This is a genomic window from Candidatus Margulisiibacteriota bacterium (genome assembly GCA_041650635.1).
GTDB lineage: Bacteria > Margulisbacteria > WOR-1 > JAKLHX01 > JBAZKV01 > JBAZKV01.
The window spans coordinates 1-47,696 of sequence record JBAZKV010000014.1; the positions used below are offsets into that span (position 1 = coordinate 1).

29 protein-coding genes and 1 pseudogene are annotated in these 47,696 nt (G+C 48.3%); 16 read left to right on the forward strand and 14 right to left on the reverse strand.

Annotated elements, in window-relative coordinates; genetic code table 11:
- The 11 genes and pseudogenes from WC490_04975 to WC490_05025 all read right to left on the reverse strand — a co-directional run.
- On the reverse strand, positions 1 to 1,954 hold a 1,954-nt coding region (locus WC490_04975), incomplete at its 3' end, for a pilus assembly protein N-terminal domain-containing protein (GenBank protein MFA5097963.1).
- A gap of 37 nt (positions 1,955 to 1,991) precedes the next feature.
- On the reverse strand, positions 1,992 to 3,074 hold the full coding sequence (locus tag WC490_04980) for a hypothetical protein (protein ID MFA5097964.1): 1,083 nt from the start codon (positions 3,072 to 3,074) through the stop codon (positions 1,992 to 1,994).
- Positions 3,075 to 3,087: 13 nt separating this feature from the next.
- The gene (locus WC490_04985) at positions 3,088 to 3,615 is read right to left on the reverse strand and encodes a hypothetical protein (GenBank protein MFA5097965.1); all 528 of its coding nucleotides are present in this window, start codon (positions 3,613 to 3,615) and stop codon (positions 3,088 to 3,090) included.
- 26 nt (positions 3,616 to 3,641) lie between these two features.
- The gene (locus tag WC490_04990; protein MFA5097966.1) at positions 3,642 to 4,157 is read right to left on the reverse strand and encodes a hypothetical protein; all 516 of its coding nucleotides are present in this window, start codon (positions 4,155 to 4,157) and stop codon (positions 3,642 to 3,644) included.
- A gap of 27 nt (positions 4,158 to 4,184) precedes the next feature.
- Positions 4,185 to 4,781, reverse strand: a complete 597-nt coding sequence (locus WC490_04995) for a hypothetical protein (GenBank protein MFA5097967.1) — start codon at positions 4,779 to 4,781, stop codon at positions 4,185 to 4,187.
- Between the two features lie 24 nt (positions 4,782 to 4,805).
- Positions 4,806 to 5,474 carry a glycan-binding surface protein gene (locus WC490_05000; GenBank protein ID MFA5097968.1) on the reverse strand — a complete coding sequence of 223 codons (669 nt, stop codon included), beginning with the start codon at positions 5,472 to 5,474 and terminating at the stop codon, positions 4,806 to 4,808.
- A gap of 107 nt (positions 5,475 to 5,581) precedes the next feature.
- A complete protein-coding gene (locus WC490_05005; protein MFA5097969.1) occupies positions 5,582 to 6,460 on the reverse strand; it encodes a glycosyl hydrolase in 879 nt (292 codons plus the stop codon).
- A gap of 125 nt (positions 6,461 to 6,585) precedes the next feature.
- A complete protein-coding gene (locus WC490_05010; GenBank protein MFA5097970.1) occupies positions 6,586 to 8,226 on the reverse strand; it encodes a sugar-binding protein in 1,641 nt (546 codons plus the stop codon).
- Between the two features lie 48 nt (positions 8,227 to 8,274).
- The gene (locus WC490_05015) at positions 8,275 to 9,015 is read right to left on the reverse strand and encodes a carbohydrate ABC transporter permease (GenBank protein ID MFA5097971.1); all 741 of its coding nucleotides are present in this window, start codon (positions 9,013 to 9,015) and stop codon (positions 8,275 to 8,277) included.
- 417 nt (positions 9,016 to 9,432) lie between these two features.
- A pseudogene (locus WC490_05020) lies at positions 9,433 to 10,083 on the reverse strand (hypothetical protein).
- A complete protein-coding gene (locus tag WC490_05025; protein ID MFA5097972.1) occupies positions 10,084 to 11,019 on the reverse strand; it encodes a sugar ABC transporter permease in 936 nt (311 codons plus the stop codon).
- Positions 11,020 to 11,245: 226 nt separating this feature from the next.
- Between WC490_05025 and WC490_05030 the strand changes: the two genes are divergently transcribed.
- The 15 genes from WC490_05030 (at position 11,246) to WC490_05100 (ending at position 41,357) form a co-directional block, all read left to right on the forward strand.
- Entirely contained in the window at positions 11,246 to 12,559 is a 1,314-nt protein-coding gene (locus WC490_05030; protein MFA5097973.1) for a radical SAM protein, read from the forward strand.
- Positions 12,560 to 12,723: 164 nt separating this feature from the next.
- Entirely contained in the window at positions 12,724 to 13,437 is a 714-nt protein-coding gene (locus WC490_05035; protein MFA5097974.1) for a nucleotidyl transferase AbiEii/AbiGii toxin family protein, read from the forward strand.
- Positions 13,434 to 13,952, forward strand: a complete 519-nt coding sequence (locus WC490_05040; protein MFA5097975.1) for a helix-turn-helix transcriptional regulator — start codon at positions 13,434 to 13,436, stop codon at positions 13,950 to 13,952. The genes WC490_05035 and WC490_05040 overlap by 4 nt, the downstream gene beginning before the upstream one ends.
- A gap of 206 nt (positions 13,953 to 14,158) precedes the next feature.
- Positions 14,159 to 15,352, forward strand: coding sequence for an ATP-binding protein (locus WC490_05045; GenBank protein ID MFA5097976.1), 1,194 nt, complete (start codon positions 14,159 to 14,161; stop codon positions 15,350 to 15,352).
- Between the two features lie 163 nt (positions 15,353 to 15,515).
- On the forward strand, positions 15,516 to 16,586 hold the full coding sequence (locus WC490_05050) for a hypothetical protein (protein MFA5097977.1): 1,071 nt from the start codon (positions 15,516 to 15,518) through the stop codon (positions 16,584 to 16,586).
- 107 nt (positions 16,587 to 16,693) lie between these two features.
- A complete protein-coding gene (locus WC490_05055) occupies positions 16,694 to 17,779 on the forward strand; it encodes a hypothetical protein (protein ID MFA5097978.1) in 1,086 nt (361 codons plus the stop codon).
- Between the two features lie 405 nt (positions 17,780 to 18,184).
- Entirely contained in the window at positions 18,185 to 20,926 is a 2,742-nt protein-coding gene (locus tag WC490_05060) for a hypothetical protein (GenBank protein ID MFA5097979.1), read from the forward strand.
- 19 nt (positions 20,927 to 20,945) lie between these two features.
- Complete coding sequence (locus tag WC490_05065; GenBank protein MFA5097980.1) at positions 20,946 to 23,570, forward strand: hypothetical protein; 2,625 nt, start codon at positions 20,946 to 20,948, stop codon at positions 23,568 to 23,570.
- Positions 23,571 to 23,581: 11 nt separating this feature from the next.
- Entirely contained in the window at positions 23,582 to 25,399 is a 1,818-nt protein-coding gene (locus WC490_05070) for a hypothetical protein (protein ID MFA5097981.1), read from the forward strand.
- 36 nt (positions 25,400 to 25,435) lie between these two features.
- Positions 25,436 to 27,355: a hypothetical protein gene (locus tag WC490_05075; protein ID MFA5097982.1), complete on the forward strand. Its 1,920-nt coding sequence runs from the start codon at positions 25,436 to 25,438 to the stop codon at positions 27,353 to 27,355.
- Between the two features lie 62 nt (positions 27,356 to 27,417).
- Entirely contained in the window at positions 27,418 to 31,119 is a 3,702-nt protein-coding gene (locus WC490_05080) for a hypothetical protein (GenBank protein ID MFA5097983.1), read from the forward strand.
- Positions 31,120 to 31,246: 127 nt separating this feature from the next.
- Positions 31,247 to 33,937 (forward strand): DUF4116 domain-containing protein, encoded by a 2,691-nt coding sequence (locus tag WC490_05085; GenBank protein MFA5097984.1) that lies wholly within the window; start codon positions 31,247 to 31,249, stop codon positions 33,935 to 33,937.
- A 350-nt stretch (positions 33,938 to 34,287) separates the two neighbouring features.
- Positions 34,288 to 34,986, forward strand: coding sequence for a hypothetical protein (locus tag WC490_05090; GenBank protein ID MFA5097985.1), 699 nt, complete (start codon positions 34,288 to 34,290; stop codon positions 34,984 to 34,986).
- 513 nt (positions 34,987 to 35,499) lie between these two features.
- Positions 35,500 to 39,906, forward strand: coding sequence for a hypothetical protein (locus WC490_05095; protein ID MFA5097986.1), 4,407 nt, complete (start codon positions 35,500 to 35,502; stop codon positions 39,904 to 39,906).
- Positions 39,907 to 40,139: 233 nt separating this feature from the next.
- Positions 40,140 to 41,357 (forward strand): hypothetical protein, encoded by a 1,218-nt coding sequence (locus tag WC490_05100; protein MFA5097987.1) that lies wholly within the window; start codon positions 40,140 to 40,142, stop codon positions 41,355 to 41,357.
- Between the two features lie 4 nt (positions 41,358 to 41,361).
- Here WC490_05100 and WC490_05105 read toward each other — a convergent pair whose 3' ends face one another.
- Both WC490_05105 and WC490_05110 read right to left on the reverse strand, forming a co-directional pair.
- Complete coding sequence (locus tag WC490_05105) at positions 41,362 to 43,779, reverse strand: glycosyl transferase (protein MFA5097988.1); 2,418 nt, start codon at positions 43,777 to 43,779, stop codon at positions 41,362 to 41,364.
- An 18-nt stretch (positions 43,780 to 43,797) separates the two neighbouring features.
- The gene (locus WC490_05110; GenBank protein ID MFA5097989.1) at positions 43,798 to 45,876 is read right to left on the reverse strand and encodes a beta-galactosidase; all 2,079 of its coding nucleotides are present in this window, start codon (positions 45,874 to 45,876) and stop codon (positions 43,798 to 43,800) included.
- 133 nt (positions 45,877 to 46,009) lie between these two features.
- Here WC490_05110 and WC490_05115 point away from each other — a divergent pair, with 133 nt between their 5' ends.
- On the forward strand, positions 46,010 to 47,413 hold the full coding sequence (locus WC490_05115; GenBank protein ID MFA5097990.1) for an NDP-sugar synthase: 1,404 nt from the start codon (positions 46,010 to 46,012) through the stop codon (positions 47,411 to 47,413).
- A 6-nt stretch (positions 47,414 to 47,419) separates the two neighbouring features.
- Here WC490_05115 and WC490_05120 read toward each other — a convergent pair.
- Positions 47,420 to 47,696, reverse strand: a 277-nt coding sequence (locus tag WC490_05120; protein ID MFA5097991.1) for a glycosyl hydrolase family 65 protein, incomplete at its 5' end; no start/stop codon positions are given.

Below are 47,696 nucleotides of genomic sequence, written 5' to 3' on the forward strand. Positions count from 1 at the left end.
TAGATGAAAGGTCAAGTTTTACCTTTGTGGCCCCTGCCGTTACCGCTCCGACAAAGTATCTTCCGCTTCTGTCGGTCACAACGGTCCTGCTGCCGACCAGGATCCTGGCGCCGGGGATGCCTTTTTCTCCTTCGCTGAAAATGCCGTCGCCGTTCTGGTCGACAAAAACATGGCCGCTGACATAAGACAGGCCTTTCCATTTGGACCCGGTGTCAAACAATACCTTTAGCCCAAAACTGACATGGTTCTCGCACCTGTCCGCTGTGCTGCCTCCGGTTCCGATATAGTTGGCCACCTTGCCCCTGACATAGGCTTTTGCTCTTTGATCAAGCTCATAGCCCAGTTCCGCATCAGCCCACATCTCGGTAAGTCCTGTTCCCGAGGCAGAAGTGCTGTTGTAATACTGTGAATTGACGGAAGTATATAAAGGGGTCCTTCCAAGCTTTGAATTGTAGTTGAGCAGCATCCTTATGAAATTGGTATTCTCCTGGCTTAGGTTGTACAACAGGGTCCTGGTTTCCCATCCTCTTTCTATATTCAGAGAAAGCGCCTGGGAAACTCCGAGCCTCAATCCCATCAGCATTCTGTCATTGACATAATCGGATTCAACCGTATTGGACTGGGTAAATTTGGTCGGCTCATACCTTGCATATACAGTATTTGGGACTATAAAGTTAAAGTCATGGGACAACTGTGTGATAGAGCCCTCGCCTATGCCGCCGCTGGCAAAGCCTCTTCTGTCCTCTTTCCACGGAGAATATGTGAACACGGTCCCGGAACCGGCCCTTACCCTGAGGCTCCCCTTGACATCCGAATTGTAGAAAGTGCTGGACGGCCCCTGAAGATAAGTATTGATGTACCTGTCAGAGGAAAAGCCGATATCTACATTGGAAAGCGGACGGTAGGAACCCGACAGGTAGAACCCGTCGGTACCCCTCCAGTTAACGGAGTCAGAAGGCGTAATGTAGTCCGCTCCTATGCTCCTGTAGGTCCCCTTCAGGTAAAGGTTGTCCCCCGTATAGGCAGCCTCGGCCTTGTAAGCTCCGCCGCCGGAAGCCGCATTCGCAGCTTCACCTTGAAGGGTAAGCCGGTCAAAAGGCCGGTACATTGCTCCCAGCGCAAGTATGTTGGACCCCTGCCCGGTGACCTCCTGCGAAGATGTTACGGCCGAAAGACTGAAGTTCAGGTTTCTTCTCGGGCGCACCAAAAGTTTTACCGCACCAAAGGTCTGTTTGGGCCGTGAATCGTTCCAGACCGATTTTCCCCAGAGCCCGTTGGCGCTGGCCCCTGTTGCCGCGGTCAGTTCAAAGTACTCGTTGGGAGTAAGATTGTAGTAAAGTCCCTGATAGTTGAGGAACGGCAGCGTCAGCTCGGACAGGTCGGCAAAAGAATCGCCCAGGTTAAAATAATACTTTTCTGTTTTGAACCCAAGCGCCATCTTCGTAATGCCGTAACGACCGTTGTAGCCTTCGTACTGTATGTATGAATTAGTCATGCCAAGCGGAGTTTGACCCGAAGCGTTCAACTGATGGAACAGTCCGCTGTAGCTCCACCGGTTAAAATCGTATTGCGACACCGAAGAGCCGTTGTAGGTAAAAAAGTTGTACCCGAACTTCAGGCTTTCTTCATCAGTCTTTGATAAGGAACCTTCATCTTGAACAGCGGGAGCCGGATAGGACACATTGACCTTGATAGCTGCTTTTTCCCCCGAATAGTTCCAAAATATCAGGAAGGTGGAGCCTCTGGACACACCGGTCACCGAATATGCCCTGTCAGAAAGCTTTTTTACCTGGGCGACATCCGGATTCAAACTTATGACTTTGTCAAGCTCAAAAAAGGAGTATTCCTTTGTTTCGGCTATGTTTATCGCAATATCAAGATGCGCAGCAGCGCCCGCCCCGTAAAACGCGGCAGATATTAACAAAACCGTTAAGAACAAAAAAAACTTCTTCATTTTTCCAGTTATCCTCAGCGTCCCAAAAAAACATCCTTTACCTGATCAATATATTCCCGGTACCTAAAAGGCTGCCGGAAGCGTCTTCCAGCATTACTTTAACCGCATAAGTTCCTTTTGCAAGTTTGCCGGTCCAGTTATAGCCGAACGCCCTGCTTAAGGAGGGCTGTATCTTAACGGGCCCGATCTTGAAGGTCTTTACCGCAGAGCCCTTGGGCCCGTAGACCTCTACCCTTCCCGAAACGGAAGTTGTGACATTCCCTTTGTTGACATAAACGAACGAGACCTTATTTGTCCTGCCGGGAGTAAGCTTAATGCTGGAAAGCTGCCCTCCCGCCCTGACAACAATTTCTTTTTCCGCCACTGTCGGAAGCCCTGCCCCGTAATCAATTGAGGTAAGCACTTTATAGGTCCCCTGGCCAAGCATGCCGAACCATACCGCTTTTGCAGGCGCGATGTCTCCGGGAAGCAGGTAAAACTTGGGAATGCCCACCCTGCCGTAGATCTTGCCGTCTTTGTCCATTATCACCGAGGTCCCTTCGGCAGAGAGGATGGCGCTGCCCTCGTTTTTAACCATAAGTTTAATATTAAGCGGCCTGTCCTCATCCGGCTTTGACACGATGTACTCCGTGGCCGAGACCTCCCTGTGCGAAGCCCCTTTTACGTTAAGATAGACAATCGTTCCTATCCTGCCCGCAAGGATCACCTTGGAACCTAAAGAGCTTGAGGTCCCCTGCACGCTGGATTCAAAAAAGATCACAGAATTGTAGCCGCCCGAAGCCCCATCCGGAACGGTGATGCTGTACTGGACCTGCCGGGAACTTCCGCCGGCAAGAGTGAACTCTTTGGGGTATATCGAGATCCATCCGGAACAGGAAAATTTTGTAGTGCCGGCCCTTTTGAATTCTTTGCTCCTGTCGGCTGCAAAGGTCCAATCCTCGGCATACGCTTTTACTGTTATCGGCTCATCTCCCCTGTTCTCGACAAAAATAGTGCCTCCCGCCGCCGAGTTTGCAGGGGACTGCACCCAGACGCTTGGAGGATCTATGTTTATAGAAAAGCCAAAGGAAGCCGCCTGCATAAGCATCGCTAAAGCAAGTATCGCTGTGGTCTTTTTCAAGCTCCATCCCTCCTTATTGTGTTACGGTATAGCGAACAGTGGTCGTATAGGTCCCCGCTGTCTGGCTTGACGGCATCGACATCCCCCATTTGAACTGTATCTCGGTGCCCGCGGGAAGGTTATTGTTGTCATCATAAGAAGGCTCTTTGCCGGAGGTGTAGACAAGTTCGTCTATGGTAGAAAAGTTAACATATCCCAGTATCGCAGGATGGTTGAGACCCGCTCCAAGATTGGTATAAGGAGCGTTCTTGTTGCCCGCGTAGGTGGACATCCACCTGAAGTTATCGTTGGGAATGGTGACCGACGGAAAAGCGCTGTTTGTAAGGGCCTGGAGCACGCTTATCTTTACTTCCCAGGGAGAGGCTGTGTCAGAGATTACGACAAGCGTATCGTGGTCCCTGGTAAGGGGGGCTTCCAGCCACGAGCCGGGAGCAACCGTCCCAAAACTTATGGAAGAGGTATCGATCGATACGCTGAGCGCCTGCCCCATCCCGGAGGATAAGATAAGTAGCAACAGGCTTATGAGTATTTTTTTTATCACTTCTGCGCCTTCCGCATAACCCTATATCATTCCGTCATCGTGAACTTGACGGTGGTCATATAATAGCCCGGGGCCTGGTTTTCGGGCACTGCCAGTTTGAACTTGAAATGGTTGGAGGTGCCGTTCGGCAGGTTGTTCTCTTCCCCGGCCGCGCTGGCATACACTATCTTTGGGGCAGTCGACATCTGGTCGTTGGCGGTGCCGTACCACTTGCCCGCGCCGCCGGTCCAGCCGGTCCAATAAAAATTGCTGTTTGGAATGATGTAATTGGCCGAGTTGAACGGGGAATCGTTGCTGAGCTTAAGGTACCAGGGTTTTCCGCTGTTGGTCTTGGCCACAACATTTACCGCGGATGCGGGGATGTTCCACTTGGTCTCCCCGGGCCTCATCCTGCCAAAGTCTATCACGCCCTGGTCTATGCTCAACTCAAAGACCGAGGTTACAGTGACCGTAAAGGTCGTCTGCTGTGTTGCGCTCAGCGCCCACGACGCCCCTGTCAAAAAGATAACTACCGCCGATCCAGCTAACAGTTTTTTTATCATTCTTTTTCTCCTTTTTCCCGTTGTTTATTATTCCGTCATCGTGTAGCGTATCACCGTCGTGTAAGCCCCCCCCAACGGGGCGGGGTCGCTGGGCACCTGGAGAGAATACTTGAACTGGATCTCGGTCCCTTCGGGAAGATTGCTGTTATCGTTAAGCAAAGGGTTGGTCCCCGAGGTATAAACCAGTTCGTCCGAGGTCGCGAGCTCAATATAGCCCTCGGCCGGTTTATGCCTGAGTCCGCTGCTCATGTCCTGATAAGGAGAGGCCGCATTGCCCGCGTAGGTGGACATCCATCTCAGGTTAGAGAGCGGGATACTGTCATCGGAAGAAGAAAGCGGCCCGTCGGCCCTGATCATTACCTGCCAGGGGTTGCCGGTGTTGGATTTGCACACGGCACGGTTGGCGTATCCTGCCCCCGACGGGACCTCTTTCCATTCTCCGTATCTTACCGATCCAAAATCTACCGAATATGGATCAAGATTGAGGCTGAACACCGAAGGCACCGTTACGGAAACCGAAAGGTCCCCGGTGCTGGAAGCCGCGCTCATGTCTTTGATCAAAGACGCTGACATCATTATAATGATCGCTCCTGCAAGGAGCAGTTTTTTGCGCGCGACAGCCATTCAAGCCCCTTTCCTTATGATCCTTTATTCCTCGTCGTCTATCATCGAGATCAGCTTGACATTGTCTATGTTCATGTTGGTCTCGCCGTCAGCCGAATTTGCCAGGACCACCATCTGTATCTGAAGCAGGCCTCCCGAGCCGTTCAACTGGTTAAAGTTCCTTTTCCCGTCGCCCCTCTTGGGGTTTGTCAGCACAAAATTGGAGAACGGGATGTAGACCTTTTTCCAGCCTCTCCAGTCAACATTCTGCTCGGTAGACCAGATATCATCCTTGAGCGGCACCCAGTTCTTGTCGTACTTGGTCTCCCACGAGCCTTTGTCGTCGTCATAGAGCTCGATCTTGAGCTTTCCGCTCCCCGCTCCGTTGCCCCAGATGCACATCTCCAGCCCCGTAAAAGAAGAGGCGTCCAGCCCCACATAGGTCCCGATGCCTCCGCAGTACCAGTCCTTGGCGCTGCCTTTGATGTTCAGCGAATACTTTCCGCAGGACTTAGCCAGAGAGTCTCCGGGCCTTGCCGGCGGGTTCTTAACAACCGTTCGGGTGACCCTGTCAAACACCCACCATTCCGGGTTTTTGAGGTCCAGGTTGTTCTCGAAATTATCCACCAGTTTAGAAAGGCCCGCGGCGTATGCCGGAGCAAGGGCCAAAAACACGAACAATACGATAACTCCCACAATTGTTTTCTTGATCACTTTATCCCTCACCTCCTCGCTGCTTAAGACTATATCACCGCCATTTTTGAGCGTCAAGGCAAGCAACGCTTACTGTATTATCGCAGATGTTTTGCGCGAATTTCACTTTAATGGGAGTCCGAGGGCAAAACAACATTGTCAAGAAAATAAGAAGTGTCGGCTACAGCCGCTTTGTAGGCGGCCTCAAAGGAAGAGCTGTCCGTCACTGTCCAATCGCGCTCCTTGGTGATGTTGAACCAGTTAAACAGCTTGATGCCGGAATAATCAGACTTTATTTTTGAGAACGCATCGGTTATCCAGGCCGCTTTGTCCCCTCCGTCCGGAGCGCTGGCAAATTCACCTATCATGACAGGTTTGGAAGGATAAGCCGCTCTTATCTGAGAATAGACGGAAGAAAAGACCTGGTCAAAGGTCGTCCAGGTAGAGCCTCCCCAGTTATAGCCGTCAACTCCTATCCAGTCCACATAGGCATCGCCCGGATAATAACTCCCGATAGAATTCCATGTCTCGTCCGGAACACTTTCCGAATTAACGCTCCAAACCCAGGTAACATTAAGCACCCCGGACGCACTGAACAAGCCGTGGACATGCTTCCAGGCAGCTATGTATTTTGCGGGGGCTTCGGACAAGCCGTTGTGAGATCCGTCCCAGGGGTACCAGTTGCCGTTCATTTCGTGGGCAAACCTTAGAAAGAAGGGGTGGCCGAAAGCTTTTGCGTCCAGCGCCCATTTTGAGATATACGCGTCAAATTCTCCGTCTATGATCTTCTGCAGCGTATAGTCGCTGTCGGGAACGGTTCCCTTCCAGGGCTCCCAGGTTATGCAGGGCACGCTTCCCCTTGCCCACACATGGCTGCATTCAAGGCTGGGGAAATCCTGGGTAAAATTATTGAACCACATCACCACGGCCAGTTTCCTGCCGGTGGCGTCCTCAAATCCGGAGATATAATCGCTGCCGTCCGTAAAGGCCCCCGTATAGCAGCCCAAAAAGTCCCCGCTTATCTTTTGCTCAACAGGCTCGCCCCCGCCTCCTCCGCCGCCTCCGGTCTGTTCTATACTTGTGCAACCCAGACAACAGGCAAGAAGCAGGCAAAGGAGCGCAGTCTTGTAATTTATTTTACGAACTCCAGTTCTCCCCAGACTCCCGGGTCCTTATAGAAGAGAAAGTCCCCGTTCCAGACCATCTGGACCTGTCTGCCTGCGCTTGAATCCGCGTCGTCCAGCGCGCAGTCAAAACCTATTTTTGCTCCGTTCCTCGGTTTAAAGCCTCCCAGGTTGCTCCAGGGGATGCTGGCCTCTATAATATAGCCTTTGGCCCTTGGCTTAACAAAGATCTTTGCGCCTTCGGCAGGAGAGTTGTTCTTCCATATCCAGATCGAAGCAGGAACATTCTTGTTGTTGCCGGCAGAAACGCCTATTTGGAAGTCCTGTGTTTCCATATTGGCCCTGTTCTTATCCAGTCCTTCTCTGGCGCCCAGCACTATCTCGACCGCGTCCCCGTTCCAGATGTCCCCGTTCTTTTTGGAATTGTTGAAAGGTTTGTCATCGTTTATGTCCGCGGCAAAATAAAGGTTGTTTTCGTCCCACTTGAGATAGACCCTGCCCGACAGGTCCTGGGGGCCTTTCCAGAGAGCGCTGCCCTCATGGACCTGGCTTGCCTTGTTGATCACAACATGCTCGCAATCCAGCCACTTTGACAGGTCTCCGTTGAGCGCGGGGGCTTCGTCGGCATAAATTGCACGCGCTTTCTGCTTTTTCACTATAGAGCCTTCTCCCCCCGTTTCCATATAACCGGAGGAAGAGGCCGAAAAATAAGGATCGCTTATAAGGGCCTTAAAGGCCGACAGAGTTGAGGGGCCCGATTCTATCCGCCAGTCGGTTTCCTTAAGTTCGTCAAACCAGTTAAGAGCCCTGATATACGGCATCTTTTTAAGTTCGTCATTTATTTCCCGTATCCATTTGGCCTTGTCTCCGCCCTTGGCCGCGCTGCCAAACTCGGCTATCATTATGGGTTTGGAAGGATGCTTTCTCCAGAGGCTGCGGGCCGCGTCCCGGAAAAGTTCCTTAAAGCTGAGCCATCTGCTCCACTCGCGGGAGGTCCCCCAGTTATATCCGTCAAGCCCTATCCAGTCCACATAGTCGTCGCCGGGATAGGCTTTGTCCATTTCGTTCCAGGGCTCCTGCGGCCAGGATTCGTTCATCGGGCACCAGACAAACTTAGCGTTCCTTGCTCCCTCTCTCCTGAAGATATTTACCACTCTTCTGTAGGCTTCCACATACTTTTTGGGATTGCGCCCGTTGTTGACCGTGCACCAGGGATATCCTTCTATGTTGAATTCATGCCCCCATCTCAGGAAGACCGGCTTGCCCCAGGCTTTTATGTCTTTTGCCCACTCTTTTATGTGCGAGTCCCATTCTCCCGCAATTATGTTGTCGAGTTTGATCCTTTCCTTATCGCTCCAAAGCCACGGCTCCCACACTATGTGAGGGATAGCGCCGTTCTTTATAGCTCTGTCCGCAAGGTCCGGATTAAAAAGGCTGCTCCAGTCCTGGTACCACATCACGGAAGCAAATTTCTTCCCCGTCTTTTTTTCAAGCGCTTTTACAACGCCCATGTTAGCCGGCGCGCCCTCTCGGAAGACCCCAAAATAGACCTGATCGCCTGAGCCTGAAGCGGCGCTTCCCATCCCAAAACACACCCCGGAAACCGCGACCCCAAGCATCACCACGGCCAAAAGGACCTTTTTCATCATTGCTCCCTTTCTTTTATGACGCCCCGGAATTCTTATCGGGGCATGCTGTCATCCCTTTACCGCTCCCGCGGTAAGGCCTTTTACTATGTGTTTTTGCAGCAAAAAGAACAGAATCATGACCGGTATGGTGGCAACGGTCGCAGCCGCCATCATCAGGTCAAAACGGTTCTGGTAATTTCCCACGAACAGCCTGATCCCTACCGGGATCGTCATCGTATCTGCGCCTGTTAACACCCAGGCAAACATCAATTCGTCCCAGGCATTAAGAAAAACATAGATGCCTGTCGCAATTATGCCCGGAAGAGCCAGGGGCAGAGCAATATACCAGAACACCTGGAACGGTGAGCACCCGTCTATCCTTGCGGCTTCTTCCAGTTCCACGGGAATCGCGGCAAAAAACCCTCTCAGTATCCAGATAGAGAACGGTGTAAAGAAAGCGGTATAGATAAGTATAAGCCCCACATAGGAACCTTTTAGCGCGATGCCCGTTAAAAGAGCGAATTGCACGAACATTATATATATTGGTATTAAATACATTATAGAAGGGATCATCTGGGTCGCTAGGACCCCGATGCTGAAGAATTTGCTTCCCGGAAAGTCGAACCTGGCCAGCGCGTAGGCGGCCAGCGTGGCAAAGATCATGGCAAGGACCATTGTTATGCCGCAGATAAAAAAGGAATTTTTAAGGTAAAGCGCAAAGTTTATGTTCTTCCAAAGGTCAACATAGTTCCTCCAGCGCACCAGGATATGCCCCTGCGGAACAAGAAATGAGGTCTTTACCTGCCCCAGCGATTCGTCAATAAGCGAGACCCTGCCCGCGGTAGTTCCCAGATAAAGGCCTTTCCCCGTCTTGAGCATAGAGAACACATCCGAATTGATGAATCCCTTTTCGCTTGAGCCCCGGGCAGGGGAAAACAGAGCCTCGTAGTTCCTTACTTTTCCGGAATCCCTGTCTATTACAGAAAGCCCGAGGTTGCTCTGGGCATAGATGGAGCCGCCCTGGTAAAAAGCCTTGTTTATCCTGTTAGAAAGCAGCCCGCTTACAGTGTCATATCTTTTTACCGCCTTAAGGCCGGAAGTGGAAAATTCATAAATTCCGCTCAGGGTGGATATGAGAAGAGTTCCGCTGCCCGAAGAAAGATGCCTGATCTCGTTAGCATCTATCCCCGCTTCGGCAAAAGCAACGGCTGCCGATGCCCTGCCTGTAGAAAGGTCTATCCTTATGAGCCCTTTATTGGTCCCTGCCCAGAGCGTTGGGCCGTCCTTTACAAGGGAAGACACCTGGAAAGGCGATAGAGCCTTTGACAGCTCCAGTTCCCTGGTAAATTTGCCGGTTTCCTTGTCAAACTCAAGGACCTTTTCTATGCCCCTCTGTTCATAGGCGAGCCAGAGCCTGTGGCTGTCCCTGGCAAGCGAAGTTGAAACAACTTTATTGACATCAATGCCTTCCAGTTTTGTATCGAACGATCTTTTCCGGGAGAGGTCCTGCATCGAGACCCTGATCAGCCCTTTGTCGGCTGTCAGGACCCATAGGTCCTGACCGTCGGCAAGATAATTGGTCGCCATCGACTTTACCGATACATGCTGAAGTATCCTGCCCGAGCCCTGATCATATTTTGAGATCCCCCCGTCAGAAGTGAGAAGGTAAAGATTGTCTTTTGCAAGGGCCATAGAAATAACATCATTGCTTGCCCTGCCAAAAGGTATCCTGCCCAGCAGTATCTCGGTGTTGTTCTTAAAGGAGGAAAAAACCATCCAGGCGATCGGAAAAAGGGTGACAATGAGAAAGGCCACCATTATCACATCTATGGTCCTTTTTACTATCCTCTGCTTTATGTAATAGGGAATTCGTATCATTTACATCATCTCTTCGGACTTTTTATAGAACTTGAACCAGACATTGACTATGGCTATCATGACTATCATAAGCAGGACCGAGGCCGCCGCTCCCGTGCCAAAGGACCACAGCTGGAACGTGTTCCTGAAGATGTTGGTCATCATCAGGTCGCCCCACTCCCCGGGATACCCCGCGCCAAAACCGAACATCATTATGACTATGTTAAAGGAATAGGTGTTAGAGATAAGGCTGAATAGTATCAATATTGCCCAGACCGGTGTAAGCATGGGGAAGGTTATCTTCCAGAACTTTTTCCAACCCGAGGCTCCGTCTATCTCCGCCGCCTCGTAAAGTTCATCCGGTATCGACTGCATCCCGGCAAGGAGCATCAGCATGGAAAGCGGCCAAAACCTCCAGATGGTAGGGATCATTATCGCCCATAATGTATTGGAGCCCAAAAGCCAGAACGGCTTGTCCGGCAGTATATGCAGCCAGTCCACCAGGAACATGTTGATGATACCGATCTCCTTTTGCCACATGAACGCCCACAAAAGACCCACAACATAGGTAGGCACCACCCACGGGAAAAGGTAAAGCGCTCTCACGATATTCTTGCCACGGAACTTGCGGTTCACCATCAGGGCCACCAGCATCCCGACCCCGATAGTGCCCACTGTTACCACGACCGTATAGATGACGGTGTTCCTGATAGATTCAAAAAGGCCGATGTGGATGGGGCTGTTCATGTTAAAGAGAATATCAACGTAATTTTTGAACCCTACGAACGGAGCAAGAAGGTACTGTGAGATGGTGAACTGGTTAAGGTCAAGAAAGGACATGTAAAAGGCCTGGACAACGGGAAAGATATGGAGCGAAACCATGGCAAGAAAGGTCGGAAGGACGAACCAGTAGGCGAACTTGTATTTTTTTATCTGCGCCAGCAAGTCTTTGAACACAAAATCACTCCCGGAAAGATCTTTGCTTGGATCTTAAGTTCCTGCAGGAATTTCAAAAGCATTCGGCCGCAAAGCGGCCTTCTCACTCTATTGTAATTGAATATACATTATCCGCAGAGCGTTTGCAACAGCAGTAAGCAGCATCTTTTCTGCAAATACAAAATAGACTGAAACCAGCAACAAGAACGACCGATATACTTTTACCAAACCATCGAAAGGAAAAAATTTGAATCTGAAGATAAGAGACGCCGGGTTGGTTCCAAAGCTGTCTGCTGCAGTAAGTGCTGATCCGCTTCTTAGGCCATACCAGATTAGGCTGGCAGACAGGGTCAGGGCCTTTGCATTAAACACCTCGAATCTGTCGATGCATTACAAGATCCTTTGGCACAGGGACAGGGTTGGTGCGGCATTAAGGGGGCTGCCACAGGAGATCATGCCCGTAACGATGGAATTTGTGCCGTCGCTGGAATGTGTTTACCAATGCCCTCACTGCACCTATAGCGGCTGGAAAGAAAGGACGATCGCGGACCTTTCCAAAAGGGTGATGCCTTACGAGCTCATGATGACTTTGCTGGACAAGCTTGAAGAAGCGGATGTCAAAGGGGTCATCTTTACCGGGGGCGGCGAGCCTTTTGCCAACCGTGACACTCTGAAAGGTCTTGAGTATGCCGGCGGCAAAACGGGGACTTTTCAAACCGGGCTTTTTACCAACGGCTTTTTGCTAAGTGAAAGGTCCATTCAAGTTTTGGCCGGTCTTCCCCTTGCCTTCATCAGGCTTAGTCTTAACACCGCAGACCCCGGAGATTACATGAGGTTCCACGGGCTCAATAGCCCGCGGTATTTTGAACAGGTCAAAAGAAATATAGCGCTGCTTGCAAGGGCCGGAAGCGAAAACCCCACAGAATTCAATTTGAGCGCAATTATCAATCAAACGAATGTCGACCGGATGACCTCCATAGGGACTTTCTTAAAAGAGCTCATGGATAATGATTCGCAGGCCCGCATAAACACGGTCCAAATTAAGCCTGTTATCAATTACGGGCAGATAGACCCCGACACGGGAAAGCAAATATCCGCTGACATCGCAGAAAGGGCCCGGGAAGGGTTTGAGGCCATCAGAGCAATGCTGGATCCGTATCCCATCGATCTTGTCTTTGCGGCCTCCCTGTTCGAGGAGGCTGTCGAACGCTCGGCAGAGGATCCCGACACGACAAATAATTGCCTGTCCGTTAACCTGGCAGGAAGCATCGCCTATGACGGCGGGGTCTATTTGTGCTCCGAAAGGGACGGAGACCCGCGCTTTATGGCAGGGGATCTTAGCAAAGATGATCTTCGAACAATTTGGTCCGGACAGCAGAGAACGGACCTGTTATCCGAAAGGACCCCGTGCCCACCATCATGCAAACTAAGGGCAATGAACGGTCTTCTCGGCGAATTGACCGGCCTTTCCCCTCTCAGCCCCGCGCAAATAATCGAAATGCAGTCCTTTTTGGACATCATCAGAAATGGCATCGATCCTGGTGCGGTTAATTTTATTTAAGTCCGCATACGGAGTGACCTTCCTCCTATAAGCAATTGTCAACGCATGCTCAGCCTGACCTGACCTCAAACCCGCCATCCTAAGACTTTTGGGCACCTTGCTTCTACACCTTATTAGTTGTATTATAATTGACGATACAATAGATATGATGTATTATTGTTCCAATGAAATCCATAGAACAACAGCAGGACTCTATCCTTGATCTATTATCAGGCAAAATAGAAGGCTATTATCTTGCCGGGGGAACGGCTCTTTCGCGGCATTATCTTCATCACAGGGAGTCTATTGACCTGGATTTTTTTACAAAGAAATTTGATATCAACCAAATAACCGCAGTAATAAATAGTCTGTCCGATAAACTTGGAAAACCCGTCGACACAAGCATGATCCAGTCAAAAAGCGGTCTTACCAAGGTTGCGGTCTATTTTGTGCGTTTTTCTCCAGATTCCTCATTAAAGCTGGATTTTGCCGAAGACTTCTTTGCCCTGATCAAACCGTTAAAACCCGTGAACGGCATAGATATCCTGTCAATAGAAGACATCTATTTAAGAAAGCTCTACGCCGCCGCCGGAACGATCTCAAGAACCGATGCGACAGGAAGGTCTCTTTTGATCGGAGGCAGAGCGGAAGCAAAAGATTATTTCGATCTTTATGTGCTGTCAACCGTGTTCATGCCTCTGTCTGATTTTATCTCCAAATACGCGGACAATTCTCTCAAAGAAGGACTTATAAGATGGTTTGCCACCTATGACCGCCTTGATATGAAAACCGGGCTTCTTGAAATAAAGGCCAATTCGCCCTTTGATTTTTCCGCAACGGAGAAACACTTTAAAAAAGAGGTCGACATCATCATCGAAAAGGAGATAGATCTGCCATGAACAACGATTGGCTCTGGGATAAGAACTTTTCCAAGGAAAAAGCCGCGCTCATACTTAAAGACGAAGAACACCCGTCCTTCGTCAAGCTGGCAGCAACTCTTCTTTTAAGGAATAATTCTGCCAAAGAAGTGTTCTCATCTTGCTTGGATCCGGTGGTTTTTTACAGGAACTGGCACCTAATAAAAAAAACCATGCGCAAAGACAGTTGGGGAGACCCGAGGATAGATTACTGGCAGGCTATTTTCAAGAAACTCAACGAAAGATATAAGGACAAGGGAATAGTTTTGAGAAGATCAAGGAAAGAATTCAGCAAAGCCAGTCTGGACATAGGCAGCCGGATCAAGAATGCGAGGCTCGCAAACAACATGACCCAGCGGGAGTTCGCAAAAAAGGCGGGCATCTCCCAGCAGATGCTTTCAAGGATCGAGAAAGGCAGAGAAAATGTCTCTGTTTCCACCATCGAAAAGATCGCGGAGAAATTTGGCCTCAAGATCCACTTTGATCTGAAACCTTAAGCATTCCACTACGGCCCCAAAACAAACTGAAATCTTCCAAAACTCTACTACTCTAAGCTATCACCAAATCGGCGGGAGGAACTAAAATAGCACCGATAATAAAAGAAGAAATCAATATGGCAAGCAGCACATTTGCCCAATAGTCCTAATTGAACTTTCGATATTCAATTTGACAAGCCAGTCCTCGGGGTGTACAATTCTTTTGAATGATAAAACGGTTTTTGGCCAAACACTTAAAAAGAGCCGCATCAAAGCACCCCATCGTAGCGGTCACAGGTCCGAGACAGTCGGGCAAAACCACACTCGCAAAGCAGGTGTTCAGCGCTTATAGTTATGTTTCTCTGGAAGACCCGGATGTCAGAAAGTTTGCTGAAGACGACCCCAGGGGGTTTTTGTCAACTTATGGCAACAAGGTGATTTTGGATGAAATTCAGAGAGTCCCCGAACTATTTTCATATTTGCAGACAGATGTTGACAACGATCCGACACAAGGCCGGTTTATTATTACGGGGTCCCAGCAATTTCTGATGAGCCAAAAGATATCACAAAGCTTGGCGGGCAGATCTGCCATTCTCCGTCTCCTCCCGCTCTCTTTGTCTGAATTATCAGGCAATAAATCCCAAACATATTGGAATACGGAAAAAATCGCGGAAAGGCCAAAACCAAAAAGGGATCTTTACCGGGCCATGTTCGAAGGCTTTTATCCAAGGGTTCACGATAAAGAACTTGACCCAAAGCAGTGGTATAGGGATTATTTTGAAAGCTATATTACCAGGGATGTAAGGGGACTGCTGGATATAGGGGACCTGAGGGGCTTTGAACAATTCATAAGGCTTCTTGCGGGCAGGTCGGGCCAAATGTTGAATCTGTCGTCTTTGGGAAATGATTCCGGTGTTTCGCACACTACGGCAAAGCGCTGGATCTCGATCCTCGAGGCCAGTTATATAATTTTTCTCTTGCCCCCTCATTTCAAGAATTTCCACAAACGGATCATCAAGGCCCCTAAGCTCTATTTCCTTGATCCGGGATTGTTGTGTTATCTGCTAAGGATATCTTCCCATAAAAGCCTGCCAACACATTCCCAACTGGGGGCTGTATTCGAAACCTTTATAATTAGTGAAATATACAAATCATATACACATCAGGGGCTTGAGGCGCCGCTTTACTTTTGGAGAGATAAAAGCGGCATGGAAATAGACCTTATAATCGACAAAGGAGAAAAGCTTTTTCCAGTAGAGATAAAAGCTTCCCAAACCATTTCCTCCGCTTATCTAAAAGTAATCGGCAAGTGGCTGAAACTTCCCGGGAATACCCAAAAAAAGGGTGCATTAATATTTGGCGGGGAAAAATTCCAGAATAGAGAAAACGCGGAAATTTTGCCATGGTATGCGGCAAGTTGAAAGCAAAACAATCCTGAGTCCTGCCCTCCCTTTGCCTATTAACCCTTCACGGGCTTTATTTGGCCCTTTTTTTCCTTTCTGCATTTTTGCATTTTTAAAATAACCTGAAATCCGCCAAAATCCCCTCCGATAAACAATCACCAAAACAGCAGGAGGAACTAAAATGGCACCGATAATAAGAGCAGAGATCAATTTGGCAAGCAGAACCCTGGGGACTGTTGGCGCCCTGGTCAACAGAATAAGAAGCGGCGTCTTTGCGGCTCCGTCAATTGCTCTTGCACAGGCCTGTGCAAGGCAGGATATAAATGTCGGAATAGAAAGAAGCGGGCTATTTGTACCGAATGGCGATGACAAAATATCAGTTTACGGCTCTGCGGCAGCCGGTTCTATGCTTTCACGGGCAGGGGTATCAAACCTCTTTCTCGGAGCGGATTCCGCACCCGTTGACATACATAGGACCATGTATACACTCGCAACAAGGAATCCCATCTTTGCACAAAGGGCCCTTTCGGGCATAGCAGACATTGGGATCGAAGTCTCCGAAGGCGTCAAGATGCCGTTTACTTGGGGGGAGTTTTATCAAGACAAAAATCCATATGTCCCGCCAAATATAGGCAGATATGCGGGACTTGGGTGCACCTCCTCAGCAGCAACAATTTTAGGTATCGCCCTTATGTGTTCCGAAACGGTCCGCAATGATCAGGAGACCCTGACACCCATTATCTTGGCACTTGCAACTGGACTTGTCAGTTTGCCTATACTGGGCATGATTGCTAACTCAGCAATAAAGAAAACGATCTGGCATATTATGAGCATTTATCCAATTTCTCCTTCGGCAGTCAGAAATTCGTACGACGACCTGACAAGAGATTGGGAAAACTATGCAGTTGGAAAATTATCCGAAACTGAAACAGCAGAAATGATCTTCGGCTTACCAAAAACAAACCCGACTAAGATTACATGGCAGCAGTGCATTGTTGGAGAAAGATATAAAGGGGAAGGATATATTTACCATCCGGATTATTCAACAGAAAAAGGACCTATTTATGAGTCAATAATGGGTTATAGAACCGAAGCGGAATCTAGATATGCCGAAGAGGATTTTCAAAGAGCGGGCACAATCATTAACATGGCACCTCTAAACACAAGAGCTGATATCTTGCTTGCATTGGAGCACTTGGATTTCTATCTAGCCCGTGGGGCAAGGCCACATGTAAGATTGTCAGAAGGATAACTGAACGAAATCAAGGAGCAACATTATATGAAGTTGGGCCAAACAAACATTCGAGAATATCCTATGGCCGAGAGAAGCACATAAAGATGGCCTCTATACCTCAAATATTGACCGAAGGAAGAGGCCTCTTCCCTGTCAGCGATTATGGTTACGGAAAATGGCTGAGACATCCAGGGGCAAGGATCTTTGCTCCCAATATGGGACAACCTCGCAATCTAGTTCTCTCATCGGGCATCCCCAGACAGATAGAAAACAGCCGCTATGTGGCCGGCTGGGATTGCGTTGAATCCTCTTTTTGGCTCATGAACAGGTTAAAAGCGGACGGGTTTAGCGCCCGTTGCATTGGAGTAAGCACTCCACTATATCCTCAAGATGTTATCGTACTCTCTACCACTGGAAGCGGCATCAAACCCCTCTCCCTCACACCTGGGGTAGAGGCATCCGTCATATCAATGAAGGTAGATATCCCCGATGATCAAATCAGGCAAATGTACGGTCTACATAGATTTATTGACTCCAAAGGTGCGGTAACCGGGGTCATGAACTCAACCCATCTGATCGAGGTCTCTCAAGGATTTCTAAAATGCGCTTTTGGCATTTATTTTGATGACCCTTCAGCATTAGAACTGTCAATAATGACCACTTTAGCGATAGAAGGCAGGCCGTTTGGCAAGCACGAGATAGTTTTCAGCAGCAAATTGAGAGACTTAGGACAGATACAGGAAAGGATAATCAAAGGAGACACCTGTTATGAAGATATGTTCAGAATAAAGGATTGGTGGCCGATCGATGATTGCAATGCTTCCGGATTAACTGCCCTGAGATTGAAACACACAAGAATGAAGTACATAGATACCATGGAATCAACATCAAGCCTAACTGCTTCCGAATACATTCCTCTCATCTTTTCTATTCTTGATCCGGAATGGGCATGGCAATTTTCCGGCACGGCCGCAAAAACAATTGCACAAGTACCGACTGTTAAAGAGATAGGTATTGTGGATGCGGAAAAAGCTGTTGACAGCATTAAAACAAGGATCGACAAGACTGTGCCTATTGGAACAAAAGCAGGTTTTAGGCTCACATTGTTAGAAATTAAATGTAATATCGAGGGTATCCCAACTGACCGTTTTGTCTCTTTATTGAGAGAGATGGGATTTTCAGAATCAAATGGAATATGGCATCGAGAGTAAGGCTTTAACAGCTCTTCGCACATCGCAGAAGATATTGACCCCCTTTAGTTTCGCACTCCAGAAATTATTCTGCTCACGACCTGACGGACATCTTCAACACTGTCAGGCATGTCCCCATACTTTCCTATAATTGCCCGCAAAACATTGAAATCGCTGAGAATTGCCTTCGATAGACTTTTATCAAAGGTAGAGGTTTTATGACTTGGAGAACCGGTTAATGAAAATAATCAGTTCCGAACATGATGGCGCAGTATTATTGAGGCCTACTCTTATTTGTTCAAGAGCCGGGAGCTGGGCAAACAGCATTAATGCCTCCGGCTGTGAAATCCTGTCTGGATCCGGTCGATATATAGGTGAAGGGGCATAACAGATGTTGGCTCTTATATTGTGGAAAGGAAATAGATAATGGCGATCTCACTATCAAGACCAGCAAGAATTCTGGGAACTATTTCCAATCACGCCATAAACTTGGGACTTGTAGGCGCCTCGGCCTTTGGCGCATATAGCGTTGCTTCCCACGACATGACATTTAGGAATCTGGCCATAGGCACAGCATTGACTATGACCTCTGCCGCGGTTTCAAAACTAAACCTGGTAAATCCTGACAACTGGATAGCAAAAGGCATACGGTTTTTTGGCAGCTTATCTCCGCTTGCCATAGCAGGAGGCGTTGCCTACGGTTCTTATCTCTTCTATCAAGCGGACAACCAGTTCGGCAATATTATGGATCACCTGGGGCTTTGGGGTACGATAGGAGGTTTTTCTGCTGCCGCACTGGGGATCAAATCATATTTCGGCAGGCAGTCAAAGGCATTTGAAGAGGCCTATGGCGGCCTTCAGAACCCAGGGGCAAAAGGCTGGATGAAAAGCCAGATGTACGCGGCAGGAGCAGCCCTTTTAAGCGAGGGCAATTACCTTCTTGCCCGTTTAATGCTCCTTTCTTCTTCAATAATGTATATGGGCAAGAATCTGGCTGAACGAGCCATGGCCGCGATGCCGGAATCACTTACCGGCCACGGCGCGGCATTGGATACTATCTCGAGTGTAGGATTTGCGGCTCTTCCCATTGCTCTGCCGGCCATCGGTTTTGCCGCTGCCTGGGCATTAAGAAGCAAAGGTGTTTCTTTTGATGAACCCGGCACAAAACAATACAGACAGCGCAGAAATCTGCAGATCTGGACTCCTCTGGCAGGGATAGCCGCCGGGACCGCACTTGCCGGCGCACAAGCCTATTTAACCGGTCATCCCGAACTTATGCAAACATATGGCATCTTTTGGGCTTCTATGATGTACTTCTTTGTCGCCGAACTGCACAGCGAAGGCGCTGCCATGAACACCAATAGGGGCGGTCTTATGGGTCCGAGGTCAAACCCCAGGGTCGTAATGAGCGAGGAACAAATGGCCGTCCATTTAAGGGATGTGGTGGTGGCTTATAAGAGGGCCGGCATGGGAGCAAAAGAAATCTCCTGGGGGATCCTATTCAACGGCTTGATCGGAGTCGCAAACTGCACAACATTTTATTTTTGCGACAGCCCCATGTTCACGCAAGCCCCTGTTGACGATTTTAACTTGGTAAGAACCCATATTGCTCATGTCAACGGACTAAAGCAGAACATTTTTGATGCCATCTATGCTCCTGTCAGAGCAAGTATTGACGGGTCCGCCCCCATCGAGGGAAGATATAATTCATTGATACAAGGGCTTAATGCAGCGGCTGAGCGTCTAAAGACTTATGCCTTCGAGATCGATCGTGAGTTTTCGGATCCTTCTGTCACAAGACAGATATTAACTCCGGGCGTGACTTTTGACCCCGTAGAAAGGGAATATATAAGAGCAAACATTAACAGGATCCTTGCCAAAGCGGCGGAGCTCGAGGCAAAGGCAAATGCGCTGCAGGCCAAGATATCAGAAGGCTGGATGTCCGAAGATGACCTGCATGACGAATGGAAATCCGTGCTGGACGAATACAATCCAGAAAAAACTCCGATCATTCCTCATGCCAGGAAAGCCGTCAGGGGAGACCCTCACGATGTTCAAAAAGGCCAAAATGTGGATTCTTTAAACTTATTTTATGGCCGGACTTTGTATACATTTGAAACTGACGAGGAACTATCCCCGACTTATTCCGGAGCTCCTACTCTTGACCTCATATGCGGGACTTATAAACGCGTGCCAAATCCTTGTCACAGATATGATGCCCCCGCCGGTTCATTTGAAGCATCCGAATACATTTGGATCGAGGATTTTATAGGGCTTGCCCCCGAACAGGTATCTAATCCATCCACACATCCCACAATAGAGCGGGTCGATAACACACCTGCAGCTGGAGAGGGATTCAGATCTGTATCTACAGGCGGGGTAATAACTGTAAGATTGCTAGGGATGGATTATGAAGTTCCCTTGGACAGAGTATTTTACCAAAGCGACAGTTCTAAAGGACAGTCCGCCGCCCCCGCAATAAAAGACCTTATTGCGAAGGACGGGAGCACATTGCCTTATACGGCAACAGGCACTTTTAGGCACGGAGAAACTGTTTGTTTGCCTCAATATGAACATTCTACGATCGTTGACAAAAATGATGTTATGCTGAACCGGCCTTCCGTGGCAATGCTAGAAAGCGCCAGAGAGTGTTCGCCGGTCGATTTTGCTCAGGTCTATTGGGATTATCCATGGGGCACTGCTCCTGCGGTCCCGGGTGGAAGTACCGAATCGGTAATTGATGCCAACATCATGCTTAAAAGAGGGGGCCGTTTGATCCCGTATCAATTCGAAAGGACAATACTGGGGAAATATGCTAACGAAGTTCATGGATTGAATGTTAGCAATTGCCGATTCTTGGGTTGTTCTGTGCAAATAGAACCAACAGACACTATTGCCGGAGTAAGCATCAGGTATGAACAAGGAAACAGAGAGATCGAGGTCCCTCTGAGGAGATCGTTCTGGCCAAAATACATTGATGTTTTAGTTTCTGTAGATGATGACTCTTCGGTCACACAGAATCCGGATGGCTCAAGAACTATCAGGTGTGATGGCTCGGACTTCCCCGGGGTACAAGGCAATCCCTGGTTTATCAAGACGGTTTCTGATGATGGCAGCATTAGCTTTGAGTTGGGCAGAGGGGACAGAGCCTCCTGGAGAAACAGATGATCGAAAGAGGTAAAATATCATGGCTCCTCTATTAGAACGGGCCTCATTACCGGTAGCAAGGACTTTTTCGTTCAGCCGCGGCTGGCTGAGTAATTTAGGTATTTCTCCGTCAGGATTATCGTCTTTAAGGATAAATTGTGTCGATAATCGCGGCATCGCTTACATTACCCCGGACGGCAGATTTTCTCCAAATTATGAGAGCGGAGCAAGATTGCTTAACTGGTCGCAAAATGTCGGATTGATAGCCGGAGATCCGCAAAACCGGGTTGTCGAACTTCCTGTTCTGGGGCATGGGATCCATAATGCCTTTACCGGTATGGGCAATATCTGGAGGGATAATTGGCTTCTTAGGGGAATATCAAGCATCTCTCAATGGTTCGGACAGCGCTTGCCTATTAATCAGCAATTCCACGCCTCAAATGTGATAGAAATTTGCCAGCATCCTACGGATATGTCAAAACTGCTTGTTTTTGAAAGGCGCCCTTCTACAGTAAGTCAGAATCCGATCGATACTTCTAAGTACTTTTATCGCGTACTTCCGGACAAAATGGACGAAGCAACAAGAGAAGCCTTCGACAAAATACTGGATTTTGGAGCCGTGACCCGGGTTAGAATAACAGAAGACCGATCAGTTGAAATAACCTATATGCCTCCTTCGGCCACAAGCCCGACAACAGTGTCCTTGCCTGGAAGTTGTTTTGCAGATAACTTTGGAAGGGCTCTCCTGGACAATCCGAATACAGGCATGGAAAATTCGTATGATGTATATCAAAGGGACTCCTACACATCGAGCACGGAGGTTTTTCGCCCGGCAATAGGTCATTATGGAGGTACTCTTCAGCTTTGTGTCCACCGAGTACATGCATACGAGATAGATAAACCCGGGGCGATCGGGGGAGTTGATCTTTCTGCACCCGACCTCCAGATATTGCCGTCTTCGGCTTATTCGGCCATAGAAGTTTCTTTGCCGGGCAGCGACCAGCCGCAATGGATACCCCTGTTCGAAAGACTGGGAAATGCCGAAGGTGTAAATCTTGATCTTAGCGGAGTTCTTCCGACCCGCATTCTTTCTACAGTTGACACCCAGAACAGAATAGGAAACCTTGGAACGATACTTTTTCAGTTAAGGGACCTGTATTTTTACGGTTCAGCGCTGTATGCCGGCTTCAGGACCGAACAGAGATACGGAAACCATTTCGGGCTTAATTTTTTCAAAGGTCTGGATTTTTCGGGCATCTGCGCCGGCAGGTCATTTACAGAATGGGCCGGCAGGATGTTCCGGTCCCCGTACAGGAACTTGCTTGAGACCAACAGCCCGCACTATAGCAAGTTAATGCTTTATGGCCATCAGGTCGAAGCGCCGGGGGTCGGCGAGGACCATCAGGGAAGGACCAAGGCAAAACTTGAAGGTACGGACATGCTTGTCACAAACGATCCCACAACTTCTATAATGGCCGCCGAAGGAAATGCCGCTCCCAGCGGCATTGGCCCAAACGAAAATCAGGATTGCAATCGCTACAATTTGAGCGAAGTTCTTGGTTATGTTGTGGAAAGATTTTCATCAATGGATATTATCAGGGGAGGATTGCTAAAAGTTGATCAAAAGTTCACTACATGGGGCGATGTTATGCAGACAATGGCGCTCAGGTACTGGTATAAATGGCCCTTTGCGGAAACCCTTAAACTCTTGGCTGCTCCTTCATTTCTATTGTCTGCGGCCTTTCTGCCGTTCCTGCCCGTTGACAGAGAAGTTTTTATCTGGGCCTGGAGCGCATTAACAGCAACTTCTCTGGTTAATTATTCCCTGCAATGGAAAAGCATGGGGCTTTCCCCTATACTCGGGCTCTGGAATTACCCGATATTGGAAAGAAGCAAGATATTTTCGTACACCACTACTGCATTGACCCAATTTTATGATCGTTTTCAATATGCCAAATTTATCATGACTTCCGCTGGAAGGGGCGGAGTTGTAAAACTTTCCAACCGGGTCACAACAGCGGCTCTGGCCGGCTTGTCTGGATTTGCTTCTGCTGTAGCAGTTAATGATGTTTTATCCGGCAGACTGACCCAGATGGACGAATCCATGTATACCTGGGCATTTATGGTCAATCTCGTGTTCTGCAGCCTTCAAGCTGTTCAGCTTGGAGTGGCATCATCGTTTCTCATTCAAGCAAGTGAAGGAAAAGTCCGTCAATACACCTTAGAAGAATATGATGGTACGACCCCCTCGGAAGGAGCCATGCCTGCCGATGCCAAAATTTTAGCGGATTGCATATCAAGATTAAGGAATAGCAAAGACAGTCTTGGATACGATGAACTCTTCGAAATAAGAGCCGGTCTTCTTACTTTGGCCAGAAACATTGGAGCCGTCGACAAAGTGGGGAGGGCACGCCTTGAGCCGGACAACCCATACGGAGAAGTAGCAAATAAGATTTTCTCGGCCTATTCGGCAACAGAGGCCTTGATCTGTGTGAAGGCAAGCAGAGAACTCGCGCATCCCTCTACCAGAGATGCGGCTTTCGAGAGCCTGAAAAGGATACTGGAAGGAACCGAATACATTCTTGATGCGCCGGAACCTGCGACAAGGGATTTTGTCGTCAGGAACACTGCCTCAAGACTCTACAGGCAGTACAGGGATCGGTAGGAGGAATAACCATGGCAACTAGCGGAATATCGGGGATCAGCTCCTGGAGCAGGGCCCACATTGCACCCTACATCAACAGATCAGTGCTCTTAACAGGACTTAAGGTCGGGCTTCCGGCAGCAGCTGCCGGATACGCGGGTTATCAGGCCTTTGAACACGCGCCTTTAATGCTTTATGCCGGGACCACTGCTGTTGCCTGGGGAACAAAGATGGTAATGTCAATGTATGATCTTCCGCAATATGACGGCAAACCCATACAAAGATTTTCCCGGATCACGCGGAGCATAATTTCAAACCTGATACTTCCGTTAGGCATAGGATCCATATTGGGACATGAAACCGGAATGCTCTTAAATTTGTATCCTCAGCTTGAATCCGCATATTTGTCTTCGGTCAAACCGGGGCTGTTTGCTGTTGGCTCGGGGCTTGCCTTAACCTCTTTGCCGTTTTTTATCGCAAAGGGTATTATCAGATTTATTAGAAAAGACAGCACTCCTGGATTTTCAATATCTAACAATTTGGGCCGCTGGGGCAGTTTGCTGATAAGCCTTGGCCTTCTGTCTTTGGGCTTTTCCGTGGCCTCTTTTTTATCCATAGGACACAATCACCAAGTTAACAATGCCGTAAGAATGCAACATGAAATCATTTTTAGCCCTGGGAACGATACTAGGGGAATGCTTCCCTCTCATACTAACAGCCCTCGTATAATAATGGACTCCGAGATAGCTGAAATAAAAGCAGGTCTTGGCAATAGATTGCTTGCGCATGAAGGCAGAAGAGACGCTCAACTTTTACTCTCCCTCCGGACAGCTCAGGATTTTATCGCTATCGGTGACATGGAAAACGCTATTAAATGGGGAAAAAGAATAACAGAATTCCCTTATTCCGGTTCTACCGAATTGCCAAATTTTTATCACGAAGCTACATTCATAATTGCTGATGCCCAAAAGAACATCGGACAAACAAATATGGACAAAGAGGACTTTCTTTCCGCTGTCCAGAGTCTTCAGCATGGTCTTGAAAGACTCAAAGGACTTGAGACCGGATATAAAAGCAAATATTGCATGGAAATCCTGTCAATCGCAGCACTCCACAGGCAACTGTTCGGCTCTGATATTTTAGCCTCTGATACACAACCTGGATCCTATCAGTATTACCTGGACGGAGCTACAGCATTATTCAATTCACATGAGGGAGGATTTGATGACAATTTTATTGCTCTCAGAAGCATGTTGTCTTTTGCTGAATATTCCACCTGCTCAAACGATTTCGAGTCGGCCTTAAACAAATACAATACGGTAATAGCACTTGTAAAACTTTTCTCTGGAAAAGAATTGACCGAAGAGGAAAATCAATTAGCCGGCAAATATGTAAATATGAGCAGATATAGAATAGAAGTTAGCATTAGAGAAGTTCTGGAAAGAGACCAATTTGATGCTTCACTTCTCCAGATATTTGAGGCAAGAGCCTATGTTGGCAAAGCGCGACTACACATGCAACAGAGCGCAACCCTTAATGGAACGGAAAAAGTCGAGCAGATATCCTTGGCTGTCAACTTATATAAAGACGCGTTGTCGATTATGACATTAATAAAGGCTTCTTCAAATTCCGATTTCTACCGCACTTCCAAGTGGGAGGAACGTCAATTATATTTCATGATTCTGGCAGAAACAGCAGAAAGCATGACAGCAGTCTACAGGGCTACTGGGGATAACACTCTTAGAACCCTTGCCCTAAAATATTCCGAAGAAATCAGATCTTATTACGAAACTACACATGATGAGATTGTTAAAGGACCCTATTTAAAAGCTAAGAATTTGGGGATTTGAGCTTTCCAATGACAAACATTCTTGGGCTTCCATTAAGTGAAATCCAAGCATAAATGTAGCGATATACATATAGCAGAGGAAGAGAAGGCCGAGCAACCGGGTTTTTGGGAGTCAACAATGGGGTTCGTATCACAATCAGCTAATGTTGGACTGCCGAACCGAACACAAATGGTTCGCCCATCAGCTTTTACTCGTGTTTACAACCTTGCAAGTATCCCAGCCAAGTACATTGGCATTTCATTACTGCCTCTTTTGTCCCCGAGCGTCGCCTTAGCAGACTCTCCGGCCATGTCTGATCATGCTATTTCCTGGACTTCGATTGCCGTTTCCTCTGCCGTTACCGGCATAGGGCTGCTTGGTCAAAAGGCCTTTTCTTCCAAACCAATAATAAGAGATTTATTTAAGCGAGGGGTGCTGCCCCTTGGATTAGGCGGCGTTCTCGGAAGCACGGTGGCGGGGATTATTAGCTCTAATCCCGCTTCCGCACAGACTTTTGAAACATATTTCCCCGCAATGGCAGTAGGAGGATTAGCGATTGCAGGAATCGGGGCTTTTTCGCTGTTTTTAAGGCTTCACAGTAAAATGTTGCCTTTCACAAAAAGATTTTTGATCCCGACAAGCTTAATCCTGACAGCAGCTTTATCTATGGTAAAATTTGATTTGCCATCCATCGATCAGCATGAAACTGGAAGCCAAGAAGTAGTTGCTCAACAAACACCTAGCACATGGCCGCAACATACAACAGGCCAACCGGAACCAAACACTCCAAGGACTTCGGTTTCATTCTTGGCTCCCACCGACGCTCTTATTAGGATAGTTGAAAACAATGACGGAACATACGGGGACGATGCCGAAAGAGCTATGTGCGTAGAAAGTTCCTCAAACCTCTATTTCATATATCTAGATAAAGCCATTGAAAGGGGATGCTATAGAGAGGCCTACTCGAACCTTGTCAGACTGTTCAACTCGACCACTCCTTCCGGGACTTCCTTTAGAGATCTGATCGAAGCAGGGGCAAAAAATAATAACAATATATGGGGAGCAGCAAATTACTATTCCTACAGAGCCAGGGTTGCCGAACTATTAGCTGTAAATTCTGACAACGAAGCTGATAAAGCCAAGTATTTTGGTGAAAGCGCGGAATACTATTCTTTTGCTCAGCAGTGCGTCTTCAACTTTTTGGGCTCTCAGGTCAGGCTCGGCTCAATTACAGATGTCTCTGCCAGATTATCCGCCATAGACAGTTTGATAGCTGCAAATCCTGGATCTGATGCCGAAAGAATCCTGACGCTGGCTTTTGCCGGCTGGGCAGGCTCCCGCGCAAATTCAATAGCCAGCTCAAGCATAAACCTGGATGATGCCTCTATAAGTTCTCTGCGGGACGCTCTTTCTCAGCTGCGAGAATTGACGCAATTAGAAATTGGGGGCGAAAATATTTATACAATGCCAAAGACAACACCTTTCCTGTTTTCAAATGTCTATGGCTACACCGGCAATGCCATGGTCAGGCTTGTACAAGAAGAAATGCCAGACAATTCCGGCCTTTCAAACTCTCAGAGAACTGCGTTTCTTGAAAAATTGGGGCAAGCTGAATCCCAATATATTTTGCCGGCTATCAGGCACCCCTACTCATACTATGGGAATGCATATAATGTGCAGCTTAACGCAGATCAAATATGCGGACTTGATGATCGCTATACTTTCAATATGACTAGAACATTAGCCTCAAAAATACATGCTTCTGGAAATACCGGCGGCCTGAAAGATTTTTACACACTGCTATATTGGCGCCAGAATGACCTCGCGCAAGCTTATGCAACAAGAGCTTTCGTTACAGGGAACCCAGCTGATGCGAAACTGTTTGATGAGTTGCATGCACAACTTGTTCCCGGAAGCCCGACAGAATTGATCTTCACCGGTCTGATGGGTAAAGCCTCCTGGGAAAACTTATGGTAATATCCACAAAACGGCTATTGAGATTGCTTGATGCAAAGGACAAAGTATAGGGAGAAAATAATATGCCTACTCCAGCTGAACAAAATAGAGCCAATCTAGAGAGATTGGCAGAAGCAGTAAGAAGGGCTACTTCCCGCCGCCCCTCCTCCCCCCGCCGCTCTTCTCCTTCAAGGTCTCAGGCCGCCGATCCTTCCGGCTGGGGCGGGGACAACTCCTTTTCGCCGCCTACCGTCTGGGACTATCTCAGGACGGCCCTAGGGGACGAAAAGAACGAGGGCGCCTGCCAGAGATGGGTAAAGACAAGGTCTTCGGCTGACTGGAGCTCAGCGGTCAACAACCTCATCACGGCCGCGTCTCTTGTGAGCGGAGAAGCCGACACCTCAAAGGCCTCTCATCTTTCCGCAAGAATTGCCCTGTGGCTGGGAAACCTCATCAACATGGCCTCGCCTGCCGAACTAAAGCGCTGCATGGGCGGCACGGGATATAAAGCCGTTAAAGAGTTTGCGGGTTATAAGGATGACGACGCGTCTATTTTGGCAAAAATGCTTTTTGAAAGATCAATAAAAGAGTTTGAAGGCAGCGGCAAAACCCCCATCAACCTTGAGTCTTTGTATCCCGGGAATTCTCTCTGGGCCGTGGCCGAAAAGGCCCTTGCCTACAAAGGCCTGGCCGAAACCTGCCTTAAAAAAGCCCGGGACGGCGTCAGGTACTCAAAACCCGACCTGGCACTAGAGTATATTGGACTTGCGGAAAAGAACCTTTTAAAGGCCTGCGGGCTTTATGACGCAACTATCAAGGTCGTGCAGAATATGGACGACGCTGCTTTTGCAAAGAAGAACTCCTACATAGCCGCGGACTATGCCTCCGCACTTTCTTCTTTTGGAACGATCTGCCTGCTAAGGATAGAGCTGGATCCTGTCTCTGTGAGCAAAGCTGAGGTTGAACTGGCGGACAGCAGGCTTGGCGCTGAGGTTGAACTGGCGGACAGCAGGCTTGGCAAGGCATACAAGTTGGTCTACAAAAAGATCCCCTCCCCCGCCCTTCAGGTAAAAGTGGCGGCCGCGGGCATCCTTTGCAGCAGGGCAAGGCTTGCCCTGGAATTGAGCTATAAAGAAACGGATGACGCAAAGAAACACGCTCTTATAGAACAAGCGGAAGCTTATTATGAAGATGCCTTAAAAGAATACGGACCGATGAGCGGCTTAAAACAGGAATACATGAGAACGGCCCGGGCCGCCGCACTAAAGGATCACGCGCAGCTGCTTTATGCAAACTATGTCGGGGATTATTACTGCACTGATGATAAAAAACAGGCCGCTGCAAAAGGCAAGCTGGAAGAGGCCCAAACACTGCTGTTTGAGGCCTGCTCGGCCCTGTCCTTTATGGACGATAAGGGCCGCAGTTATGATGATAAAGTCCAGTACGCGCAGACGCTCAACCTACGGGCCGAGATAGAGATGGCCCTGGCAGGAAATGATCCGGCTTCTCTTACAAAGGCGTACGACCTGGTAAGGGCTGGCGGCGCCTATTTCCGCAGAGGCATAGATGCCACGGTCCTTCCTCTGGGCGCAAGGGTGGAGCGCGCCGCTTCAGAAGCCAGGCTGCTTTCTTCTCTGGCCTTTGTAAAGGACGCGGAACCGGAAACCGCGGACCCGGCAGCCGATCCGGCGCAGGCGCCCCGCGTATCGGCCGTGATCTCCGGTCCCGGCCCAATAGCCTATTCTGTCAGGCAAAACGGTGAAAAATGGGAAGTGCATGCGGGAACTTCTGTCATTGCAATAGTAAAAGACCAAGGATCCGCGGAAAAAATATCTTCCGATTTTGAACGCCTAAAACCGCGCTCAACAGAAGCAAAGCTGGTGGGCGGAAGGTCCTGTATCGTAGATGCGGACTATTACGAAGCTCTGACAATGGCGGGGGCTGATGTTTCTCAAGCCGTTCTGCTTTACTACGAAGAGACCGAGTACCCGGAAAGCTTTGCCAGGCTATGGGGCAGGGCCTCCGACACAAGGTTTGCAACAGAGCTTAATTATGTGCTTTGGGGCGGCAGGACAATGCCGGGCAGGGCAAAAGAACTGACCGTGGCCAGAAGGCAGGTAGACCATTTTATCAGGCATAACGGCAAGAACCCCGAAAAACTCTCGATTGACGGAGCTCTCAAGGCGCTTGATTACCTGGTAAAGTATCTAAGATCATTTGGAAATGAGGAAGCGGCGCTGGCCATCTGCAGCAAATTCAAGGCCCAGCCTGATATCCTCAAAACAGACAGAACAAAAATAACCGGACAGGTCGATAGTATTATCTCGGGGACTTTTGCTGCGGCAGATGCCGTCACGCAGGCAGCCGCGGGAAAATGGATCGTGCGCGTTTACATCAACGGGAAAGGCTTTTCTTTTGAGTTTAACGAAGAGTCCCCCGCCCAGAACGCGGCCGCTTATCTGAACGCTCTTGAGCAGGGAAGTTTTAAGGCTCAAGGAAGGTCTCTTATCGATACCGCTTCCGGCAACGTGATCCTTGATTGCGCAAGCGAAAAAGAAGCCCTTGATCTTGTAAAAAGCCTGAACAGCGCTTTTGGGCAGAACGCTCCCGCAGAAAAACCTGCGGACGCTCCGGCGCAGGGAGCCCCTGTTGCGGTGAACATAGCCGCTTTCAAGGGAAAGATAGCTGATCTGGAAAAACTTGAAGGGCTTCTTAATGAAGAACTTGCCAATGCCAAAACGGAAGGCGAAAAAACCGCGATAAAAAGATATCTTGACACGGCCCGGGCGGCTATCATAGAAGCGCAGCTCTCAATCGCGCATCTTACGGCAAAGCAGAAGGGAGAAGATGCCACAAAGCTCGATACATTAATAGATACTTGTCGGACTCTTCTTGGGACTGTTTCAAAGGCAAGTATTCCATTGGTTGAGTTTACTAAGATCAAAGATATTTTTGTGGACCCGGCTGCGGACATTCTTACATTTAGGACGGAGATAACCGAAGCGGACATCAACAAACTTACGGCTGCTTCTGAAATAAAGGACATATTGTCACGAGCCCTTAATTACAGAGACTTAACAAAAACAAAGGATTATCAATATCTGGCCGTTAAGATACATCTGGCGTTGGTAGAGCTTTACTCGGAAAATAAGGACTATGCCTCTGCCCTTGCTTCATGCAAAGCGGCCTTTGCCGCGGTACCGGCCGGCTCTTCTTCGCTGTGGGATTGCGCCATAGCGCTGGGGAATGTGCTGATAGATAAAAGTGGCGCCGATGCCGCAACCGCGTTAAATACCTTTAATACTCTGCTCGGTCATGATGATAAAAGAGGCTTTACGCCGGAAGAACTGAACGCATATCCTTTGATCGGTTCTGTTGTGCCAATATCTAATAATAATAATGAAGAGAGATTGTCACAGGCAAGGGTTGGGAGGGTCAGAGCACTTTTTGCAATGGAAATTGACACCACAACAAATACATCAGTTAATGCGTGCAGAATGCATCATATCCAGGCGAGGAAAGAGGCGGTGGAGATTATCAATAATGAAAAAACACCTCCTGATATCAAGGTGATATTGCTAGATAAGATATTAGAGAGTTTGGATCACAGATGGGAAGATGAGTCTTTAATTGCCAAAGATAATGAGGTTGGCTTAGATATTTCTGGCCAATGGGAAAAGCTTGACAAGACTGACAGCATTGTTCTTTCTGAGAACGCAAAGACTGTTCTGAACACCGAAGAAAATGAACTGAAGAATATTCCTGTTATGAGCTTAACAGAATAACAGCTACAGAATTTTTGGTTCTTGTCATTGAGTTGTTTCACTTTTCGCTAAAATATTTGACCTTTGCGGTCTGCCGGAGTGGGTCACCACTCCTCCGCTCCGCCATACGGAGCTACGGCGGACAGGCATGTCCCCATACTTTCCTAACCCTTTTCAAAATAAAGTGAAATCCACCAAAACACCCTTCGATAAAGCATTAACCCAAAACAAGGAGGGTTTTAAAATGGAGAAAGTAACTCTCGTCGGATCCGCAAATATTTCGAAGGTTTACGAGCGTTTGCGAAAGATCGATTCAGTTAAAGACGGAAAAGTTGACAATGTTATCTCCCGGGAAGAGCTTGATGAAGCAAGGAAAGAAGGGGTAGACACGACCATTGAATTCAAAGAAGGCAAAGCATCCTCCCTTGACGCTCTCCAGCGGCTTTATATAATACTTCAGGGGCTTGATAAAGAAGACGGAGCATTTGATGGAGATATTAAAGAATTAGAAGAGCATCTGAGTGTAGCATTGACTGCGGAACAAAAGGCCGGAGTAGCAGTTTCATTTGAGGTTATTGTTCTGGACAAGCCGCTTACAGGATCGGAGATTGTGGAAAGGATGGAAAAAGGGTTAGCAAAAGATATCAGCGGATCAGGAGAGAGAGCCCCTCATTTAGATACTACAGATATATTACGTCTTGACTCATACCGCAAAGTTGCAGGCAGACTCATCGATAATCACAGAGACATCGATCCATACTATTTATATAGCCTTTTCTATTGTCTTGATTCCGAGAAAAGGATGGAAGCTGTTATGCACCTTAAAGAGAAAGGGGTCTTTGAGACGGTTGAGAAGGAGCGGGCCCAATATCTTATGGAGGAGCTATTTGGAAAATCTTTTGGAGATGACATAAATACAAAACTGATGAAGCTAATAGATGTAACAAGGTTTAAGAATTTTGGATGGTTATGGGAAACTAGGTGTGATTACGCGGAGCGTACAGAACAATTTCAAACTCGTGCTAATCTTATCGCCCACCAAGAGGATTTTATATCTGGGATTGAAAGTCTAAAGATATTAAGATTTGAAGACTTGTGTAAGTTGCTAAGGATTTTGGGGGAGCCGGACCATTACTTTATTTCCTGGGTAATAACAGATGCTGGGAATTATGCTGCACATTTATTGGCACGAAGGATTAAGTACCAGGCATTAAAGAATATCAACTTAAATATATTATTAGATGGGCAAAAAGAAATTTCAAAAGAGTTTAGAGATAGATATTCCAACGAATTAAATCTAATCTCTGCCATAAGCCCCGAACTTTCACAAATACTGTTGGGAATCCCTTCCCTCATGACAGATAAAACGGGGGATGTAGGAAAGATGTTAGAGGGGTTGAAGTCGAGTGAAGATTTTGAGCGTTTTATGACGCTCGGGAATAAAGCCTCGATGGCTATTCTAACCGCGTTAGGAAGCGATAATGAAGGGCTCAGAATAAAGGCTGAAAGAGCATTGTTTGTATTGGTCTCAAATACAACAGATATCAACAATATTGGTTTTTTGAACAACAATACTTTTATGCTCAGCTTAGTAAAGTTTAGGGGCGCATTTTTGCAGTTTGCCAGTGGCTCACTTAAAAAAGATAAAGCAGCTGTACTCTCTGCAGTCAAACAAGATGGGAGATCTCTGGCATTTGCCGACATTTCTCTTAGAAAAGATAAACAAATTGTGATGGCAGCAATTGAACAAAGGTGGGACGCACTCCGATTTGCTGATGACTCTCTTAGAAAAGATAAACAATTTGTGATGGCAGCGATAAAACAACGGTGCTGGGCACTGCAATATGCCGACGATTCTCTTAAAAGAGACAAAGAATTCGTGTTGGCTGCAATTAAAGAAGGCGGGAGAGCACTACAGTATGCAGATGTGTCACTTAGAAAAGACAGAGAGGTTGTGCTTGCTGCGGTAAAACGAGATGGGAGAGTTCTGCAATTTGCCGATGACTCTCTTAAAAGAGACAGGGAAGTTGTTCTGTCTGCTGTCAATCAAATATGGGACGCTCTGCAGTATGCCGACATCTCACTCAAAAGAGATGAAGGGGTCATTCTTGCCTCGATTGCAAAAGAGGGGCGCGCTCTGCAATATGCCGACGATTCTCTTAAAAGAAACAAAGATTTTATGCTCACTGCAATCAAACAGTTCGCCTATGCACTGCAATATGCCGACGATTCTCTTAAAAGAGACAAAGAAATCGTGTTGGCTGCAATTAAAGAAGACGGGAGAGCACTACAGTATGCAGATGTTTCTCTAAGAAGAGATAAAGAAGTTGTGTTCGCTGCAATTAAACAAGATGGATACTCTTTAGGATATGCCGATCTAATCTTTAGAAAGGACAAAGAGGCTGTGTTCATTGCGGTTGCCGAATCAGGTTTTGCGTTACAATTTGCTGATTATCCCCTCAAAAGGGATAAAGAAGTTGTCCTTGCTGCGGTTAATCAAGCCGGGAATGCACTACACTATGCAGATGAGTCACTTAGAAAAGACAGAGAGGTTGTGCTTGCTGCGGTAAAAAACAGTGGGCGAGCTCTGGAATATGCAGATGTTTCTCTAAGAAGAGATAAAGAAGTTGTGTTCGCTGCAATTAAACAAGATGGAGAAGCCTTATATCTTGCCGACATCTCTCTCAAGAAAGATAAAGCTTTTATTTTAGCTGCGGTTAAACTACGCTGGTGGGTTCTGCAATATGCGGATGAGTCTATGAAGAGAGATCCTGACATTCTTGCAGTTTATAACGCAGGATTGAAGGAATTTGAAACTAAGAATAGTAATAGTCGATAGTAATCCGTTACTCATGTCCGCCATACTAGCGACTTGCGACCAAATAGTGAAATTTCTCCCATATTCTATCGATAGATATACGAGAGGGATGAGGGGTCTTAAAATGGCCGATAACCCCTAGGGGTCCCAATGGGAGGTGAAAGAAAAAAGCAGAATAATCGGGATAAGACCAGGAACAGGATACAAATAAATATAGGAAAGGGAGAAAGAAAATGAGTATAAATCCAGTTGGGCTTGCGGGATTAACAGCATTTGTTGTTTTGGGACAGGCTGCGCCAGCACAAAAACCTGGCATTTCGTCCCCGTATTTCAGAGCACTTAAATTCCAGATAGACACGGAAGTAGACAATTTGTTCAAGATAACTGATAACAAGTCTTCTGAGTTCGAAAATACTGCGAAGACAGTCGCCAAAAAGATTACGGATCTTTTTGATTCTTATTCGCTTCAGCCATGGATGAAAGGCCATCTTCTAATGAAACTCTTTGAGATCGGCCTCAATTTCCCCAAAACATCTAGTCTTGTATCTGACATAAGGAAACAATGGGGAGATATACCGAAAGACAGCGTCGGGAAGGTGGTAATCAGCGCGGATATATGCAAAGCCTTAGGTCTTGGGGATGCTGCCAAAGAACTAAATGCAATGCCTGCCGTTCCAGGAACAGATGAAGATCTCGGATCATATATTAGGGAATGGTTGTTTGCTCTATGTGACATTAAGTCCGCTTTAATAACAAAGGACAGGGATGCCCATGTAGCCGCCAGAAAGTCTTTGGCAGGAGTTATTAACAAAGAAGGCTGCAAAGAGAAAATAACAAAACTGGCGCTTGATGCAATACTTGAGAGCCTTGATGTTCAATGGGATGATGAGGCTCAAATAGGAATCGACCGGGCAGCAGGACTTGACATATCAAATAAATGGATTGCGTTATCTGCCAAAGGTCCCATTCCTCTTTCGGAGTCAACAAGAACAGCCCTGGGACTTGACGCTAACATTACGCAGTTAATGAACATACCTCCTATACCGAAATCTGATCCCAATGCCCTGTAGTGAATAATTAGGAGGTTAATCGAATCGCCTTTACAGGACTTGAGAAAGCTAAGGCACAGCTTCAGGAGGATTGTTTTGTTGGGCTCGTTGGAATCGTGCTGAAATTATTCCGGTATATAGGCAGCAGGAAAAATAAGGGAGACTATAATGTCTGATTTATTGAGAGCTTTTAGAGCCGATAGAAACAACGGCAGCACAGCTTTGCAAGGCGAGTCACAAGAAAGGGCTCGTCGCCATTCGCCTTCCGCCCGCCGGAGGAGACCTTCTGAAACCTCGACATCTCCCACTCCGCAGAATGATGTTCCTTTACCTAGCAACCTTATTGAGAGCTGGACTCCATATAAGCAAATTATAAGCAACAAGATTGACCACTCCACTGAAATAGAAGACCATCTCTCGGCAAGAAAAGCCATAGCATTTTTTCTTCAGGCAACGAGGGGAGATATAGTAACTTTCTCTCTCTCAAAACTTACAAACAGTTTGTTTGCCTTTGATATAAAAAGAGAAGTCGAATTGGCTAATTTAATCTGCTCTCAGTGGAAGCAGATTATCGATGGAACAAAGACCGATGGGATAATTAGCTTGTCGGCCCTTACCATTGATGACCTCAAATCGCTTGGCATTTTAGACGCCTCAATAAGCAGCTACACAAAAGCGACCGAAGCAATAGCTAAATTCAACTATGTAAAAGCCAATCACGACAGAAATACCTTCTCTGTCGATCTTAAGACTCTTCCTAATATTGCCCTCTCCGATACCGCAAACCACTACATCTATGAACTCATCACACTGGGGCCTATAGATGCCGTGCTTTCGTCCCCGAGAACGACCCAGGACCAGGTCAATGAGGTCATTGCTTCCTTGGAGGCTATAGTCAGAGAGTCTTCCGGGGACAGGGAGTTTTTGGCCGTGCCCGCAAAACTTATGCTGGCAGAAGCCTATTCAAGGTCCGAAGCAACCAGGAGTAAGGCGCTGGACATATACAACGAATTAATAGGCGCTTTGACAGACCCCAAGCAACTGTTAAAAGCCAAACTCGGCCTGGCAAACGCGCTTGTTTCGTATAACAGGGAGCTTGATAAGGCAAAAGGGCTGTTCATGGAGGTTTTATCTGACCAAAGAGGCGACAAATTCTCAAAAGAAATGGCCGCTGTTGGGCTAGCCAATCTCATGCAGAACGGCAAAACAGAAGAAGGCAGGGCCTTTGCCAGGTCCGTTTTTGAGGCGCTGCTTGATCCCGACAACAAAAAGAGAGTCGTTGATATGCCTGCGGGGCTGGAAGGGGTTAAAGATGCTCTGACTTCCTTAGGAAGGACCGATAATGCCTATGTAAAAGCCTGGGCAACAGTAAGTCTTGCCAACTACTTTATCATGGCCGGGGATATGAAAAGCGCCTCCGATTATTCAAAAATAGCTCTTGAGCTTCCTGCCGTTGCCCCGCATCTAAAGGCGCAGGCTTTTTCCAATCTTGGCATCATCCGCATCGGGGACAGCGATTTTAGGATAGCGCACCAATACTTTGAAACGGCCGCAAGGCTCCAGCCAAATGACCCCGCGCTCCACATATATAAAGCCAGAGCCATGTTCCTGACAGAAAGATTTTCTGCCGACCGTTTTATGGAAAGCTACCAAACCGCGATAAAGCTCATCTGGCAGCGGGTTGATCCGGAAGAAAAGTCCTTTGATCTTGAACAACTGCTGTCCTGCGCCATGGCAGGGAAAGACAACGAACTCTTTGGCAGGCTTTCCGCAACAGGACAGGGACGGTTCCTTCTTTTGACCGCGCTCGAAGCCAAAGCCAAGGTTGTTTTTGCCGGCGGCGACACTGTTCTTGCCGCACAGTATCTTGAAAAAGCAAGGGACCTTTTTGACGGCTGGAAAAAAGACAGCCTTGAGGTCGGGGCGGACTATCTGTTTGAACAGCAGCTGCATTATGACCTTGCGACTTTTTATACGGCCTGGCCCATTAATCCCAGGTTCGAGGACGCAAGAAAAGAGTATGAACTTCTTAAAGAACTCGGAGCCCCATCCTGGTGGGTAAAAGACCAGCTGGCCTTCCTTCATCACACCGTGCTTGGGCTCAACGCCTCAAGCGGCTCCCTTTCGGCCTATCTTAGAAAGTATTTTGAGAACGGCCAGCTTACCGTTAATTTTGACAAGAACGGCGGTGCGGCAGATGCCTTCTTCTTTACCGACGAGGAAAAGACCAGGGGAATAACGCTTCATCTGGGCATCTATTCCGGAGGGGCCTGGAGCGCGGCAGCGGGACTTTCCCAGGCCAGGGGGCCGGTAACGCTTTCGGCAGGGCTTCATGCTTCCTCAGACGGCAACGGCGATAAAGTGCTTGGTTTTGATGTCGAGGCGTCAAAAAGATTTGACAGGTTTTTTAAGGCCGGGTTAAGGGGCCGATTTGACCAGCACATAGGAGAATACAAATACAGCGAATGGGAACTGACGGCTTTTGCATATTATGCCAGGAGCATAGATAAAGGGACCACTTTTTTTGCCAGGCTTGAGATCGGGGTAGGACAAAAAGCGCAAACCGCGTGGAAAACATTTTTTGAAGCCGCAAAACAGAAAAGGGTCCCGGGCTGGCAGTGGAAAAGCGAAACCGTTTCTTTTACAAGAATTTCCTCTCATCCAAATGACTTAAGCGGCCAGCACTACTGCGACAAGATCTACTGGCGCACTCAGCCGCTTTACGATCAAAATCATGATGAGATCTCTTTGTGGCATGTAGACACGATGCTGCGGACCTCGCTCAAACCGATCGAGCTTGTTACAATTGATCCTGACGATTCATCAGCGGAGCCCGCCGAGATCCAGCTGATGAGGATCGAAAAAAGAAGTGTCGGGCTCCCGGCTTCGGGACCGTTCTGGGACCCCAATGTCAGCACTGTATATCCCTATATAAGCACTCCCAGGACCGGCAGGCCGGATGATTCCGTAATAGACGCGATACCTTTTGATTCCCTTCTTAGGACAGAGATCGGCCCGGACGGCAACGCGCTGCCGACCATACCTGTCACGGTCTACGAAGAAAGGATCTCAAATACCGAATACAGCCGAAGCAACGGCACATTAACGACCACCATTACTATACAGGGGAAGACCGAAACGGAGGACTGGCGCGACAGCTACCAGCTTATCTACGAAAAGACCTCGGAGTCTCTGGTAATTTGGAAAAAAGACCTCGTGACCGGGGAAAGGGAGCAGGTCTACAGCGGCGCCTCCGTAAGGGACGGCAGCATTGCCGTGCAGAATTATCTCAACGCCAGGCTTTCTGTGGGGGTAGAAAAACGCCTCCCCGGAGGAATGGTGGGAATAGAAGGCTTTGGCCAGATCACCAAGTTTTGGGGTGGATCGGATCCTAACGGGAATCCTTCCCATGTATTGGACCCTGATTCTTATGACTATGGGGTTCGCCTGTACGGGACAAAGATCATGGACGATCACAGCCTGCTCACGGGAGAGGTCGGATGGAGCCGTTCCAACGGCATCAATTGGAGATTGGGCGCTCAAGTCCTTGTGGGAGGAAAAGCCGGCAGGGCGGATATCAATGTCCCCAGATTTGAACTCGGCCTTTCCAGCCCAGGAGGGGTATATGCCGATTTTGGCACCTACAAGTACCGCGTAGGTTATAACGGCAGAGGATATGGCGCTTCTCTTTGCCTGGGAGAAGAGCTTGCGCTTTCGCTGACCAACAGGGGATTTGGGCTATCGGGCCCGGCTGGTCTTGCTTTTGGCTCAGGCGGGTTTTCCTGGAGCCCTGTCGTAGCAGGAATTCAGTGCCTTACCTCCTACTTTTTTGAGATAAAGCCACTAAGGGACAACAGGCACGAACTCGAAGCAAAGCTAAAGGACGAGCAGGACCTCTTAAAGAGAGCCCTGCTTAACCACCATCTGGACCTTGCCAGGATCAAAGAAGAATCCAGCCGCGCCAATATAGGCGGGGACCTTACTTTGCTGCGCTTTTTGGGCAACAATTCGGACAAAGCCTTCGGCGTTATTAATGCCGAAATAAGCAAAGCTATCTCTTCAATGAAAGAAAAGCTTGATAAAAAAGAGAACGCTCAGGAAGAAATAACCTATCTTCTTCTGACGCTGTCATCCCCCGGCATGGGAAGGCATATAAACAAGGCGCAGATAGCGCTTGAGCTGTCGGCTATTATCAAGGCCGGCGGGGATAATGCCAAATTCATCACAGACCTGTGGGCAGCTTTTCCTGCCGAACTGAAGCCAAAAGAAGATGACCAGGCCGCTTTAACTATCTTCGAGGGAAAAGATAAATACGCGGTCTCGGTAAGGACAAAAGACCTGGTAGAAGCGGTGCTGGGCGGCAAGTACGAAGAATTTCAAAAAGACCTCCTGCTGGGCGAAAAAGCCCTGGATCAAATAAAGAAGGTCCGGGACCTGTTAAGAAGGGACGATCTAAGGTCTTCCTTTGACAGGAGCAGTGCCATGTCAAAACAGAGCAGGTCAAAACATGACTTTGACACCATGGTTTACGACCTTACAAAAGCCACCAGAAAATTGATAGAAGAAAATGCCGATGGAAGCAACAACGACCAAATATATGTCAATTCGCTGGTCCTTTTATCGCTGGCAAACCAGGTAGGCAGGCAGACCATAATCCCTATTTTGAGCCGGGTAATATCAGATGTTCCCGAAGAAATACAAAAAAGGCTTGAAGCCCGCTTTGAAGGCTTTTATCAGTCCCGGGCGCTTGCCGTTTTGGACCTCAAGGATACAGGCATAGATTTTACCGTTAGCGAAAGGACCGGGGAAAAGGATAGCAATCAAAGGTATATCAGAATAGAAAGAACAACCCATTACAGCATGACAGAATTTGTACACCGTTCCATCAGCAGAACGATCAGGGAAGAGACAGCTGATGGGGGAAGCACGGAAAGGCAGTAAGAATTATGGTAGGCCCAATTGGACCATCAGGGACGGGATCTGCAAGGGCTGTATATTGGCCTCACAGAATTAATTTATCCACTAACGATACTTTCATAAATTCCTGGAGGGATGCAATTCAGGGATCACTGCAAAGTTTTTATCGCGGCGGTTTACAAAGGACCTCTTTTCAAGGTGTTTCAAGAGACCTGCATACTATTGGAGCATATCCTAATCTCAGATTTGTTGAACGTATGGCAATGGACGGACAGATAAAGATTATTCCTCCTACGATCGGGCAGAGTCATGAGCAGGCTGTATTTAATATGTTCTTGCAAGGGCACTCTCTTACCAGACACGATGCCGCCGGAGAAGCAACAAGGCTCGGGTTGGGGACCAAATATGTTCTGACCCCTCAGCAACTTGTTGATTCTCTCCTTGCTGACAGCGCAATGGCAGCACAAGTAGAACGCTTACGCAGCGAAGGGATCATTACACCGGACAATGGAACAAATTTGTACCCGATTTCCATGGGTGAAAGGCATATGCTTCAAACAGCTTTAAAGTTCCGCAATATGGGGCTGGAAACAGGAGAGGATATTCTTGGAAACCAGTACAACCTTGTTATAATGAATGAAGCTACCTCGGACGAAATAGTCCAAGGATTTGCAGATCATTCATATTTTGGCTTTGATCCGGAAAAGTGCCTCTTCATGACCCAGTCCCCCTACCATGGCTTCAATATAGCTGATGGTTCGGTATATTATGACTATAAATCCCCGAAACATCTTTATAACCATGGCGCAATGGTAATGCAGCTTATGATGGACGGCCAGGTATTCACATTCTTGAACAGTGAACGGTGGCACATGTCCAGGGCTGACTTCAGGTTAATATTAAAACAAATGATGCATATGATCGCTTATAACATAGAAGATTATGGCTACCTAATTGATGAAGGCTTTGACAATAATGCCATAGCATCTGCGCTTGATGCCCGCAGGGCCGGATATTCTATGGTGATGGAGCTGGTAGGGCAAAAAAGCCCTCCTCAATCGGGCGGTTTTTGGGGAAGAGATTCGCTGGCAAATGCTGATATCGTAATTGAAAGCGATTCCGCCGGGATATCAAAAGCTTTGTACCCGGATGAGTTTCAAGCCTTTATTTCTGGAATAAGTCTTTTGAACAAGAATTTTAACCAATACCTGAATCCTTTGGATGTTATGGACGCTGTTTTAGCTTACGGTTTCCCTATTCACCTGAAGGCCCAAGATGGGGCTCTTTATCCACAACCTCCTCAAGGGGATATTAACTTCCTGGTCCCAACAGCCTTTTGTAGAAGAACTATAATTCCGCCGATAACCGGAATTAAGGAAAAAGCTGATATTCCGCCGGGATTAACGGCTTTTGCCGCTCAAGACCGCATGCCCGGTTTTGCAGAATTGGCACAGGAGTATGGATTCATACGCTAGATAATCAACCGAGCTCTGCTTCAACCTTTACGGTTTTATTGCCCTTGATGGGAGGAACGATGTTTCCCTTGATTTCTTTTCCGTCTATCAAAAAGCGTTTAACCCCTTTAGAAACATGGTCGGGATTTTTTACCGTGATGTGATAATTGCACCCGCGGAAGGTCCTCTTAACCTCAAATCCGTCCCATGAGGAAGGTATGCACGGGTCTATCATAAGGCCTTCGTACTCCGGCCTGATCCCCAGTATCCACTGCGACACGGCTATAAAGTTCCAGCAGGCCGAGCCGGTCAGCCAGGCATTTTTGCCCTCGCCAAAGTCTTTGTGGTCTTTGCCCGCTATCATCTGGCAATACACATAGGGCTCTATCTTTCTTACATCCGGATCTTTGCTGGGAGGAAGAACGGATTTGTAATACTCAAATGCCCGGTCTCCCCTTCCCATAATGCACTCGGCTATCACTATCCACGGATTTGGATGGCAGAAGATCGCCCCGTTCTCTTTGAGCCCCGGAGGATAGATCGATATTGAGCCCAGTTGGTGGTAGAACTTGGAAAAGGACGGCTGAAGGATAAGGATGCCGTGCTCCGTTGCCAAAATATCCTTGACCGAATCCAGGCATTGCAGAGCTCTGTCTTTGTCCGCCACGCCGCCCATCAGCGCCCAGCCCTGTGTTTCAAGAAAGATCTTTCCCTCGGTGTTCTTTTTGGAGCCGACAGGTTTCTTGTTGTCGTCAAAGGCCCTTACATACCATTTGCCGTCCCAGGCAACGGCATTTATCTTGTCCTTTACTTTTTTGTGCAGTTTTGCGTATTTTACCGAGTCCGACTTCTTCTTTAAAAGGGCGGCCATCCTGCTGACCTCAAGCAAAGCGCCTGAGAGCATCTGCGCCACCATCACGGATTCGGCCTGTTTTTTCGGACCTATCATGTTGAGGCAGTCGTTCCAGTCAGCAAAGCCGGCCAGAGGCAGCCCGTGCGGACCCGCGTGTTTAAGCGAATAATTAACGGCCCTTACCAGGTGTTCGAACATGGTCCCCTTGACCTGAGCCTGTCGAAGGCCTTTTTTGCCCGTGTCATACGGCACTTTTTGCAGAAGGAATTTAATGTCACCCGTCTCTTTTATGTAAGCGGCCACCGAGTAAACCAGCCACAGGTGGTCGTCCGAATAGCCCCTGCCGTTGCCCTTTTTTGTAAGCGGCGAATACTGGTGGTAGGCGTCCCCTTCCTCGAACTGCGTCGAGGCAAGGTCTATCAGGCGCTGCTTAACGCCTTCGGGTATCTGGTAGACAAAGCCCATCGTGTCCTGGTTGCTGTCGCGGAACCCCATGCCGCGGCCGATGCCGGATTCATAATAGGAGGCCGATCTTGACCAGTTAAAGGTGGTCCTGCACTGATACTGGTTCCACACATTAAGCATCATGTTGAGGTCTTCGTCCGGGGTCCTTACTTCGAGTTTGCCAAGGTTCTCTTCCCAGGCTTTGTTAAGGCCGCGCAGCTCTTTTTCGGCCTCCTCTTTTTTTGAATACTTTGCGGACAGCGCTTTGGCCTCTTTTTTGTCCTCGCTGTATCCCAGGACAAAGATAACGGTCTTTGTCTCGCCGCTCTTTAGCGGCAGCTGGATATTGTGGCTGCCCACAGGGGCCCAGCCGCAAGCGATAGAATTGTTGGACTTGTTCTCCACCACGGCCCTGGGGCCGGAAAGGTCCCCGTACCTGCCCAGAAAATCCTCCCTCTGGGTATCAAACCCGGCCAGGGGCTGGCTTGCCGAAAAGTAGGCAAAATAGCTTTTTTCCACCCGGTATCTGGACATGTTGTAAATGACCTGTCCCTCAACTTCGGTCTCGCCTATGTTCAGATTGTACTGATAATCGGTCATGTCGTTAAGCGCGTCCCAGAGGCAGAATTCCACAAAAGAGAAGATGCTAAGCTGCCTTTCCTGAAGGCTCTGGTTCTTTACTTCCATCATCCAGATCTCGCAGTTTTGGTCAAGCGGGACAAAATAAGTGGTCTTGGTCTGTATGCCCTTATAGGTTGCGGTTATCGTGGTATACCCGAGGCCGTGCCTGCATTCATAGACATAATCGTCCTTTTTGCCCTCCTGCACAGCGAACAGTTTGGACGAATCGTCGCTGTATTTTGCAAAAGGCTTTTGCACCGGCTGCCAGGAGGCCGACCAGAACTCGGAGGTCTTGTTATCGCGGATGTAAAGATAGCGCCCTCCCCTGTCATAGGGGATGTTGTTGTACCTGTAGCGCAAGAGCCTTCTTTCTTTTGGGTCTTTGTAAAAGCTGTAGCCTCCGGCCGTGTTGGACATAAGCGCGCAGTATTCCCGGCTCCCAAGGTAATTGATCCACGGCAGCGGTGTATCCGGCCTCGTTATCACATACTCCTTTTTTTCTTTGTCAAAATAGCCGTATTTCATCTCTTTTCCTTTCTTGTTTTATGAAAGATGCAGCACTAGGACCCCTCTTCCGGCAATGGTGATGGGCAGCTTGCCTTTTTCTATCTCAAAACCCTTATCGGTCAGGGCATCCTCGGCTTTGAGATACTTCTCGGGCACATCTATTTCGAATTTCTCTTTTTTTGGACTATGGTTGATCACATACAGGATAGGAGTATCGCTGCCTTCCCATAGCACCATCTCGATGCTGTCCTTGTCCTTTAAAAAGAATTCCGGCAGCGGCAGATGCCTCCTTACATAGCTTGCAAGCCTGGAATTGCCTATCTTGCCTATGCTCATAAACAGAGAAAAAGTCGCGTAAAGAACCCTGCCCCTGCCTATCTTTTTCTCGATAAAAGCCGGATAACCGTCTTCATACTCCATCAGGACCTCATCGGCTCCGCTGATGAGGTCCCTGAACCCGTAGGCATAGCAGCGTATCTTGGGGATTGCTATCCTGTCCCCGATGGTCTCTATATGGTCGCAGGTTATATTGAGAAGCTCCCCTAATAGCCCCTTTTGATGAATATGAGCATTCTCGTTTTTTGCCCCGAACCTGGATTCGGTTATTAACACTCCGCCCTTTTCGACAAACTTTTTAAGGGTTGCGGCATGGTCTTCCTTAAGGAGATAAGGATTGGGTACAAGCAGCACTTTATATGGCAGTTCCCCATCCTCCAGATGCCTTTCAAAAACAAAAGCCGCCGGGTTGTAATAATTCCAGAGCACCTGATGGGCTCCCTGGCAGCTGTCCAGGCCGTGTGTGTGCCCCAGATCGGCCCTTACCTGCTCCCACTGTCCCGCAATAGCCCTTGGAGGCCCCTGTTCCTGATAGGTCTGGATGTCCGAAGACCTTAGATAAGCGACCGCGGCTTTAGGCTTTAGTTCGTGCGCGTGCAGCGTCTGCACGGCCTTTTTTATCTCCTGACCGGCCTTTTCTATGGCTTCCAGCCTTTTGGTGCGGCTTCCGTCCGCGTTCAGAATTCCGAACCCTCCTGCCTCGCCCCCAAAGATCGCAGTCCTCCACTGATGGTAAAGTATTGACTTTGCTCCGTGGGCAACTATCTGGTGGGTCCAGGTCCTTATTTCCGGACCTTCTATATATCCCGGATAGCCCCATCTTACATTGGGCCCGCCTTGCAGTTCGGTCACATGGAATTCGGTTTTCCTGTGGCTTGAAAAACTTCTCCACCAGTCAGCCATCTCCCCTATCTGCTGGGGGCTGTTCTTCCCGCCCATCGGGTAGATGTCCCAGCCGTACCAGTCCATTTTTTCGGCCAGTCGGTCGTGGTCCGGCACTCTGGGGCAGATGCCTAAAAAGCCGTTGGTGCCGATCTTTCTGCTTTTGTCATATTCAAGGACCAGGTCCTTTTCCCACTCCAGGAACGCCTTCAGCGAATCTGTCTTAAAGCGGTACCAGTCAAGAAAGATGTGCGGATTGCCGGCATCCCAGAGCCCCGTTTTTGGAGTCGTGATGTCCTCAAGCTCGCCGAATTCGTTGGTCCAGAATTTTGCCCCCCAGACCTCGTTTATCTTTTCGAGGGAGCCGTATTTTTTAAGCGCCCACAAAACAAAAGCCGCCCTGGTGTCCGGACAGTGGCAAAAATCCTCGTTGGTGGTGGAGTCCAGCGGCGGATACACCGGCTCGTTATCTATCTGCCAGTAGCGCACTGCGGGATGACCTTTGTACCTGTCGACCAGTTTCCTGATCATGCGCTCCGCGTATTTTTTATAAGTGCCGCTGTCTCTGCAGATATTGGGCCGCGGCCCGTATTCGGGATAAAGAGTGCCCTGGTTAGAAACGGGCCTTGTGTCAGGATGCTTTCTTACCAGCCAGGGAGGCGCCATAGAGGTCGGTATCCCGAGCAGCACTTTTAGCCCGTACTTATCGGCAAGTTCCAGAGCCTTGTCAAGGTCTTCAAACTTGAAATCGCCCTCTCTGGGTTCTATCCAGTTCCAGGCCATCTCTCCGAATCGGACAAGGTTGAACCCGCTTTCCGCTATCTGCGAAAAGGCGGTTTCCCAGTACTCTTTTGGCCACTGGTCGGGATAAAAAGTTACTCCAAATGGGAAGTCCATCGCTTGATTAATTATAACATAAGAAGAGAGGACTGCTTTTTGTTCGTATATCATAAAACCCTTAAAAAAGTGAAATTTGAAAAATTCGCTGACGATATATTGACAAAGGCTCAAAAGTTGAAAGGAGAACAATATGAGCGGCAGAACAATGGGGATGATACTGGCTGCAGGAGCGGGGACAAGGGCAAGACATCTTACGGACATAAGGAGGACCGCTTATCCGGTAGCAAAACCGATGTTCAGGCTGCTTGACACCCCAATAATGCATCACACCGTGCTTGAAATGCAGAGGCAGGGAATAACGGATATTTTCTGCAATGTCTGGAGCAACCCAGATACTCTTGAATCATATTACTCCAACATCGCTCCCGGGGCCGTAAAGATGTATAGAGAATCCCAGCTTATGGGGACAATGGGCTCGGCCGTTCATTGGACCATCGAGCATGGTATCGGCGACGCAGACAGGGTATTCGTAATAAGCGGGGATATAGCCTCTAACGCCGACCTTGGCAGGATACTGGCAGAACACGAAAGGGTCGGGGCGGATGCGACCATAGCCTTTAACCCGGTTGACTGGAGCCAGGTGCCCAAATACGGCACCGCTTATCTTGAAGGCATGCCGGAAAAAAGGCCTCAGAGATCCGATGAAACCGTTGAACAGTACGCATCCTATCTCCGGTCCTATATAGCCGACATGGACAGATATATTAAGGGCACCTCTTACTCTGCCGTGCAGGTCCATCAGTTCCGGGAAAAAGCCTCGATAGCCGACTGCTGCAGCAATGCCAACAATTCTTCCATCTATCTATTCAACGGCAGCGTAATAAGGGCTCTTTACGAAAGGGGGATAACTCCCACCACAGAAAAGACGGATCCCTTTTATGATTTCGGGGCGCATGGATTCAGGCACATACTTGAGCAGGGGATGAAGTTCTTCGGCGTTCTCTTGCCTCATGAAGTATACTGGGCCGATATCGGGGATATGGGAAAGTACTGGCTGGCAATAATGGATACCCTTGACGGCAGGTTCGACAGGTCCATGTGGCCTTCTATTATCCCTCAGGCAGACAAAGAATCCGGAGTGATCAGTTTTATCCATCCATCAGCAATGATACATGATACAGCGGAGCTGATACCTCCGTATTACATAGGCCCTGATGTACATATAGGCGCAGGCGCAAGAGTGGAGAGGGCTTCTTTGTCCCGCGGAAGCCTGATCGGTCCTAACAGCACAGTGTATGCCTCGGCGGTCCTGGAGTCATCTCATTACCATAGCGGCGATACAATAAGGCAGCTTCGCGGCGACGGGACCAGGGGATCTATCCTTCAAAGGTCATTAATGGCTTCGGGATTTTTGGCTCCCGGGCAGATGGCAAGCAACAATGTGGTCCTTACTACTCCCGATGGCTATGTAAGGTTTGCTCCCATCGGAATGGACAAAGACCTGTCGGAGCAGAGGGCGCGGGGCGCACATGTCCCTGCCGTAGAGGCCATTTCGCTTGATGCCATAGGCCAGGCCGTGGTACACAGGAACTAAGGACAACTATCCCATAACGGCACGGACCCTGTGGGCCCTGCCGTCGCCGTGGGGTTTGATAAGGTTTCCCTGGACCTTCTTTCCGTCAACTTCCAGCAGAGAAACCCCGTGCTCAACACCCTTGGGATTCTCTATCTCTATCTCGTAGACAGCGCCTCTAAAAGGCCTTGTGATCTTGCATTTTTTCCATTTTGACGGGATACACGGATCTATAAGCAGCCCTTCATGATCCCTTCTTGCTCCCAGTATCCACTCGGTGGCAAGCATGTAGGTCCAGCCCGCG

What these genes read in the sequence shown, in the direction of transcription:
- WC490_04990 (MFA5097966.1), bottom strand. Translation starts at nt 4,157, where the DNA reads ATGATAAAAAAACTGTTAGCTGGATCGGCGGTAGTTATCTTTTTGACA.
- WC490_04995 (MFA5097967.1), bottom strand. Translation starts at nt 4,781, where the DNA reads ATGGCTGTCGCGCGCAAAAAACTGCTCCTTGCAGGAGCGATCATTATA.
- WC490_05010 (MFA5097970.1), bottom strand. Translation starts at nt 8,226, where the DNA reads ATGATGAAAAAGGTCCTTTTGGCCGTGGTGATGCTTGGGGTCGCGGTT.
- WC490_05035 (MFA5097974.1), top strand. Translation starts at nt 12,724, where the DNA reads ATGAAATCCATAGAACAACAGCAGGACTCTATCCTTGATCTATTATCA.
- WC490_05040 (MFA5097975.1), top strand. Translation starts at nt 13,434, where the DNA reads ATGAACAACGATTGGCTCTGGGATAAGAACTTTTCCAAGGAAAAAGCC.
- WC490_05045 (MFA5097976.1), top strand. Translation starts at nt 14,159, where the DNA reads ATGATAAAACGGTTTTTGGCCAAACACTTAAAAAGAGCCGCATCAAAG.
- WC490_05050 (MFA5097977.1), top strand. Translation starts at nt 15,516, where the DNA reads ATGGCACCGATAATAAGAGCAGAGATCAATTTGGCAAGCAGAACCCTG.
- WC490_05060 (MFA5097979.1), top strand. Translation starts at nt 18,185, where the DNA reads ATGGCGATCTCACTATCAAGACCAGCAAGAATTCTGGGAACTATTTCC.
- WC490_05065 (MFA5097980.1), top strand. Translation starts at nt 20,946, where the DNA reads ATGGCTCCTCTATTAGAACGGGCCTCATTACCGGTAGCAAGGACTTTT.
- WC490_05070 (MFA5097981.1), top strand. Translation starts at nt 23,582, where the DNA reads ATGGCAACTAGCGGAATATCGGGGATCAGCTCCTGGAGCAGGGCCCAC.
- WC490_05080 (MFA5097983.1), top strand. Translation starts at nt 27,418, where the DNA reads ATGCCTACTCCAGCTGAACAAAATAGAGCCAATCTAGAGAGATTGGCA.
- WC490_05085 (MFA5097984.1), top strand. Translation starts at nt 31,247, where the DNA reads ATGTCCCCATACTTTCCTAACCCTTTTCAAAATAAAGTGAAATCCACC.
- WC490_05100 (MFA5097987.1), top strand. Translation starts at nt 40,140, where the DNA reads ATGGCAATGGACGGACAGATAAAGATTATTCCTCCTACGATCGGGCAG.
- WC490_05105 (MFA5097988.1), bottom strand. Translation starts at nt 43,779, where the DNA reads ATGAAATACGGCTATTTTGACAAAGAAAAAAAGGAGTATGTGATAACG.
- WC490_05110 (MFA5097989.1), bottom strand. Translation starts at nt 45,876, where the DNA reads ATGGACTTCCCATTTGGAGTAACTTTTTATCCCGACCAGTGGCCAAAA.
- WC490_05115 (MFA5097990.1), top strand. Translation starts at nt 46,010, where the DNA reads ATGAGCGGCAGAACAATGGGGATGATACTGGCTGCAGGAGCGGGGACA.